Origin of the sequence: Microbacterium sp. BG28 (genome assembly GCF_034044005.1) — a bacterium.
Taxonomy (GTDB): domain Bacteria; phylum Actinomycetota; class Actinomycetes; order Actinomycetales; family Microbacteriaceae; genus Microbacterium.
Genome location: NZ_JAXCHA010000001.1, coordinates 790,256 through 845,822 on the forward strand (window position 1 = coordinate 790,256; position 55,567 = coordinate 845,822).

The following is a 55,567-nucleotide window of genomic DNA, read 5'->3' on the forward strand; positions in this document are numbered from 1 at the left end:
CATCTGCCGGGGGTCGGCGAGAACTTCCAGGACCACCCGCTGATCCTGGGCATGAACTTCCGCGCCCGGCACGACCTCGGTCCCGTGATCGGCAACGGGGGCGGTGCGATGCTCAATTGGCGCAGCTCCTACGCCGAGACCGGCCCCGACCTCCACACCGTCGTCGCGCACGGTTCCCGCGGCGACGACGTGCTGCACGCGCGGCACGACCTCTCCGGGAACCGCGTCTTCGCCCTGGTCCCCGGTCTGTACCGCTCACGCAGCGTGGGCTGGGTGCGGGTGCGCTCCGCGGATCCGGATGCGGCCGCCGACATCCATCCGAACTACCTCGCCGATCCGACGGACCTCGCCGCGATGGTCGAAGCGCTCGACGCCGTGCAGGATCTCGTCGCCGCATCCGCCTACGCCGACATCGCGGAGGGCCCGCTCACGCCGGCCGCGGGACTCGCGCACGCGGACAAGGTGCGATTCGTGCGCGAGAACATCGGCACGTTCTTCCACTGCTCGGGCACCGCGCGCATCGGCACGGACGAGCTCGCGGTCGTCGATCCCGCGCTGCGGGTGAGGGGCCTCGAGGGACTCTGGGTGGCGGACGCGTCGGTGATGCCCTCGATCCCCACGTGCAACACGCAGGCCCCGACGGTGGCGATCGCCGAGCGCGGCGCCGAGCTCGTCGCCGCCGCTCGCTGACCTCCCGCCCGCCCGCGCCCGCTCCGGCCACCGCTCCGGCTCCGGCTCGGCTCCGCTCCGGCTGCGGCTCGGCTCCGCTCCGGCTGCGGCTCGGCTCCGGGCTTCTTCGCCTGAGTTCTGTTCGAGAGACCCGAAACGCCCACCGCACGCCCCCGGCGCAACAACACGGGTCCTCCGAACACGGGATGCGGCGACCGACCGGATGCGGCGACGCACGTGCGCGATCCGCCCCGAGGAGGCGCGATACGCCCGGAGGATGCGCGATACGCCCGGTCCGCAACGCGCACACCCCGCCGGCGCGCCCGTGCGTGCCCTATGGTCTGAGCCAGAGCACCCATCGTGGGCGCCTCGAAGGGGGAACGATCATGGACAACACCGCCCGCCCGACGACCGTCACGGCATCCTTCTGGCTCTGGATAGCGAGCGTCGTCCTCTCGGCGATCTCGATCCTCACGTCGCTCGCGAACGGGAGCTACGCCTTCGTCGACGTCGGTGACAACCCGCAGGTCGCCGCCGCCGTGGGCCCTGCCGCGACGATCATCGGCCTCGCCGTCGGGGCGGCGCTGCGCATCCTGTTCGCCGTCTACATGCTGCGCGGACGCAACTGGGCGCGCATCGTGCTGCTCATCCTGGCGATCATCGCGGTGCTGGCGGGGCTACCGGCCTTCGCCGCGGCCAACATCGTGGACATCCTCATCGTCGTCGTGGTCCTCGCCGCGGCCGTGCTGATGTACCTGCCGACGTCGAACCCGTACTTCCGCCGTCGTCCCGCGGCCGCCTGACCGCGGTAAGCCTTGTTCAAGGGACCCGAAACGCGGCCAAACCACGGAAAAGAGAGCGACACGCGTCCCTCGAACCGAATGGGACCGGGAGTCAGGGCTCGAGGAGGGCGTCGAGGGCGATGAAGGCGCCCTCGAACTCACCGCGCAGGCGCGCCTTCGTGGCCGCGTCCGCGAACGAGATGTCGATGCCGGCGAGGGCGATCCGCTTCGCCGCGGCGGCGTCGACACCCAACGCCACGAGTCCCTCGCGGTACTCCTTGCCGATGTCGGTGCGGAAGAACATCGCATCGTCCGTCGACACGCTGATCGTGAGACCCGCGTCGATCATGGCGCGCAGTCGGTGCCCCTCGTCCAGCGTCCATCCCGAGCAGATGGTCGTCGAGACGGGGGTCGTCGCGAAGCCGATACCGCGCTCGAGCGCGAGCGCCACCACCGCAGGATCGTCGACGATGCGGTAGCCGTGATCCAGACGGTCGCACCCCAGCACCTCGATCGCCTCGCGCACCGCATCCGGGGTCGCCGTCGGCGTCTCCCCCACGTGCGCCGTCAGCTTCAGCCCGGCGGATGCGGCGAGCCGATACGCGGCGGCGAAGCGGGTGGGATCCTCGGTGTTCTCCGGGGTCAGGTCGTCCTGGCCGATGCCCACGACCTCCGGAATGCCGTGCTCGATGACCTCGCGCACCATCGCGACCGCGGACTCGGGGCTGTCGCGACGGTTGATCGCGGCCACGATGCGGAACCCGACACCGAAGTCGGCCTCGGCACGGCGCAGGCCCGCGATGATCGGGTCCATCACGTCCCGGTAGCCGATCCCGCGGGCGGCGAAGTACTGCGGGTTCACGTAGTACTCGCGGTAGCGGAGGTTGCCCTCGGCGACGGCGGCCCGCACGCCCTCCCAGGCGACGCGCTCGAAGTCCGCCGGCTCGCGCAGCACGTCGTGCGCGGCGCGGAAGGCGACGAGGAACTCGGGCAGGTCGGCGAAGTCGAAGAGCGTCTCGGGGTCGTCGCCCCACAGCTCCACGCCGTAGCGCGCGGCCAGTTCGATGAAGGTCTTCGCCGTCATGGTCGAGGCGAAGTGGCAGTGCAGTTCGGTCTTGGGCAGCAGCTGCAGGTAGTCGGCGTATGAGATCACGGCGTTCCTCCGGGTGTGCGGGGCCTGAGAACGCCCGCGCTCTTGACGACGAGAAGCCGGTACGGCTCCCCGTCCAGCGACCACCAGCGGTGCACGACGCCCCCGGGGAAGTGCACCGAGTCGCCGGCGGTCAGATCGTGCGCCTCGCCGTCGAGTTCGATCCGGATGCCGCCGGCCACCACGTAGAGGAACTCCTCCTCCTCGTGGGTGAAGCTCTCACCGGGCACGAGGGCGTCGGCTGCGACCTCTACCGGGTGGAAGGCGCGCGCATCGTGCGCCAGCATCCGCGCGGTGCCGGATGCGAAACCCTCGGGCACCGCGCCGGATCCGGCGCGCTGGATCTCGATCGCGGATGCGGCCTCGCGCGGCTCGTCGGAGGCGGCGATGAGCTCGATCGGACTCGTCTCCAGCGCCACGGCGATGCGCCGCAGCGACGCCAGGCTCGGCTGGGCGAGCCCGCGCTCCAGCTGGCTCAGGAACGGATGCGACAGCTCGGTGGCCGCGGCCAGGCGCACGAGGGTCAGTCCGCGCGCCTGCCGCAGTTCGCGGATGCGGGCGCCCAGACGCTGGCCGGCCGCATCCTCGTCCGCGGCGATCGTGGCGACAGGGTCGGTCATGGTCCGAGGTTATGCGGCGGGCATCGCGACACCGTGGCGCGCGGCATAGTCGGCGATGGCCGCGAGGTAGCCGGAGCGGCGGGACGGTGTCAGCCACGAGGCTTCGAACGAGTTGATCGCGAACTGCACCAGATCGGTCTCGGTCAGCCCCGCCTGCTCGGCGAGCGCGACGTACGTGTCGCCGACGTACGCACCGAAGTACGCCGGGTCGTCGGAGTTCAGCGTGACCTTTGCGCCCTGCCGGAGCAGCCCCACGATCTCGTCCGCCTTCATCTGCTCGGTCACGAAGGAGTTCGACACCGGGCACGTCGTGAAACCGAGCCCGCGCTCGATGGCGAGGGCGACGAGCGCCGGGTCTTCGACGATGTTGGTGCCATGGTCGATGCGGTCGACCTGGATCGTATCGAGCACGGTTCGGATGTTGTCGATGGAGCCGGGCTGGTCGATGTCGCAGTGCATCGTGAGCAGGAAGCCCTCGGCGCGCGCCCGGGCGAAGACCTCGGCGAACTTCTCCGGGGGGTTGCCGCGTTCGTCGGAGTCCAGGCCGATTCCGAGGATCCACTGCTTGTAGGGCAGCGCCTCCATGAGCGTCGCGTAGGCGAACTCGGCGGAGTAGTCGCGCAGGAAGCACATGATGAGCTCGGCCGAGATGCCGAGTTCGCGTTCCGCGCGCACCACGGCGCGGCGGTACCCGCCGATCACGTCGGCGAACGGCACTCCGCGACCGGTGTGCGCCTGCGGGTCGAAGAACATCTCGACGTGCACGACGCCCTGCGCCGCCGCCCGCTGGAGGTAGGCCCAGGCGAGGTCGTGGAAGTCGTCGGCCGTGACCAGCACCCGCATCGCCGGGTAGTACACCGCGAGGAAGCTCGTGAGGTCGGTGAAGTCGTAGGTGGCCTTGACCTCCTCGACGGTCTTCTCGGCGAGCTCGATGCCGTTGCGCTCGGCGAGCGCGAACTTGAGGTCGGGCTCGAGAGTGCCCTCGAGGTGCAGGTGGAGCTCTGCCTTGGGCAGGCCGTGCGCGAACGCGGTGAGATCGGTCATACCGAAGATCTTCCTGGAATCGGCGGATGCGGCGCGAGTCGCCGCGAGGGTCAGACGCCCTTCTGCGAGTGCATGCCCATGCGTGCGAGGACGACGTCCTCCACGATCTGGATCACGTTGTACAGAATGAGCGAGACGGCGGTGACCAGCACGACCGAGGTCCACAGGGCGCTGAACTGCGCCTGCGGGATGTAGCCGGCGATCGAGCCGCCGATGCCGCCGCCGACGGCGAGCCACTCGGCGAGCAGCGCGCCGGTGATCGCACCGGGCACGGAGATGCGCACGGCGGCGAAGAACGCCGGCAGCGAGGAGGGCATCGCGACCTTGCGCAACTTCGCCCATGACCCGCCGCCGTACACCTCGACGAGGTCGTTCATCTGCGCGGAGGCCGACTTCAGGCCGAACGAGATGTTCACGAGCGCGGGGAAGAGCACCACGATGCCGCCGATGACGGCGACGGTCGCGATGTCGCGGCCGAAGATCATGATGATCACCGGCGCCATCGCGATCAGCGGCACCGAGCGCAGCAGCATCGCGACGGGCATGAGGGCGTGCTCGGCCCCCTTGCTCAGCTGGAAGAGCGAGGCGCCGAGGATGGCGACCACGAGACCGGAGACGAAACCGATGACCGAGTGACCGAGGGTGACGGCCAGGTTGCCGAACATGAGCTCGCGGTTGGCCTCGGCGGCCGGCACCGTGAACAGGTAATTCCAGACATCCACCGGGCCCTTGGCGATGAGCGGCGAGATGTTGAAGACGGCGAGCACGCCGACCCACAGTGCGAGCACGCCCACGAGCGTGCCGATGAAGGTCACCATGCCCCAGGCGAACGCCTTCAGCGCGCCGGAGGCGGCCTGCTTGCGCACCGTCACCTCGAGGTCGGCGTTCGCTGCGGAACCGGGGCCCGCGACCGGCGGCTGGGCAGTCATCATGGTGGTCACTTCTGGGCTCCCTTCGACCAGGGCGCGATGAGTCGGGCGATGAAGCCCACCAGCACGTAGCCGGCGAGCGCGACCGCGCCCGAGGCGAGGGCCAGGGCCCAGACGAGCGGCGCGTTGGAGTTCTGCTGCGCGAGGATCATCGCGAGCCCGACTCCGGCCTCGATCTTTCCGAAGAACTCACCGAGCACAGCGCCGAGGAAGGCCGCGGGCACCGCGATCTGCAGCGCGTTGAGGATGGCGGGAAGCGCCGCGATGAGGCGCACTTTGCGCAGCTGGGTGAGCTTGCTGCCGCCGTAGACCGTGACGAGGTCGAGGCTGGACTTGTCGGCGGACTTGAGGCCGAGCAGAGCACCCACGACGGTCGTGAAGAAGACCGAAAGGGCGGCGAGGAAGACCGCGGTGCCGCTGGGCGCGCCGCGCGGCGGTGCGCCGAACAGCACGACCGCCAGCATTCCGATCGCGACGATCGGTACGCAGTAGGTGAGGATCGCGATCTGCATCGCGACGCCCTCCAGGCGCGGCACGAGCAGCACGAGGAACGCGAGGGCCAGGGCCAGTCCGTTGCCCCACAGGTAGCCGATGCCGCTCTCGACGAGGGTCACCGAGAAGTTGCGCCAGTAGTAGTCCCAGCCCGTATCGATATAGCTGGCGATGACCTCCAGCGGGCTCGGGATGACGTGCGCCCCCGAGGGCGCGATGAAGATCGCGGAGATGATCCACCAGGCGGCGATGAGTCCGATGCCGCCGATCACTCCGGTGACCCACGCGGGAAGACGGATGTCCTCCCACTGGATGGTGCGCGCCTTGGCTGTGTCAGTGGTCATCGGCGGCAGCGCCTCCGGCGCCGAAGAGCAGTTCGGATGCCTGGTCCACGTAGGAGTGGAACTCCGGGCTGCGCATCATCTCGGGCATGCGCGGGCGGGGAAGGTCGATGGTCATGACCTCCTTGATACGGCCGGGGCGCGGGCTCATGACCGCGACCTGGTCGGAGAGGAAGATCGCCTCGGAGATGCCGTGCGTCACGAGCAGGGTCGTGGCGGGCTTCTCCGTCCAGATCCGCAGCAGCTCCAGGTTGAGCTTCTGGCGGGTCATGTCGTCGAGGGCGCCGAACGGCTCGTCGAACAGCAGCACCTCGGGTCGCATGATGAGCGAGCGCGCGATCGACACGCGCTGCCGCATCCCGCCCGACAGCTGCGCCGGTTTGGCCTTCTCGAAGCCGCGCAGACCCACCAGGGCGATCATCTCGTCGATGTAGGCCTTATCGGCGCTCTTACCCGCGATCTCGAACGGCAGCCGGATGTTGGCGTAGACACTGCGCCAGGGCAGCAGTGCCGAATCCTGGAAGGCGATGCCGAGTTTGTTCTCGCGACGCATCTCCTTCGGGCTCTTGCCGTCGACGCGGGTCGTGCCGCTCGTGGGCTGCTCGAGGCCGGCGAGGATGCGCAGGATGGTGGACTTGCCGCATCCCGACGGTCCGAGCAGCGACAGGAACGTGCCCTGGTCGGTGTGGAGGTTCGCGTCCTGCAGGGCGACCACCGACTTCCGACCGGTGGTGAAGACCTTGTTCAGGCCGGTGATCTGAAGGCCGGTGCCGAGTGCGGCATCGGTCGCACCGGTCTCGACGACTGTGTGGGTCACGTCGATGGCTGCTTTCGGTCAGGGTCGGTGATCGCACCGACCGGGAGGGGGTGAGGGCGCCCACGGCGGGGCGCCCTCACGGTGTCAACCTGCGTACTTCACCAGGTCGGGGTTCTCGCTGTAGAGCTCCTCGAGCAGCGAGGTGTCGAACAGCTGGTCGGCGGTGACGTCGATGCCGGCCTCGCCGAGGCTCTTGACGGTGGCCTCCTTGAGGTCGTCCGAGATCGAGAAGAGACCGTTGGTCTCGGTCTCGTCCGAGACGACGAGGTCGCTGAGCTGGGCGACGGCGCCCGCCTCGGAGTTCTTCGGGTCGAGGTTGAGGTCCTTGCCGTAGTCGTCGTACGCGAGGCTCGCGCAGCCGGCGGGGTCGGCGACGGCGGCGGTCCAGCCCTGGATCTCGGCCTTCAGGAACGCCTTGACGGTGTCCGGGTGGTTCTTGATCATGTCGTCGGTCGTGACCAGCGTCTCGGCCGGGAACGGCAGACCGTTGTCCGCGAAGGGCAGGTTGACGGTGTCGTGGCCCTCGTTCTGGACGATGATCGCCTCGTTGGTCAGGTAGGCGATGAAGCCGTCGACCTCACCGTTGATGAGGGGCGCCGGGTCGTACTGCACGGGCACGATCGTCAGGTCGCTGGCGCTCATGCCGTTGGCGGCGAGGAACGCGTTGAACAGCGCGGTGTTGGAGTCCTGCACACCGATGCGCTTGCCCTTGAGGTCGGCGACCGTGGCGATGTTGCCGCCGTCCTTCAGCGAGAGGACCGTGAAGGGGTTCTTCTGGTAGGTGGTGCCGATGATCTTCAGCGGCGCGCCCTCGCTCGCCACGACCGAACCGGTCGAGACGGCGTCGCTCATCGCGAAGTCGGCGGTGCCGGAGATGAGCTCCGAGGCTCCGGTGGACGGACCGGGGACCAGTTCGACCGAGCTGAAGCCCGCGTCGGTGTAGTAGCCCTTCGAGTCGGCGAAGAACTCGCCGCAGAACTCCTCGTTCTTGATCCAGCTGAGCTGGACCGTGATGTCGCCGGGGCCGGCGGCGTCGCCTCCGGAGGAGGACGAGGATGCGGGGTCGCTGGATCCGGCACACGCGCTGAGCGCGAGAGCGGAGAGAGCAACGGCGGCGATGGACACGGCGACGCGCGTGCGGCGTGCGGTGAAGCGGGACATAAGCTGTCTCCCGGTTTGTCGGGTGGTGCACTTCGGGTGGTTGGGATGCCGGCGCCTCCCGTGCTCGGGTTCATCCCGGCGGCAGCGGTCTGCGTGACGAGTCCGACGCTAAGCGATGTAGATTTCACGAACACTGGCGGTCGTGTTTCCGCACCGTTACACCTGACCTATCCACAGGTCGGAGTCAAGAGACTCATGGGCCCACGCGTGGACCGATAGCCTGGCGGCCGTTCACCACAGCGAACACGTCCCCTTCAGCCTCCTCCGACGGCACAGCCGTCCGAGCGCGCCCGAAAGCGAGTGCCCCATGCGTACCTCCCGCCTCCTTACCGCTACCGCCGTCATGGGGGCCGCCCTCTTCCTCGGCGGCTGTTTCCAGATCAGCGACCTCGGGGGCGGCCCCGAGGCGGTGCGCGACTCCGACACGGGCGAGATCACCGACGCCGGCAAGGCCGACGTCTTCACCCTCTCCGTGGGCGACTGCATGAACAACACCTCCAGCGAGGAGGTCACCGACGTCCCGGTCGTGCCCTGCAGCGACCCGCACGACACCGAGGTCTACTACGAGTTCTCGCTGCCGGACGGCGAGTACCCCGGCAAGGACGAGGTGTACTCCGCTGCCGAGCAGGGCTGCTACACCGAGTTCTCCAACTTCGTCGGTATCGCCTACGAGGAGTCGACCCTCGAGTTCTCGTACTTCGCGCCCACCCAGCAGAGCTGGGACCAGGGCGACGACCGTCTGGTCTCCTGCCTCGTCGTCGACACGGCCGAGCAGGTCACCGGCACGCTTGCGGGCGCGGCGCGCTGACGGATCGCACACGAAGGGGGCCGGGTCATCCCGGCCCCCTTCGACGTTCACGGTGTCAGGCGGGGTGGCGCCCCAGGCGCTCGGCAACGCGGGGCAGGTCCTCGTGCACGCGGATGGTCGCCTCCGGCGCGAGCGGGTTCGTCGAGACACCCTCCTCGCTGACGAGACGGCCGCCCACGTAGACCCGCTTGAGGTTGCGGGGCGTCATCGACAGCACGTAACTGCGGACGGGGTGCCAGAGCGGACCCACATCGGGCTTGCGCGGGTCGACCACGACGAAGTCGGCGAACTTACCGACCTCGAGGCTGCCCACGCGGTCGTCGACACCCAGGATCGCAGCTCCCCCCAGGGTGTGCAGGCGCAGGACACGCTCCGGCATCATCGACAGCGGGTCCTTCGTGCGGGCGCGCTGCATGAAGATGCCCGCGCGCATGTTCTGCCACGGGTCGGAGACGTCGGTGCAGGCCTGGTCGTCGAGGCCCATCCCCACCTTCATCCCCATCGCCATCATCTCCGGCACGAGGGCCACCCCTGACGCGAGGCGCCCGTTGGATGCGGGCTGCCACGACATGGAGGCGCCGCCGGCGGCGGTCTGCTCGATGATCTCGGGCGTGGTCTGGATGAAATGCCCGAACATCATGCCCGGGCCGAGGGCTCCCGCATCCCGGTACATCGCGAACTTCGACTGCTGCAGCGGCACGGCCTCGGGGGACTCGAGGAAGTGGGCCTGGTTGGTCACCCCGAAGCGGCGCATCGCCTCCACCTCGACCTCGGCCGCATCCGGCCGCGGCGACCACTGCACCTGGCCCATGATCGACGCGCCCAGCGCGAATGCCGGGTCCATCGCGCGGGAGTGCGCGACTTCTGCGGCGAACCGGTCGAAGATCTCGTCGTCGCTGCCCACCGTCGCGTCCATGCCGATCGCATCGACGAAGCGGATGCCGGCGTCGAGGCAGCCGTCGGCCTGGCGCGTGTGATACTCGAGAGGGCGCATCGCGGCGTTGCCGACGCGCTTGCCGTCGACCATCGATTCCCACGCCTGCAGCGGGTCGGTGAAGTTGTAGGCGGTGGTGACGCCGTTGCCGAGGAAGTCGAGGGCGCCGTGCAGGGTCGACCAGTAGATGTCCTCCGGCGTCGCTGCGGAGGTCATGCCGAGCATCGAGTCGCACCATCCGTAGAGCGTCTCGCCCACGCCCAGACCGCGCAGCCCGCTCGTGAACAGGTGCGAGTGGCTCGACACGAACCCGGGGGCGACGAATGCGCCGTCGACGTCGAGGACCTCGTCGGCGGTGACCGTGGGAACGCCCGACCCGAGGGCGGCGATCCGTCCGTCCTCGACGAGCATCCAACCGTCCTCGATGTAGCCGGCGTCCTCGGTGCCGGCGGGCACGGTGATGAGGCGGGCGTGCGTGATCAGCAGGCTCATGGGGCTCCAGTTCGGTTCGGGGCGGACGACACGGATGTTGGTGACGCTAACACTGCGATGTTTCGCGCACATGGCGCCCCGCACCGCGCCGCCCCGCATCCGGCGGGGATGCGGGGCGGCGCCATGGATGACTCAGCCGGCGTACGCGATGAGGTCAGGGTTCTCCTGGTAGACCTCGTCGAGGAGGCTCATGTCGAACAGGTCGGACGCCTCCAGCGTGATGCCGGCGCCGGCGAGGCTGGCGATCGTCTGCTTCTGCAGGGCGTCAGAGATGGTGAACAGGCCGTTCTCGGCGGTCTCGTCCGTGGTGATGAGCGCGTTGGTGGCCAGCAGACCGGCGATCGTCTTGGCGGGATCGAGGTTCAGGTCGGTGCCGTAGACGTCCTTCGCGAGACGCGCGCCCTCGTCGGGGTCGGCGAGTGCATCGGTCCACCCGCGGATCTCGGCCACGAGGAAGGCCTTCAGCATCTCGCGGCGGTTCTTGAGGGTGTCGTCGGTCACCGAGAACGTCTCCGCCACGAACGGCAGGCCGTTCTCGGCGAGCGGCAGGTTGGCCGTCGTGAACCCGGCCATCTCCACCGTGATGGCCTCGTTCGTGAGGTAGGCAGTGAAGCCGTCGACCTCGCCGTTGGTCAGCGGCGCCGGGTCGTACTGCACGGGGACGATGTCGACCTGGGAGGCGTCGATGTCGTTCGCGGCGAGCAGCGCCGAGAAGAGCGCCCGGTTGGAGTCCTGCACGCCGATGCGCTTGCCGATCATGTCGGCGGGCTTCAGGATGTTGCCGCCGTCGGCCAGCGACAGGATGGTGAAGGGATTCTTCTGCAGCGTCGCGCCGATGATCTTGATGGGCGCACCCTCGGTGGCCACCGCCGTGCCGGCCGACACGGCGTCGTTGATCGCGATGTCGGTCGTGCCGCTGAGCAGCTCCGCGACACCGGTCGAGGGGCCGGGGATCAGCTGCACCTTCCCGAGGCCGGCCTGTTCGTAGTAGCCCTTCGCGTCGGCGAAATACTCACCGGCGAACTCCTCGTTGAGGATCCAGCTGAGCTGAAGGGTGACGTCGCCCAGGCCGGCTCCGTCGGACGATCCGGATGCGGCCGGCTCCCCCGACCCGCCGGCGCAGGCGGTGAGGGCGGCGGCCGAGACGACGAGGCCTGCGAGGGCGACTCCCAGGCGGGTTCGGTGGCTGCGTGACATGGGTGCTCCTGGTGATGGATGAGGTGGGTCAGGGGGTCTTCACGGGCGGCGCCGCGAGCTGGGCGACCATGCGGTCGGCGCGCTGGCGCAGGTCGCGCTTGCTGTCCGCATCGAGCCAGCTCGCCTCGATCGCGTTGTCGGTGAAGGAGGCGAGGGTGTCGAGGCCGTAGCCGAGCGCGTGAGCGAGGGCGCGGTAGTCGTGGGTGGGGTCGGTGCCGAACATCGGCGGGTCGTCGGAGTCGATGGTCACGAGCAGCCCCGCATCCACCATCTGCTTGATGCGGAGGTGACTGCCGTCGCCGCTGCCGGAGTAGCGGCCGATGTCGCTGGAGACGGGGGTGCAGGTGAAGGGGATGCGCTCCTCGACGCAGCGGCGCGTGATGTCGGGGTCGTCGACGACGTGGTAGCCGTGGTCGACGCGGCTGCACCCGAGCAAGTCGAGGATGGTCTCGATGTTGTGCGGCGGCCCCGATTCGGAATGCGCGGTGCGCTGCAGACCGGCCTCGCCGGCGAGCCGGAAGGCCTTCCAGAACTTCTCGGGCGGTCCGATCATCTCCGAGTAGTCGAGCCCGATCCCGATGACCTCGTCGTACGGGTTGGCGATCATCGTCTCGACCAGCTCGGTGGCGGCGCGCGGGGTGTCGTTACGGTTGAGGCCGACGATGAGGTTGCTGCGGATGCCGGTGTCGGTCTCGGCGTCGCGCATCCCGGCGCGGACGCCGTCGATGATCGTGCGGTAGCCGATGCCGGGGTGGCCGGGAGGGCTGAGGAAGATCTCGCGGTAGAGCACGTTGTGCGCGGCGCCTCCCGCGGTCAGCGACTCGTAGGTGACGCGATGGAAGTCGTCGACGTCGCGGATGACGGAGCCCGCCACATCCAGCACGCGGAGGAACTCGTCGAGATCCTCGTAACTGGCGTGGTCGAAGAGGTTCTCGGCGGTGCGTCCGCCGTCGAGCGCGACGCCGTGCTTGGCGGCCAGTTCGACGAGGGTTGTCGCCTGTACCGAGCCGATGAGGTGGCAGTGCAGGCTGACCTTGGGCAGGCCCCGCACGATCCGCTCGATGTCGGCCGATGCGCTCATGCGGCTCTCCGTGCTCTTCTAAACTGAGGGAGACGCCCTCGGCGATAAGTGACAGCATTCATATTCGATGAATGCGATGACGAGAGCATTCGGCGAACGTTTCCGGAGCGTAAATTGAGCGACCCCTCCCTCGATGCCGACCTCGGCTCGGTCATCGGCGCCGAGATCCGACGGCTCCGGGATGCGGCCGGACTCTCGACGCGCGAACTGGCCGCTGCGGCGGGGATGAGCCAGCCGTTCCTGAGCCAGATCGAGCGCGGCGCGAGCGCGCCGTCGATGGCATCGGTCTACCGTCTCGCCCGTGCGCTCGGAGTGCGGCCCGGCGACCTGCTGCCCGCTGTGGGCGCCGACGAGGTCGATGTCGTCCGCGCCGGCGAGGGGCGCCGCATCCCCGTCGCGGAGCGAGACGACGCCGCCCTTGGACGCGCGCTGCTGCTGCGCGAGAGCTCGGCGCTCGAGGTCGTCGAGTACGCCTTCGGCCCCGACGAGTACATCGCCGAGTGGTTCGAGTCGCCGGGCGAGAGCGGTCTGTATCTGGTCTCAGGGCGCCTCGAGGTGGATGTGCTCGGCGCCGGCACCCATGCGCTCGAGCCGGGCGACTTCATCCGCTTCCCCGCGGGCGCCCGGGACCGCTGGCGTCTCGTCGGCGAGGAGCGGGTCGTCGCCCTCTTCGTCACGAGCGTTCCGCGCCCCCGCTGAATCCGTGGCGCGGTGCCCTGCGAAGCTCCCCGAAGTGTCGCGGATGCAGGCGTCACAGGATGCCACAGCCGCCACGACCCCGGCCGGGCCCGGCAACGACCCGGGCCCGCACTCTCGAGCCGTCAGCGCACGCGGACGTCGGCGGCGAGCGCCAGCACGGACTCGGCGAGGGCACGGATGCCGAGAGCCACATCCGGCGCCGAGACGGACTCCCCCGGATGGTGGCTGATGCCGTCGGGGTTGCGGAGGAACAGCATCCCGACGTCGGTGATCGCGCCGATCGACATCGCATCGTGGCCGGCGCGGCTGAAGATCACGGCCGGGTCGGTGCCGCCAAGCGCGTCGGTGGCGCCGATGCCCTCGCGCACGACGTCCTGCAGGAGCGGCGCGCACATGACGGCGGCGGCGCTGTGCACCTCGCGTGAGCTCCAGCGCAGCCCGCGGCGCCCCATGATCGCGTCGAGTTCGCGGGAGAGCTCGTCCCACACGTGGTCGCGGGTCTCGTCGAACTCGCCGCGGAGGTCGAGGGAGAAGCGCGCCTCGCCGGGCACGACGTTGACCGCACCCGGGTACGCCTCGAGCTGGCCGACGGTGCCGATGATGTGGTGCTCGTCGCGGCAGATGCGCTCGACCGCCAGCGCCGCCTCGCTCGCACCCAGCAGCGCGTCGCGGCGCATGTCGTACGGCGTGCCACCGGCATGGCGGGCCTCGCCCTCGACGACGAGCTGGAAGCGGCGCGCAGAGGCGATCGAGGAGACCACCGCGAGCGGCTCACCGCGCCGGTCGAGCTCCGGTCCCTGCTCGATGTGCGCCTCGAGATACCCGATCAGCTCGTCGGGTCGTCGGGCGGCCTCGCCGATGCGCGCCGGGTCGAGCCCGAACTCGAGGAAGGCCTGCCGCAGGCTCGTGCCGTCGGCATCCGTCAGCGCCCACCAGTCCTCGTCCCACAGTCCAGCGACCGCCGAGGAGCCGAGCAGGGCCTTGCCGAACCGCGTGCCCTCCTCATCCGAGAACGCGACGACCTCGAGTGCGAACGGGAGCGCGACGCCGAAGCGCCCGTCACCGGCCGGCGCCCGCAGGAGCCGGGCGATCTCGAGCCCCATCAGCACGCCCACGATCCCGTCGAAGCGTCCCGCATCCAGCACGGTGTCCAGGTGCGAGCCGATGATCAGCGCGGGCGCGTCCGGGTCGAGCGTGTCGCCGACGATGCGGTCGAGCCGGCCGATCTGGTTGCCCGCCGCATCCTGTCGCGTGCGCATGCCGAGCTCGCGCATCCACTCCGCCGCGAGGCGGTTCACCCGGGCGTGCTCCGGCGAGAGGTAGACCCGCTCGATGCGGCCCGGGGTCGCCGTGACGCGCGCGAGCTCGTCGCACCGCGCCATCACGCGCCGCGCGGCGGCCGCGATGCGGTCGGGCGAGACCTCCAACATCATGCGCGCCCCGCGAAGACGTCGGATGCGGCCTCGACTCCGCCGCCGGCGGGAACGGCGGCGCCGTGGCGGCGCAGCACCGCCTCGAGGGCGGCGAGGGTCGTGAGGACGGTGTCCTTGCGGGCGTTGTAGCCCATCGTGCCGATGCGCCACACCTTGCCGTGCAGCGGGCCGAACGACGTGCCGATCTCGATACCGAAGTCCTCGAGCATCGCGGTGCGTGCCTCATCGCCCGGAACGCCCTCGGGGATGTGCACGGCCACGACGTTGCTCATCTTGTGCGCCACGTCGCCGAACACGGCCAAGCCGAGCGCCTCGACGCCGGCGAGCATCGCACGGCCGGCGAGCTCGTGCCGGGCGATCACCGCGTCGCGACCCTCGATCAGCAGCAGACGCGCGCACTCGCGAGCGCCGTAGAGCATGCTCGTCGCCTCGGTGTGGTGGTTGAGCCGGCGCGGACCCCAGTAATCCAGGATCATGCCGAGGTCGAAGTAGTTGGAGCGGACGAAATCGGGCGCGTCCTCGTCGCCCGCCTCGCGGATGCCGGCCTCGATCCGCTTACGGGAGCGGATGACCTCGACGGCGCGCTCGCTCAGCGTGAGAGGAGCGGAGCCGCTCGGGCCGCCCAGGCACTTCTGCAGACCGGCGGTCGCCGCATCCAGTCCCCACGCGTCGGCCTCGAACGCGTTGCCGCCCAGGGATGCGGTGGCGTCGGAGTAGAAGAGCACGCCGTGCGCGCGGCAGATCTCGCCGATCTCCTCCAGGGGCTGCAGCATCGTGGTCGAGGTGTCGCCCTGCACGAGCGCGAGCAGCGTCGGCTTGACGCGCACGACGGCCTCTTCGATCGCCGCGGGGGTGAACACCTGACCCCACTCGGTCTCGATCGTGTGCACCTCGGCGAGCGCGCGCTCGGCGATCTCGGCGAGCAGGTGGCCGAAGCGTCCGAACACCGGCACGAGCACACGGTCGCCGGGGCGCACGAGGCTGACGATCGCGGCTTCGATGCCGGCGCGGGACGTGCCGTCGACGAGCAGGGTCGCCTCGTTCTCGGTGGCCCACACCTGCCGGTACAGCTCCTGCGTCTCGTTCATCGTGTGGGTCATGAACGGGTCGTACTGGCCCACGAGCGGTGCCGACATGGCGCGCAGCACGGACGGGTAGGCGGAGATGGGGCCCGGTCCCATGAGGAGGCGGGCAGGCGGGTCGATGGGGAGGGTGTCGGTCATGAGTGCTTCCTGGGGATCGCGGTCAGAGCGCGGCGAGGCGGCGTCCGAGACGGACGAGGGCGATGTCGGTGCCGCTGCGCGAGACGAGACAGACCCCGACGGGCGCGGGTCCGAGCTGCGAACGGACGGTGAGCAGCGGGATCGAGAGGGCGGGGGTGCCGGCGACGGCCGCGGGCGTCGTCATGCGCAGCGTCGCCTGGCGCACCGCATCCACCTTCGCCGGATCCGACGTGCGCATGGGCGCGGGGCCGGGCACCGTGGGCAGCAGCAGCACGGCGTTCTGCAGGAGGGAATGCACGCGCTCGCGGAGCGGCTCGAGCGCCTGGCGCGCGACGCGCTCCGCCTCGGCCGTGACCTCGCTGGCGATACGGAACCGCTCGGCGACCGCCGCGCCGGTGGAGCCCGGGTGGGCACGGAGCCACTCGCGGTTGTTGCGCCACGCTTCCGCCGCCTGCACGGTGCGGAACGGTTCGAAGTACTCGTCGAGATCGCCGATCGAGGCCGTCTCGACCTCCGGCGCGCCCTCGGATGCGGCGAGCCGCTCCACGTAGGCGTCGAATGCCGCACGGGTGTCGGGCTCGACGTGGGTCAGCACGTCCTCGGGGATGACGAAGCGCCAGGGCAGGTCGCCCGCGGATTCGCCGAAGACGCTCTCGGTCGACTCCGAGCCGTCGTAGCTCAGGCACCAGTCGACCACCCGCTGGAGGGTGTTGCCGTCGCGCGTGAGCCAGCCGATCGTGTCGAAGGACTGCGCGAGGGGCAGCATCCCCTGCCGCGGCACGAGGTTGTGGGTCGTTCGCAAGCCCCACAGACCCTGGTACGAGGCGGGCACGCGCACGGATCCCGCGGTGTCGGTGGCGAGTCCCACCTCCGCCTGCCCTGTCGCGACGGCGGATGCGGGTCCGCTCGACGATCCGCCCGGTAGCGCACCCGGGAGCGCGCCGTTGGGAGGGGTGCCGTAGTGCGCGTTGTCCCCCGCGATCGAGTACGCGAACTCGTCGGTGCGCGCGATACCGCGCAGTGACGCCCCGCCGCGCAGCAGATCGGCGACGGCGGGAGCCGTGGTGGACTCCGGCCTCGCGGTCTCGAGGAAGGTCGGGTTGCCCGCGCCGATGCGGTAGCCCTTGATGGCGAAGAGGTCCTTGACGGCGACGTTGAGGCCCTCGAGCGGCCCCTCCCACGCGCCCTGCCACAGCGGGTCGCCCACCGTGCGCCAGACCGACCGGTCGAGCGCCTGCGCCTTGCCCGTCACGTGGGCTGCCTCGATGACCCATCCGCTCTCGCCGCGGCGCCACAGCTGGGTCTGCAGCCCCGTGCCGCCGCCGGTGAACCGCGACACCGAGACGAGCAGGGCGAGGTCGTCGGCGAGCGGACGGTACTCGATGCGCTGAATCGTGCGGGGTGCGACCCCGCCACGCACGCCCCGGAAGGCGCTGATCACGTCGTGGCCGACGAGCAGGCCCGCCGCATCCCCGCGCAGCGTCTCGTCACCGGGCGCGAACATCTCGTCGAGCACCGCGAGGTCGTTGTCACCGATCGCGCGCTCGTAGCGGTCGAAGGCGGCACGGAGGTCGGCGGGGATCTCGCTCATGCCCGGCCCTCCGCATCCGTCGCGGAAGGTGCATTCACGAAGTCGGCCTCGCGGATGCGGGCGTGCACACCGCAGACGATGTCCACCACCTGCGAGATGTCGAAGTCGGTCGCGGCCGAGAGATACGCGTAGGCGAGATGCTCGGCCATGCCGTACCGCGCCTGGAGCAGGGTGAGAGCCGCGCGCACGCAGCGACGCATCGCCTCGCCGAGGTCGGGGTCGAGCCCCGTCGGAACGAGGTACTCGTCGGTGCGCACGAGAGGGCCGAGGAGCTCGCCGAACTCCGCCAGCGCGACCGCGCGCGGCACGACGTCGAACCGCAACGTGGCCCGCAGCGACGCCTCGAGCGCGGTGAGGGCGACCTCGCCGTCGCCCTGCGCGAAATGCGGATCGCCGACGTACGCGAGCGCGCCCGCGACCTGCACCGGCAGGTACAGCACGGCACCCTCGGTCAGCAGCTTGATGTCGATGTTGCCGCCGTGCGCACCCGGGGGCACCGAGTGCGGGCGGTCGGAGCCGGCGACGGCCACGCCCATCGTGCCGAGGAACGGCGCGAGCGGGAAGGTCACCGCCGCCGGCCCCCCCTCGACGAGAGGCAACGCGCCAACGAGCGCGCCCTCCTGCTCCACGACGGGGGTGAACACACTCACGTTGTGCTCTCCGCGGGGCAGCTCGCCCACGAGCGCTCCCTTGCCGTGACGGTTGCTGATCACGCCGTAGGGCACCCGCGGCTCGAGCCGCACGACCGTGATCTGCAGCAGATCGCCCGGCTGGGCGCCGGCGACATGGATGGGCCCGGTCACCACGTGCGGGCCGTCGGCCATCACGTCGCGCGAGAGGGATGCGGCGATCGCCACCGCATCCTCGAGCACCTGCTCGGGCGCGACACCGTGCGCGCCGAAGAAGGCGCGGGGGTCCTTGCCCTGGTCCTCGAGGATCCCCTCGTGACTGACGGTGTCGATGGTGACGGTGGCTCCGGGCTCGATCCGGAGCACCGGCGCGTCGGTCGCGCAGGGCAGCCGGCCCCAGAAGATGTTCTCGACGGCGGCGGGAAGGTAGTGCTCGCCCGTGACGTCGCCGACGCCCGGCTGCAGGATCGGTGTGCTCACTGGCGCTCCTCGTCGATTGCCGCGATCAGCTCGCGCCCGGTGCGCGCGAGCAGACCCTCGCCGCGACGGTACACCGGCTCGCCGTGAAGCCACGTCTCGGCCACAACGCCCGTGAGCCTCGCCCCATCCCACGGCGAGAGCGGATTGCGGTACTCGAGAGCCGCCGCATCCACCGTGAACGTCTCGTCGGGTGCGAAGACGGTCAGATGAGCGGGCTCGCCGACCGCGATGGTGCCGCGGGAGCCGAGTCCGCCGACACGCGCCGGCCCCGTCGTCATGAGCGGCAGGAACGCCTCGAGCGGGATACCGCGCTCGCGCGCTCTCGTGTGCACGCTCGACAGCCCCGTCTGCAGGCCGGAGATCCCGCCCCACGCGAGGCCGAAGTCCGGCTCGCCCTTGAGCTCCGGGGTCGCGGGCGAGTGGTCGCTGACGATCGCGTCGATCGTGCCGTCGAGGACGCCCTGCCAGAGCAGGTCCTGATTGGCGAGGTCGCGGATCGGCGGGCAGCACTTGAAGGATGCGGCGCCGTCGGGAACGGATGCCGCATCCAGGGTCAGGTAGTGCGGGCACGTCTCGACCGTGATCCGCACGCCCTCGGCTTTGGCCGCCCGTACGTCGTCGAGCGCCGTACCGTCGGAGACGTGCACGATGTGCACGCGCGCCCCCGTGCGCCGGGCGGTCTCGATCACGAGCTGGATCGCTGCCCGCTCGCTGGCGGGCGGCCGGGAGGCGAGGAAGTCCGCGTAGTGCACACCGAGAGCGCCGTCGGCGTGCAGATGCGCGGGATGCTCCGCGTGGACGATGAGCAGTCCGTCGAAGGCGGCGAGCTCGGTGAGCACCTCATCGAGCTGCTCGGCGCTGAGATGGCCGAACTCGTCGATGCCCGACGGCGAGAGGAAGCACTTGAACCCGACGACGCCCGCGTCGGCGAGCTCCCGCAGGCGGCCGATGTTCTCCGGCACCGCGCCACCCCAGTAGCCCACGTCGACGGCGATGCGCCCGCTCGCGGCAGCCCGCTTCTCCGCCAGGGCCGCAGGGGTCGTGGTGACCGGAATGCTGTTGAGAGGCATGTCGAGCACGGTCGTGACTCCGCCTGCGGCGGCCGCCGCCGTCCCCGTGTCGAAGCCCTCCCAGCTCGCACGACCCGGGTCGTTCAAATGCACGTGGGAGTCGACGAGGCCCGGCAGCAGCACGAGCTCGTCCGGCAGAACGCGGTCCGCATCCGGGTCGAAAGCGCCGATCGCGCTGACGCGCCCGTCGGTCACGGTCACGGTCGCGGGGCGGAACGCCCCGTCCAGGAACACACGTCGCGCCGCGATGACGGTGGGTGCGGGGGTCGTCATGCCGACAACGCTAAGTGCTCCACATTTCGCAAATGTAACTGTTACCAACATTCCGTGCTCACGTGCCCGGCAGGTCACGCGGCGGCAATGCGGGCTGGGTAGGGTGGCGCGCATGCAACTGGACGAGTTCAACGCCCTCGACGCCGCCGAGGCGTCGCTGGTCGTGTCGGTGTGGGCGGCGGTACCCGGCTGGGTCGACGCGATCGTCGCCGCGCGCCCCTACTCCTCGATCGACGCCCTCCGCTCCTACGCCGGCGATCTCGCCGGGGTCTGGTCGCGCGCCGACCTGGATGCGGCCCTCGCCCACCATCCGCGGATCGGTGAGAAGCCGACGGGCACGGGGGCCGAGGCCGACGCGTCTCGCAACGAGCAGGCAGCCATGTCGACCGCGGCGGACGATGTGGCCGCCGCGATCTCCGCGGGCAACCGGGCGTACGAGGAGCGCTTCGGTCGCGTCTTCCTCATCCGCGCCGCGGGTCGCAGCCCCCAGGAGATGCTCGCCGAGCTTCACCGCAGGCTCGACAACGACGACGACGCCGAGGCCCGCGAGGCGACCGCGCAGCTCGCCGAGATCGCGATGCTGCGCCTGGAATCGGCGATCGTCGCCGACGAGATCGAACCGGAGGAGGCGGAGTGAGCCACCTGACCACCCACATCCTCGACGCGACCGCCGGCACCCCGGCGCCGAACGTCGCGGTCGCCCTGCACCGGCATCACGAGGGCGGCGCGATCGAGAGCGTCGCCGAGGGATTCACGGATGCGGACGGCCGGCTCGCTCTCGGCCCGGATCTTCTCGAGGCGGGCATGTACGCACTGACGTTCGCGACCGGCGCGTACTTCGCCGACCGCGGCATCGATACCTTCTATCCCCTCGCGACGGTGACCTTCACGGTCGCCGACCGGCCTCACTACCACGTGCCGCTGTTGCTGAGCCCGTTCGCGTACTCCACCTACCGCGGCAGCTGACCCAAGCGCTCGCCAGAGCGCAGCTCGAGGATGAAGGGCACGACGAAGCTCGCGAGCGCCCTCGCGATGGCCGTGATCACGAGCCACACCGGCGCGCCCAGGACACCGAGGACGAACCACGCGAGCAGCGCCGGAAGGGCGAGGAAGAACACACCGGCGGCCAGCGCGAACACCCACCCGAGGCATCCGATGACGAACATGCCGGCCGCCGCGAGCGCGAAGACGCTGACGCCCCCCGTGTAGCCCGAGGCGTAGCCGTTCGCCCATCGCACGCCACCGATCTGCACGCCGAGCGCGAGGATGCCGACCACGAGGACGATCCATCCACTGACTCCGCCGGCGAGCAGGCCGACGACGACCCCGACGCACACGATCAGCGACGTGATGATGACGGTGCGCAGGAAATGCGTGGCCACGAGGCGCATGAATCTCGTTCACAGCCAGGACCAGCCCCAGGCGGGCAGCGCCACCAGGCCCACCCACCGCCGCGCGTCGAATCGCACCCGCGGACGGATCCGCACGGCCGCAGCGACCGTGATCGCCACCCAGCCGAGCGGCACGTAGACGAGGCCGACGAGCACGACGGTCGACTCGTCCACCCTCCCCATGACGGCGAGCGGAAGGGCGATGAGCCCGATCGTCGCCAGCAGCAGATAGGTCGCCGGCAGCCAGGACGGATGCGGGCGGTACAGGGAATCCATCAGCGAGCGTCAGCGGGTGCGGCCGCGGTGATCGAGGGGGCGTGCTCGCGCAGGTCTTCCACGATCGCGTCGACGATGGCCGTAGCGAGTTCCGCACCGTCCGCAGGCCAGTCGGAGGCCTTGCGGCGCTTCGGATGCCATCCGCGCTTCTTGAACGACACGGACTCGGCCCCCTTGGCGGTCTTGCGCCCGAACCAGGCGGGCACATCGCCGTACTGCGACGCGCCGAACGAATAGGCGGCGACAGCCTCCCCTCCCGCCGGCGCGTAGGAGAACTCGAACGCCAGGGCGCCGCGACCGACCTCTCCCTGCCGCGTCGACTCGCGCGTACGGCGCATCTCGACGATGCCCGCGCCTCGCAGCCGAGGGTCGACCACCGGCTTCGACTCGGCCGGATCGATGCCGCCGGCGAGTCGCTGGCCCACCGCATCCATCAGCGTTCGTGACTGCTGGTACGTGTCCTCCGTGTCGGCGATCACGAGCCTCGCCTGCTCGCTGTTGAGCGAGACTTCCGGGAACCGGCGCTCTCCCACCTCCGGCTGCCCCGCCAGGCGCGGGCGCCACAGCTGCCACGCCCGGGTTCGCGCCGGACGGCGGCGACGGATGCTGAGGTCCGACCGACGGCGCCAGCGCGTGTTCCCGAGGGAGTACTCGAAGACCGCGGCGGCGAAGCTCGAGTCCGCCCGGGCGCCCGCTTGTGTCCACGGCAGGAGTTCGTACTCGCGCATCTCGTCGCCGGGGGAGGTCTGCGCGTGACGAAGGCTGATGGTGAGCGCGCCGTCCTTCTGGTTCACGGGCAGCAGCACGTAGTCGTTGCCGTCGCCTACCCACGGCGCCTCCCCTGCGGCGTCGGACGTCTGGCGCTCCTGGAGGGTGAGGAAGTGCGCTCCGGGTGGAACGATCGGATAGACGGCGGTCACCGCATCCGTTCCCTCCGCGTGCACGTCGATGCGCACGTCGCGGGCGACCTGTTCGGACTCGTTCACGATGACGATCCCGCGCACCCCGGCGGAGCGGATGCGGTCGTGCGGCACCACGGTCCACGCCACCACGCGAGCCGCCTGGGCGACCGCCGTCCGACGCATCTCGAGAACGAGAGCGAGCACAGCGATCGGCACGGCGAACGCCGCGATCACCGTCGCGATCTGCGCCCAGAAGTCCCAGTCGACGTTCCCGTCCGGCATGCCTGTGTCCTCTCGCCGTGCGTCATGACGCCTCGACGCTAGGTGCCGCGGAGTGTCAGGTCGGGCCCGGGAGGCCACTCCCGGACGAATCCGGACACGGCGCGGGCGCCCGCTCAGTTGGCGTTGAGCCCGTGAGCACGGCTGTCGAGAGCGAGCTTCCAGAACGACTCGCGCGCCAGGATGGTCTCCGCGCGGGTCTTGGGATCGAAGATCTCGAGGATCGAGTACTGGAAGTGTTCGACGATGTGGCCGTCACCGCGCGTGAGCTTGAGCAGCTCGAGATCGCGGTTGCCTCCGGAGAGGTCGGCGAGGTGCGCGTAGCCCGCCCACCGCTGCCAGAGACCGTTCGCCTCGCCCGACGCCGAGCCGACGTAGAGTCGCCCGTCGCTGAGGTCGGTGATGACGTATACGCCCTTGACGCTGGAGAGGGCGTCCTTCCAGCTCGGTTCGTCGTTCGCGATGATGCGCTGCAGATCACGGTGACGCAGTCGCACGTTCTGGTAGCCGGGGAAGGCCCCGAGTTTCACATCCGGTGCCAGCTCGTACACCTCAGGGCCGAGCGGGCCGTCCTGCAGGTTGTCGTAGGAGCGGAGGTAGAGGTTGCGGCCGATGGGCTCGTTCAGCTTCACGATGAGGCGCTTGACGTACTCCGCGTACCGATCGAGCGGCGTGAGCCGATAGCCGTCGTCGCCGAGCGTCTCGGGCACGGTCGGTTCGACGCGGAAGAAGCCGCCGAACATGAAGTACTCCGGGCCGTAGGGGTAGTACTGCGCGAACGCCAGGACATATTCCGCGCGGCCCATATTGTTGTTCTGCTGTCGTGAGCGGTATCTCGTCATCGCCAGCCAGGGCTCGGGATCGTCGGCCATCAGCAGGTCGTAGGCGGCCGCGCCGCCCACGCCCGCACGGATGTTGAACTTCACCTTCGTGCGCGCTGGTGCGGGCACGGGCATGACGTCGGCGAATCGGATCACGGTGCTCCTCGGGGCTCTGGCCCGAGCGTACGGTCGGACCAGAGCCCGCGACGCGGTCGTCCCCGCATCCCGAACGAACCCGGACAGCCCCCGGGCTCCTTTCGAACAGAGACGCCCCACGGGCACTCGCCGCGCGCTACGCTCACCGCATGTTGGGGACCATCTCTCGCGGCGTCGCGATCTTCATGCTCGTCTTCGGACTGCTCGCCCTCGGCGTCTCCGTCGCGGGCCTCATCATCGAACCGACCGGCTGGCTCTGGTTCTCGCTCGTGCTCGGCGTGGTGCTGACCCTCCGCGGGATCATCGGTCTCGTGCGCGACGAGACCGCGTCGCGCGGGTAGCGACGCGGTCCACCCGCCCCGCTCGCCGCAGCGGTGTGCTGCGACATGTGCACGATCGGCGGGGCAGGTGTTGCGCCCGCGGTCACGGCAGCCGCATCCGCACCAGGGACCGTGCACATGTCGCGGCATCACCCCTTGCCGTGCGGGTCGGACCGGTTGAGCGTCGCGACCACCTGGTCGTAGTCGCCGCGTGCCTCGCCGTACCGGAGGAACTTGACGCGCTCGACCTGGATCTCCGGCGCATCGGGCTGATCGCGCAGCAGGCGCATGACCTCATCGGCGAACGCATCGAGGGGCATCGCGAATGCGCTGTCGCGCTGACCCGGCAGAAGGTCGGTCGCGACGGAGGGTGGTTCGAGCTCTTTCACCGCGACAGACGTTCCCGCCAGCTGCAGGCGCAGCGACTCGCTGAGCATGTGGATGGCCGCCTTCGACGCGTTGTAGCTGGGGGTCGCGGCGAGCGGCGCGAAGGCGAGGCCGGACGAGACCGTGATGATCGTCGAAGCCGGCTGTGCGCGCAGCTGATCGATGACCGCGGCGATGAGGCGGATGGGACCGAGCACGTTGGTGGTGACGGTCTGCTCGGCCGAGGCGAGGAAGCCGTCGGGCGTCGTCCAGTCCTCGACGTGCATGATGCCCGCCATCGTGACGAGCACGTTCAGGGCGGGGTGGCGTTCGATGACGGATGCGGTGGCGGTGCGCACGGATGCCGCATCCGCCGTGTCGATCTCGACGGTGTCGATGCCGGGGTGCTCTGCGGCGATCGTCTCGAGGAGCCCCCGGCGCCGGCCGCCGACGATCACGGTGTTACCCGCCTGCTGCAGGCGGAGCGCGAGCGCCAGGCCGATGCCGCTGGTCGCGCCGGGGATGAAGACGGTGTTTCCGGTGATGTCCATCTCTCGAGCGTCGCCGGCGTGGCCGAGTCCCGGAAGGGATCGCTCATCGGGGGATCGGCGGTCTCTGGATGAGCCGTTATGGCGGTCACCGCGATCCTTCTCGGCGCGAGGGTGTGGCGTCTGCTCGCACGCACGGAGGTCTCCGCCTAGAGCTCGTTCTCGATGAGGTTCACCTGCGTGCCGTCGAGATCGATGAGGTGCGCGACACGACGTCCCCAGGGCTGAAGGACCGGGGCGTGCAGCCGCGGGTGCCCCTTCGTCCGTTCGGCGACTCCGCTCGCCCGGATAGCGGCGTAGAGCGCATCGAGATCGTCGACGCGGAGTCCGCACATGAAGGGGCTCTGCGTCGGATCCAGCTCGGCGGCAGGAAAGAACTCGAGCTGCAGGCCGCCGCGTTCCATGATCAGCCACTCGCGGTCGTGATACGTGGTCGCGAACCCGAAGCCGCCATAGAACACGACGCTGGCATCGAAGTCGCGGGACGGGAGGTGGGGAACCGCGCGGTCGGTCATGCGTCGGACCCTAACCGCGAGGTCCCCTCCACTCAAGCTCTCGCGCGATCATCCCTGCAGGTCGGCGGGCGTCAACGTCGCCGGCAGGTCGTCTCCCTCCGAGGGGACGTGCACGAAGTGATCGCCCTCCACGCGGTAGATGCCGGCCGTCACGCCCGTCACGAAGTAGTCGTCGGCGGCCGAGCCCTGGAGCATCGTGGGTGTGAGAAAGAGCAGGTAGGAGCGGCCCTCGACGAGCGTGTCGCTCGGCCCCGTGTGGCGAACGACCACGTCGTTCCGCTCGGCGGTGGGGGTGCCGCCGAGCGCTGCGGGCTCGAATCGCCGGTCGATGCGGGCGGTGACCGTCGTGTCGCAGTCGGCGGCCGAACGCTCGGTGATCGTGACGACGGCGACGGCGACGAGTGAACTGTCCGCCGCGAGCGCCTCGATCGAGTCGTAGAGCGTGGCGCGGGAGCCGGCGGACTCGCCGCACGCGACGGAGGTGCATCCGGCGAGCGCGATCGCGGCAGCGAGGAGCGCCACGGCGGCGAACAGTCTGCGCATCCCACCCCTGTTCTCGTCGCGTCACTCCCACACTGCCGCGTCACGGGCGGATCGCGGGTCCCTGGTTCCGGATGCGGCGCGCCGCACACAATGGACGCATGGATCGCGCCGCCCTTGCCGACTTCCTCCGCTCTCGTCGCGAACAGCTGCGGCCGGGCGATGTGGGGCTGTCGGCGGGGCCCCGCCGGCGGGCGAGCGGTCTGCGCCGCGAGGAGGTCGCGCAGCTCGCGGCGATGTCCACCGACTACTACACACGCCTCGAGCAGCAGCGCGGCCCGCAGCCGAGCACGCAGATGCTCGCCTCACTCGCGCGGGCGCTGCGGCTGTCTGCGGACGAGCGCGACTACCTCTTCCGCGTCGCCGGGCACAACGCTCCCGACCGCATCCTGGCCCGCGACCACGTGGCCCCTGCTCTCCAGCGCGTCTTCGATCGTCTCGCGGATACGCCGGCGGTGATCATCTCGTCACTGGGCGAGACGCTGCTGCAGAACCGGATGGGCGCGGCGCTGCTCGGCGATCACGCGGGAGCGAGAGGGTGGGAACGCTACGAGGCGTACCGCTGGTTCGCGCATCCGGATGCGGCACGCGCCCGCTATCCGGGTGATGACCGAGAACGGCAGTCGCGTGCTCTCGTCTCGGGGCTTCGCGCCGTGCTCGCCGTCGAGGGGACGCGCGCGCAGGCGCTCGTCGACGAGCTGCTGCGGATCAGCGACGAGTTCGCGGCGCTGTGGGAGAGGCAGGAGGTCGCGCGCCGGTTCAGCGATCACAAGGTGCTCCTGCACCCGGAGATCGGCCCCATCGAGGTGGACTGCCAGGTGCTGTTCACCGAGGACCAGTCGCAGGCCCTCCTCGTGCTCACCGCGGAGCCCGGTTCGACCGACGAGGAGAAGCTGCGGCTGCTGGACGTGGTCGGGATCCAGGAGTTCGGCCGCGTCGACTGAGCACCCCGCCCTGGTCGCCGCGTGCGCGTGCGGCTCGTTCAGCGAGCGCGCATCGAAGAGAGGCGTCCCCGCCATCGCGCGAGGATCGAGCATTCCTGATCCGTGTCCGGGGCCGGTGGATGGTGGGTGTCGACGTAGTCGAAGACCTCCCACCATGCGCGACGCGTGCGCTGGGGGTCGAGACCCGCGAACACGACCGCCATACCCGCGAAGGAGATGACCGCGACGCAGAAGAGCAGGATGAACGCCAGGTTCGGCAGGGACCAGCCTTCGGTGAGCCGGGGGACGAAGCTCATGGTGGCCACCACGAGCGCGGTGGCGGAGACGGCGACCGCCGTGTTGACCTGCGCCTTACCCGCGAGCGCGATGCGCGCCTGCAGACGTTCCTCTTCGGACAGAGACCTGTATGCCTTCACGTCGGCGGGCGTGGGCGCGCGCCGGAACTCGAACAGTGCGACCATGCCGCCACCATGCCAGCGGGCACCGACGCGACGGTTCAGCGCTCGAGTTCGTGGGACCCGGGCGGAGGCTCGGCCACCGCGGTCGGCGCCTTCCTGCCGCGGCGCCACCTTTTCGGCCACCAACGCCACGACACGGCGGCGAGCGCCACGAGGACCAAGAGCAGGCCCACGATCCCGGCGAGTACCGACAGAATGATCTGCCACCACGCCAGGGGGCCGGCGTGGTCGCTCGGAACGAAGACCGCATCCGCGATCATCACGAGGACGACGATGTCCAGGCCGACGAGCGCCCACGTGAGGATGCGCCAGCCGCTGCTCGGGGTCGCACCCCGGCGGCGAGCTCGTCGCATCCCGATGAACGCGGCCGCCGGCATCCACACCAGGAACGCCGCGACGGTGGTCAGCAGCCATCCCGCAGACCACGCCGCACCGACGAAGAAGAGCGCGAGCCCGTCGCCGACCGAGGACTGATCGGGCTGCAGCGAGAGCCCGCGGACGATCCAGACGGCGATCCACCCGGCGACGCCGACCAGAAGCGCGAAGCCGATGTCGCCCGTGAGTCCGCGCAGGCGACCCCACGTCTCGCTCCCCGCTTCGATCGTGGTGGGATCCATCGCGATGGGAAGCCGCACCGTGAAGTACCGGATGCTGGAGATGAGACCGGCGGCGATGCCCAGCACGATGTTCGCCGGTATCGCCTGCTCCACCTCGATCGCGTCCGTCATCAGCGCGAACAGCACGGCCACGGCGGCGGCGGCGCTGAGCAGCACGGCGGCTCTGATGAGTCGGTGAAGGATGCGGCCTCTCTTCGGCTGCGGGCGCGTCATCGGGTCATTCCACCGGAACGAGATTGTGGAGGTCGCCGCGTGAGAGCGTCACCCCGGGGACGCTCGTGATGCAGGCCATGAGCGTTCTCGCGCCAGCCACGCGGACGACGGCAAATGAACAAGGCAAAGGGCCCTCCGAGACCGCCGCAGATGATCGCCTGACCATTGTGCAGCGAACAGCGCCGACTCTGTCGCAACACAAGCGCGACTGTGGATGCGTGAGACGTCCGCACGCGCGCACCCGCGGGTTGCCCGGTTGTGGTCGGGACCCGCGGGTGCACAGGCCGGTCAGGGCATGACCAGGACGGCCTTGACGGCCGCGCCGGACTGCGTGTCGGCGATCGCCTTCTCGATCTCGTCGAACGGGTAGGTCGTCACAAGGGTGTCGAAGGGGAACTCGCCCGCCTTGTACATGGCGAGCAGCTTCGGGATGAAGGTCTGCGGCACGGCGTCGCCTTCGATCGCGCCGACGAGGGTCACGCCGGAGCCGGAGAACAGGCCGACGGGCGCGACCGCATCCGGCTTCGGAACGCCGACGGTGGCGACCTTCGCGCCGAAGCGCGCCGAAGCGACGAGATTGCCGATGACGGCAGGGATCGCCGTGGTGTCGAGCGCATACTCGGCGCCGACGCCGCCCGTGGCCGCCTTGATCTGGTCGACGACGTCGTCCACCTTACCGTCGACGAGGTGCGTGGCACCGAGGCGCTTGGCCGCCTCGAGGCGCTCGGGGAGGACGTCGACGGCGACGATCGTCGTCGCGCCGGCGGCCTTGGCGGCCATGATGGCCGACAGCCCGACGGCACCGGTTCCGCTGACCACGAGCGCGTCACCCGCGCCGACGCCGAGCGAGTTGAGCACGGTTCCCGCGCCCGTCTGGATGCCGCATCCGAGCGGACCCACGAGCTCGAGGGGGACGTCCTTGTCGATCTTGACCGCGTTGCGCGCCGCGACAAGGGCGTGCGTCGCGAACGACGACTGTCCGAAGAAGCTGCCGACGACCTCGCCGCCGTCGGGGAGCGCCATCGTGCCGGTTCCGTCGGCGCGCACGCCCCCGATGTTGAGGAGCATGAACTGCAGGCAGTAGGCGGGGCGTCCCGCGAGACAGTTCTCGCATCGGCCGCACGAGGCGAACGAGACGGCGACGTGGTCGCCCTCGGCGAAGCCCGTCACGTCGGCGCCGACGCGCTCGACGATGCCGGCGCCCTCATGGCCCAGCACGCGCGGGAAGGCGCTCGGGATGTGGCCGTGCTGCACGGCGAGGTCGGTGTGGCAGAGGCCGGCCGCGACGATGCGGACGAGCAGCTCGTCGGGACGGGGATCCTGGAGCACGACGTCTTCGAAAACGAACGACTCGTCGACTCCGTTGAGCACGGCTGCGCGGGCGGTGGTGGACATGGCAAACCTCCTGAGAAAACTCAATGCGCACGTATGTAACCGTGCGCATGGTCAGGCTACGCCCGCCTCGGAGACAACGATCCGAGATCGATTCTCAATTGTCCGGCCCTCGAGCCTGCACCGCGCTGGGCCAGCGGTGGGCGAACGGCGGCCACGCGGGCGACAACCACGGAGCGTCGGTCGTCGAGCGAGCCGCGTGAGCGACGAAACACCCCACCCGAGGTCAGACGGCGATGTCCGAGGCCTTTCCTACTCTTAGAACATGTCTTCGAAGGTTGCGAGCGTCGTCGGTCTCTCCGACGCGGATGCGGCTGCGCTCGCATCCATCGCACACCAGGTGGATGCGGCGCAGGCCGACCTCGCCGCGGCGCAGGCACGTCTGGTGCGCGCTCTCGCGCGCGCGGAGGAGCTCGCGTGCCGGATGAGCGACGGCCAGCATCGTTCGGCGCGCGGCGCGGATATGGCCCACCGCGCGATCGCAAGCGAACTGGCCGTTCCGCTGCGGATCTCCGACCGCACGATGCAGCGTCGGATGGTCGAGGCCGCCGATCTCGTGACGAGCTATCCGGCCACCGTCGACGCATGGGAGGCGGGGCAGATCACCCAGGCACATGTCCGCGTGATCAGCGAGAGCGGCGGCGGGCTGCCCGCGCACACGCGGGCGGAGTTCGAGCAGCACGCGCTCGTGCGGTGCGAGGAAGACACCGCCGGCCGCGTGCGCACCAGCGTGCAGATGATCGCCGAGCGACTGCACCCGCGCACCCTCACCGAGCGACACCGAGATGCGGCCGAGATGCGCGCCGTGACCGTTCAGCCCCTCGACGACGGGATGTGCGAGCTGACCGCCACCATCCCCCTGCTGCTGGGCGACGCCATCCACGACCGCCTCACCCGAATGGCCACCATCATCCACGACGCCCGCGGGGCCGCAACGCAGCGACTGCGTACGGGCGGCGACCGAACAGACGAGATCGTGGCGTCAGACGCGCGGACCATGGATCAGGTGCGTGCGGATGTCTTCACCGACCTCCTCCTGAGCGCGGCCCCGGTGGCAGATCCCACCGCCAGCGATGAGCAGCCCGGCACGCTCGGCGCCATTCGCGCTCACGTGCAGGTCGTCGTGCCCGCGCTCACTCTGCTGCACGCATCCGAGCACCCGGGCGACCTCGCCGGACGCGCTCCGATCGACGCCGACACCGCCCGACTCCTGGCCGGGGCCGCGCCGAGCTGGGACCGCCTGCTGACCCACCCCGCGTCCGGCCAGGTTCTCGCCACCGACCGCTACCAGCCCACGCCCGATCTTCGACGTCGGCTGCGCGCCCGCGACGCGCATTGCCGGTTCCCCGGATGCCGCGTGCCCGCCATCCGCCTCGAGCACGACCACACGCACGACCACGCCCTGGGCGGGCCCACCACGCTCGAGAATCTCGAGGGCCTGTGTCAACGCCACCACTCCATGAAGCAGTTCACCGGTTGGCGCGTGAAACAAGTCCACGCGGGCGTCCTCGCCTGGACCTCGCCGCTGGGCTACACGTACATCGACGAACCGCCATCACCGAGCGTGCATTTCGTGCCCGAGTTCGTGCCACCGGAGCCCGACCCTCCACCCCCGGGACCACCGCCGCCGTTCTGAGCCCGAGTCGCCGCGGGCCTCGCGCCGATGCGGTTACTCAGTGACGACGCAGGTACTCGGCGTGCACACGGCCACTCCGCGCCCACGCGGCGGCACGGAACCGCGCGCGTCAGCGAGGAGCCCGACGCGTCAGCGAGAAGCCAGGCACGTCAGCGGCCCGTAGCCGTGCGTCTCGAGATCGGGAGGAGCGGGATGGCAAGACCGAGGAAAGCGACGAGCGGCCACCAACTCGCAGCGGTCAGAGCGAGCGCGACGCCGAGCACGGCGAGTCCGAGAGCGAGCGACCAGACCACGACACGGAGCCACGCGGGCACGTCGGTCGAAGCGGAAGCCATATTCCGAAGGTAAGTCGGAACGGAGTGTTCGCGACGAGGTTCACACGAGCGCCCCAGCAACGCGGGGGGGACGGATGCTGCGCGCACCGGATGCGAGGGCCCATACTCTGCACCATGACGCAGACCGACCACTCCCGTGACATCCGCGTCGTCGCACCCGCCCTCGGCCTCGCACTCCTGCAGGTCGTCGTGACCGGCCTCGTCCTGCTGTTCGCATTCTGGGACGCGTTCTCCCAGATCGACTGCGCGGAGTGCTTCCCGACGGTGCAGGACGCGCGCTGGATGCTCACCGGAGCGTTGATCCTGGGCTGGGGGATCACGCTGGTCGGGGTCGCGACCGGCTACATCCGGCAACGCGCATCATCGTGGGCGCCGGCCGTCGGCAGCGCCGTCATCGTCGCCGGCTATCTGCTGTTCCGCAGCGTCGTCTACGCAGCCTGACCACGCCCCGCGTTCTGATCACACGCCGCCCGACGCGTCATCAGGCGTGGAAGACCGAGTGCAGGTCGTCGTGTCCGGCCACCGAGCGGCCGCCCAGCGCGTCGAGCTCCATGAGAACGGCAACGCCGGCCACCGAGCACCCGATCCGCTCGACCAGGTCGCGCGCCGCGGCGATCGTGCCGCCCGTCGCGAGGACGTCGTCCAGCAGCAGCACCCGCGTTCCCGGGGCGATGTCGTCGTGCATCTCGATCGTCGCGGTGCCGTACTCGAGCGCGTAGTCGACGGATGCGGCCGGGCGCGGCAACTTGCCCGCCTTACGGATCGGCACGAGACCCACACCCGCGGCGATGGCGGCGGCGCCGGCCAGCAGGAACCCTCGCGCCTCGATACCGGCCACCACGTCGTAGGTTCCGGCGAACGGCTCGAGCATCGCGTCGATGACCACACGAAGACCCTCACCGTCGGCGAGCAACGGCGCGATGTCGCGGAAGAGCACGCCGGGCTCGGGGTAGTCGGGAATGACGGCGATGAGCTTTTCGGCGCGCTCGAGTGCGGCGGAATTCGAGGGGGTCACCCGTCGATGGTAGTCGGCGCACCGTGAGCATCGCCTCGATCAGAACCGGGCAAACCAGGAGCCGCCCACGGAAAACCGGGCTTCGAATCGATACGATCGCACCCGGTACCATCGGATGCATGACCTCGACGCACGATGCCTCGACCTTGATCGCCGCGCCCGGATCCGAATGGTGGCGCACCGCCGTGATCTACCAGATCTATCCGCGCTCGTTCGCGGACGCCAACGGCGACGGCATCGGCGACCTGCCCGGCATCACCGCCCGCCTCGACGCGCTCGCCACGCTGGGCATCGACGCGATCTGGCTGAGCCCTTTCATGGTCTCGCCCCAGAACGACGCCGGCTACGACGTCGCCGACTACTGCGACGTCGACCCGCTCTTCGGCACCCTCGCCGATTTCGACGCCATGCTGGCCAAGGCGCACGGCCTCGGCATCCGCGTGATCGTCGACCTCGTGCCCAACCACTCATCCGACCAGCACGTCTGGTTCCAGCAGGCCCTCGCCGCCGCCCCCGGCAGTCCCGAGCGCGCGCGGTACATCTTCCGCGACGGCAAGGGCGAGAACGGCGAGCTGCCGCCCAACAACTGGGAGTCCGTGTTCGGCGGCGGGATGTGGGAGCGCGTCGTCGAGGCCGACGGCACGCCGGGCCAGTGGTACCTGCACATCTTCGACGTGAGCCAGGCGGACTTCGACTGGACGAACCCCGAGGTGCAGGAGTACTTCCGCGGCGTGCTGCGGTTCTGGCTCGACCGCGGCGTCGACGGATTCCGGGTGGACGTCGCTCACGGCATGATCAAGAAGGACGGCCTGCCGGACTACACGCCTCCCGCCGACGGCGACTCGATGGGCGGCGACGCGGACGACGTCCCGTACTGGGGACAGCCCGGCGTCCACGAGATCTACCGCGACTGGCACAAGGTGCTCGCCGAGTATGACGGCGACCGCGCCCTGTGCGCCGAGGCGTGGCTACCCACGCCCGACAAGACCGCGCTGTGGGTGCGCCCCGACGAGATGCACCAGGCGTTCAACTTCCCGTACCTGACGACGGCGTGGGATGCGGACGCGCTCCGCACGGTCATCAGCGACTCGCTGCGCGCCTTCCCCGCGGTCGGCGCCCCGGCCACCTGGGTGCTCTCGAACCACGACGTGATCCGTCACGCCTCGCGCCTCGCCCTCTCGGCTGAGAGCCCGCAGGGCGAGGGCATCGGCCCGCGCTCCGAAGCGCAGCCGATCCCCGAGCTCGGCCTGCGCCGCGCCCGCGCGGCGACCGCGGTGATGCTCGCCCTGCCCGGCTCCGCCTACATCTACCAGGGCGAAGAGCTCGGGCTCCCCGAGGTCATCGACATCCCCGACGACGCACGCCAGGACCCGACGTGGTTCCGCACGAACCACGAGAAGTACGGCCGCGACGGCTGCCGCGTCCCGATCCCGTGGGAGGCCGCATCCCCCGCCTACGGGTTCAACGGCACGGGCGCGTCGTGGCTGCCTCAGCCCACGGAGTGGGCGCAGCACGCCCGCGATGTCGAGCAGCGCGACCCCGACTCGACGCTGGCGCTCTACACGCACTTGCTGCAGGCGCGGAAGGCGCACGGCCTCGGCGCCGCCCCCTTCACGTGGCTCGACGGCTACCCCGAGACGGTGCTCGCGTTCCGCAGCGGTGACGTCACCGTGATCGCCAACCTCGGCGCCGACGCGATCGAACTGCCCGCCGGGGATGTCCTCGTCTCGAGCGAGCCGCTCGAGGGACGGAGGCTTCCGGCCGATACGGCCGTGTGGCTCGCCGACGCCTGATCGTCGAACCCGAGCACGCCGGCGCGCCCTCATCGGCCGCCGGCGTGCTGGCGTCTGCGGAGACTTCCCCGCTCAGCGCCCGCGAGTAGGGTCGGGACATGGCTCTCGACCTCGAAGCGCTGTACACCGACCTGCACCGCCACCCCGAACTGTCGTTCCAGGAGACGCGCACCGCGGGCGTGATCGCCCGCACGCTGGAGACGCTGGGAATCCCGTTCACCGAGGGTGTCGGCCGCACCGGCGTCATGGCGACGCTCGCCAACGGAGCCGGGCCGGTCGTCTGGCTGCGTGCCGACATGGACGGCCTGCCCGTCGCCGAGCGCACCGGCCTCGCGTACGCGAGCACAGCGCGCGGCGTCGACCCGCAGGGCGCTGACGTGCCGGTGATGCACGCGTGCGGCCACGACATGCACGTGACCGCCCTCCTGGGTGCACTCGAACGGCTCGTGGCGACCGCATCCGAATGGTCGGGAACGGTCGTCGCCGTCTTCCAGCCCGCCGAGGAGTTCGGGGCGGGCTCGAAGGCGATGATCGCCGACGGCGTGCTGGATCGCTTCCCGCGGCCCGACATCGTGCTCGGTCAGCACGTCACTCCGCTGCCGGCGGGGACGATCGGTGTACGGCCCGGAACCCAGATGGCTGCGTCGGACGGGCTGACCGTCACCCTGCACGGACGCGGCGGCCACGGTTCGCGCCCCCACGCCACGATCGACCCGATCGTCATGGCCGCCGCCGCCATCATGCGCCTGCAGACGGTCGCCTCGCGCGAGGTCGACCCGCGTGAGGTCGCCGTGGTGACGGTCGGATCGATCCACGCCGGCCTCAAGCACAACATCATCCCCGCCGAGGCGACGCTGCAACTCAGCCTCCGCTACGCGGACGACGGGATGCGGGAGCGCGTGCTCGACCGAGTGGAGCGGATCATCCGCGCCGAAGCCGACGCCTCCGGCGCAGAAATGCCGCCCACGATCGTCAACGACCACACGCTGCCGCCCACGATCAACGATTCCGACGCGACCGCCCGGCTGGCGGCGGCCTTCCGCCGCGCCTACGGCGACGCGGCGGTCGTCGACCCGGGCATGTTCACCGGCAGCGAGGACGTCTCCTGGTTCGCGCGCGAGGCCGGGGTACCGCTCGTGTTCTGGTTCTGGGGCGGCATCGACCCGGAGCTGTTCGCCCGCGCGAGCGCCGAGGGGACGATCGACCGCGACGTGCCGACGAACCACTCGCCCTTCTTCGCTCCGGTGCTGCATCCCACGATCGAGCGCGGCGTCGAGAACCTCGTCATCGCCGCGCGAGAGTGGCTCGACTGAGCGGCGTGCGAGCAACCCTCTCTCGCTGACGGCGCCACTGGCCGTGCGCTCGAACGAACGCGCCGTCCGTTCTCGGCGCACCTGGGTGGTGTGGACTCTGGTCCTGCGCGGCGGCGTCGTGGCGGGAGGCGCATCGACATCTTCGCCGCATCGCGCCGATCAGCGACGCCCGGCCCCCGCGTCCGCCGTGGCCCGGACGGCGGACGCGGGGCGCATCCGACGGTCCAGTGCGCCGAGCGCCTTGTCGATGAGGATGTAGACGTACGCGACGACCTCGAGTGCGAGGGTGAGGCCGACGATCCAGAGCACGACCCCGTCCAGCCCGTTGCGGTCCACGTTCATGAACGGGTACGGATACTGACCCCCGCCGGCGAATCGACCGCCGACAGCGCCGTAGACGAACGCGAAGGCGAGGTATGCGTACGGGATCAACGTCCACAGGGGCGGATCGAACCAACGGCTGCGCCCCTTGGGCACGAACAGCAGCCAGTCCGCGATCGCCAGCGAGGGCGTGATGATGTGGATCAGGTTGTCGGTCAGCGTGAACGGCTGATACCCGTTGCCCTGAGTGAACGTCTCGGGCACGAGCACGACCAGGTAGATCAGCATCGTCACCGTGATCGCGAAGGCCACGGCGAGCGAGAACCGCGCCGAGGGCGTCGACGCGCCGCGCGGTCCATCCGCGCGAAGGTCGGCGACCGTGCGAACGGCGAGCACCGCCATCCAGACGAGGCAGAGCAGGTTGCTGAGCACCGTGTAGTACAGGAATTCGACGAGGCTGGGCCGTCCGTCCAGGATGCCGGTGACCCTTCCGATCCCCCACGCCATGACCACCGCCGCGATGAGGCGATAGGCGAGGGCGACGCGGCGATCGGGCGCATGCATGCGCTACATCGTAGGTCGACGCACGAGATGCAGATGATCACGGAACGATGACGGCATGGCAAACACCCCCCGCTCGCGTTGCGCGGTCTGAACGATCGGCGTAGTGTCGCGCGTCGTGGCAAACGACAGCGCCGAGCCGGCGCCCGAGACTCCGATCGCGAAACGCCTGCTGATCGGGGACCCTCTCGCGTCCACGGATGCGGACGATCATCTTCTGCGCAAGCGCATGGCGCTGCCGATCTTCGCGTCCGACGCACTGAGCTCTGTGGCCTACGCGCCGCAGGAACTGCTCATGATCCTGATGATCGGCGGGCTGTCATTCCTGGCCTTCAGCCCGTGGATCGCGGCGGCGGTCGTCGTGCTGCTCATCGTGGTGGTGCTCTCGTACCGCCAGCTCATCAAGGCGTACCCGTCCGGGGGCGGCGACTACGAAGTCGCGCGCACGAACCTGGGCGAGATCCCCGGCGTCATCGTCGCCTCGGCCCTACTGGTCGACTACATCCTCACCGTCGCCGTGTCGGTCGCATCCGGTGTCGACAACATCATCTCCGCGCTGCCCGGCCTCAACCCCTGGCGCATCGAGTTGGCGGTCGGCTTCGTCATCCTCATCGTCATCGTCAACCTGCGCGGTGTGCGCGAGGCCTCGCGTGCCTTCGCACTGCCGACGTACATCTTCATCGGATCCGTCGCGCTCATGATCGTGACCGGCATCGTCCGCATGATCCTCGGCGACCCGCCCGTCGCCTCCAGCGCCGCATTCTCCGTGCAGGCCGAGAGCCTCACGCAGGCCGCCGTCATCCTGCTGATCCTTCGTGCGTTCTCCAGCGGATGTTCCGCCCTCACCGGTGTCGAGGCGGTCTCGAACGGCGTGCCTGCCTTCCGCCGCCCCAAGGTCCAGAACGCGCAGCGCACCCTCGTCGCGATGGGCGCCGTCGCGATCCTCCTCTTCTCCGGCCTGACCGTTCTCGCGCTCGTCTCGGGCGTGCATTACGCGGAGAACCCCTGCCACCTCATCGGGTTCGACTGCACGCAGCCCCAGCCGAGCCTCATGGCGCAGGTCGCGGCCGCCACGTTCGGGATGAACTCGATCCCCTTCTTCATCATCCAGGCAGCCACCGCCTGCGTGCTGCTGCTCGCAGCCAACACCGCGTTCAACGGCTTCCCGCTGCTGGGCGCGGTTCTCGCACGCGACGGATACGCCCCGAAGGCCATGAACACCCGCGGCGACCGCCTCGTGTTCTCGAACGGCATGATCCTGCTCGGGCTTGCGGCGATCGTGGTGCTCATCGCCTCACAGGCGAACCTGACCACCCTGATCCAGCTCTATATCATCGGCGTGTTCGTGTCGTTCTCACTCGGACAGATCGGAATGGTGCGCCACTGGCGGCGCGAACTCCGCTCGCTCAACCAGCTGCCGGCCGACGCCCGGCAGCAGCACTCGGGTCGCTTCGAGCGGCGCGAGATCATCTCGGGTCTGGTCATCAACTCGCTCGGCGCGGGGCTGACCGCGGCGGTGTTCATCATCGTCACCATCACGAAGTTCACGCATGGCGCGTGGCTCGTCTTCCTCGCCATTCCCGTGCTGTCTGTGCTGATGATCGGCGTGCACCGCTACTACCGCGACGTCGAGCACGAGATCACGTTCGACGACTCCACACACTTCGGCGCCGCCGGCGACATCGCCATCGTGCTGGTGGGCCGTCTGCAGAAGCCCGTCGCGAAGGCCATCGACTACGCCCTCGCCGCGCGGCACGACAAGACGATCGCCCTGCACGTCGCCGTCACCAAGGAGTCGGCGGATGCGGTGCAGAAGGAGTGGGAGGACCACCGCCCTCCCGTGCCGCTCGTGATCGTCGAGTCGCCGTACCGCACGTACGCCCAGCCGGTGATCGCCTTCATCGAGAAGTATCGCGAGAAGCACGGACCGGCGGTCGTCACGGTCTACCTGCCGCAGTACATCGTCGGCCACTGGTGGGAGAGCTTCCTGCACAACCGCCGTGCCCGCCGCATCGCGCAACAGCTCATGCTCGTGCACGGCGTCACGATCACCCTCGTGCCGTGGCTGCTGGACTCGTCCGAAGTCATCTACGGCCGCCGCTCCCGCCCGCTCCCCGGTCAGGAGCGTGCGGGACGCCCCACCACCCGCACCGTCAGCGTCGCGCGTCACGGCGAAGGCCAGAGCCGGAACTGACGCGCAGGGCGGGGTTCGCGTCTCGCCCTCGCGCGCGCCCGCATCAGCGCCCGCATCCGCATCCGCATCGCTCCGGTCGGAGAATCGACCGGATGTCGGAGGTTCGACGCCGAATCCTCCGACATACGCATGTTTCTCCGACGCGCGGGACGTGGATGCCGGGGCCACAGGACGTCCGGCACGGAGCCGGGCGGCCGCGGCGCAACTAGCCTGGAGGGGTGAGCTCCTCCCCCCTCGACGCCGCCGCCCTGCGCGCCGACTTCCCGATCCTCGAGCAGAAGATCGGCGACGCGCCGCTCGTCTACCTCGACTCCGGTGCGACCAGCCAGAAGCCCCGCGCCGTGATCGACGCAGAGGTCGACTTCCTGCTGCGCGCCAACTCCGCCGTGCACCGGGGGGCGCACACTCTCGCCGCCGAAGCGACCGAGCTGTACGAGGACGCGCGCGCCCGGGTCGCGAGCTTCGTCGGCGCCGACGAGGAGACGCTGGTGTGGACCGGCGGGGCGACCCTCGCCCTGAACCTCATCGCTTACTCGATCGGCAATGCGACCGCGGGGCGCGGATCCGCCGCATCCGCCGCCCTCGCGCTGCGCCCGGGTGACGAGATCGTCGTGACCGAGATCGAGCACCACGCGAACCTGATCCCCTGGCAGGAGCTCGCGGCGCGCACCGGCGCCGTGCTGCGCCACATCCCCGTCCACGACGACGGCACCCTCGACCTGGATGCGGCGGCCGCGCTGATCGGCGATCGCACACGCGTCGTCGCGTTCACGCACGTGTCGAATGTGCTGGGCATCGTGAACCCGGTCGCCGAACTCGTGGCACTGGCGCGCGAGGTCGGCGCGCTCACCGTCATGGACGCCTGCCAGTCCGCGCCCCATCTGGCGCTCGACCTCCCGGCGCTGGGGGTCGACCTCGCCGCCTTCTCCGGCCACAAGATGCTCGGCCCGTACGGCATCGGTGCGCTCTACGGGCGACGCGAGGTGCTCGAAGCGCTGCCACCGTTCCTCACCGGCGGGTCGATGGTCACGACCGTGACGAAGGATGCAGCCGAGTTCCTTCCTCCGCCGCAGAAGTTCGAGGCCGGTACGCAGCCCGTGTCGCAGACTGTCGCCCTCGCGGCCGCTGTCGACTACCTCGACGCCCTCGGGATGGACGCCGTCCACGAGCACGAGCGCGTCATCGGGCGGCGCATGATGGCCGGTCTCCGAGACATCCCCGGCATCCGGCTGCTCGGCGACACCTCACACGCCGACCGGATCGGCCTCGCGGCCTTCGCGGTCAGCGGCGTTCACGCGCACGACGTCGGTCAGTTCCTCGACGCGCGCGGTATCGCGGTGCGCGTCGGGCACCACTGCGCCAAGCCGCTGCACGCGCGGTTCGGGCTCACCGCATCCGTGCGGGCGTCCGCCTCGGTGTTCACGACCGAGGCCGACGTCGAGGCCCTGCTGGGTGCGGTCGGCGACGTGCGCGCCTACTTCGGAGCGGACGCATGAGCGGACTCGACGGCCTGTACCAGGAACTCATCCTCGACCACTCCAAGCATCCGCATGGCATGCCCATGGCGGAAGCCGAGGGGCGCACGGCGACATCGCACCAGCGCAACCCGATCTGCGGCGACGAGATCGAACTGCGGGTGCGTCTGCACGACGACGGCACGGTGCGCGACGTGACGTTCACCGGCGCCGGGTGCTCGATCTCGCAGGCCTCCGCATCCATGCTGGCGTCCCTCGTCGACGACATCATCGACGAGGAAGGCTCGCTCACGGCGGATGCGGCCCGCGAGCGCATCGAGCGGTTCCGCACGGCGCTGCGTTCGCGCGGCACCGTCGCGCTCGACGAGGAGACCTTCGGCGACGCCGCGGCGCTGTCCGGGGTGTCGAAGTTCACCGCCCGCGTGAAGTGCGCGATGCTCGCCTGGGTCGCGCTCGAGGACACCCTCGCCCGCGCCTGATCCCGCGCCCGACGCCCTCGCTGCCCGAGTTGCGACGCACGTGCGCAACCGCCGCACGTTTGCGCAGCAGCGACAGTCGACGACGGTGGCGGATGCGGATGTGGATGCGGAAGGGTGTGGCAGACGGGGCCCGGCTGAGCGGGGCGTGGGGCCGAGCCCCAACCCTTCCGGTGGCCTCCTGGGTGGTGAACCGCGCCACATATGCGTAACCGCGCCACTTCTCCGCAACCGCGACAGTCGATGACTGTGGCGGATGCGGGAAAGTGGCGCGGTCGCGAAGAGACTGACCTGCCCCGGCGTGCGCCCTGAAGCAGCTCGACGCTCGGGCGAGTCCGGCAAGCCCTGAAGAGTGGCCCGCGGCTCAGGCGGCGGAGCCTCCGGAGCGGCCACGGCCGCCGCGACGGCGCCGACGCGACGCGTCACCGGAACCCGAACCGGCACCCGCACCGGCGGCGGAGCGCTCCGAACCCGAACGACCGGATGCGGCATCGCCGCCCCGCGCGAGCGACTCCACCCACGCGCGCTGCTGGTCACTCACGGAGTCGCCGATCGTACGGCCGCCGCGCGGCGCCACATTCTCGGCAGTGTGGCCCTGGGGGCGTCCGGCGCGACGGTTCGGCGTGCGCTCGGCCGCGGCACTGTGACGCGCCTCGACGGGAGCAGCACCCCGGACAGGAGCATCCGTGCGGCCGCCGGAGCGACCGGCACCACCCGAACGCGCGGCGCCGCCGGAACGACCCGAACCGGCAGCCGCGCCCGCGGAGCGACCGGCCGCAGAACCCGAACGGCCCGCGCCGGCTGAACGACCGGATGCGGCACCCGCGCGGCCCGCACCACCCGAGCGTCCTGACGCCGCACCCGAGCGCGAACCGCCGGAGCGGCCGCCCTGAGCGGGCGCGGCGACGGGCGACGGCTTCACGAGCGGCGCCGGCGTCCCGACGAGTTCGGAAACGGCCGCGTGCGCCGCATCCACACGCTCGAGGGGAGCGGAGATCGAGGCCTTGCGCAGCAGATCGGCGAGGTCGCGACGCTGCGAGTCGAGCACGACGGTGACGACCGTGCCCTCGGCGCCGGCGCGCGCGGTGCGGCCGGAGCGGTGCAGGTACGCCTTGTGCTCGGCGGGCGGGTCGACGTGCACGACGAGCTCGACGTTGTCGACGTGCACACCGCGGGCGGCGACATCGGTGGCCACGAGCACGCGCACGCCGCCCGCCTCCGGAGCAGCGCCGAAGGCGGCGAGGTTGCGCTCACGCGCGTTCTGCGAGAGGTTGCCGTGCAGATCGACCGAGGGGATGCCGGCCGATGTCAGCTTCTTGGCGAGCTTCTTGGCCTGGTGCTTGGTGCGCGTGAAGAGGATGCGGCGGCCGTTGCCGGACGCGAGGCGCTCGACGAGATCGTTCTTGTCGTCGTCGGAGACGTGGAAGACACGGTGGGTCATCGCAGCTGCGGGAACGCTGGACTCGTCGACCTCGTGGCGCACCTCGTTCTGGAGGAACTTGCGCACCAGCGTGTCGACGCCGCGGTCGAGCGTCGCGCTGAAGAGCAGCCGCTGGCCGCCGGTCGGCGTCGCGCCGAGGATGCGGGTGACGCCCGGCAGGAAGCCGAGGTCGGCCATGTGGTCGGCCTCGTCGAGCACGGCGACCTGCACGCGATCGAGGCGGATGACGCCCTGCTTCATGAGGTCTTCGAGGCGGCCCGGGCAGGCCACGACGATGTCGACGCCGGCGCGCAGCGCCTGCTCCTGCGGCTTCTGGCTGACGCCGCCGAAGATCGTGGTGACGTTCAGGCCCACGGCGGCGGCGAGGGGCGCGAGGGTCGCGGCGATCTGCGTCGCGAGCTCACGTGTGGGTGCGAGCACCAGGCCGGTCGGGCGACCGGCGGTGCGCGAGACGCCCGTGAGGCGCGCCACCATCGGCAGCGAGAACGCGATGGTCTTGCCGCTGCCGGTGCGGCCGCGGCCGAGCACGTCGCGACCGGCGAGCGCGTCGGGCAGGGTGTCCTGCTGGATGGGGAAGGGCTCGGTCTTACCGGAGGCGGCGAGGACGGAGGCCAGCGGCGCGGGTACGCCGAGATCAAGGAAAGAAGGCATGAAGAAAGTGCTTTCGGATGAGGCGATCGATCGTGATCGCAAGACGGGGCGACGGCGCGGATTCGCGCATCGGTTCGCCGCTCGAGAAGAGGGCCCAGCGCCCGGAGGCGGAGCACGCGTATCGACGACGCAGCCGCCCGAAGGCGACACACAACCCTAACACCGGCGGATGCGGGTGCATTCCGGATTCGGCGAGACCCGCTCTTCGCGAGGGCGGCCGACGGCCCCGGTACCTGTTCCGGCACGAGCCGGTGACGTCCGGTGGACCGGCCGATGACCCGCGCCGTCCCCCACCCCGAAGACAGGACCGGGTCGGCGGCCGAAGCCGCGCAGCCCGGTCCGTCGCCCGCAGGCTCAGCCGCCCAGCACCTCGCGCTCGAGGCGGGCGTAGCTGGCCTCCATGCCCTCGGTCATACCGGTCGCGAGCACCATGTCGCGCGTGGCCGCATCCGGATACTCGATGAGCAGCGTGAGCAGCGTCGCGCCGTCCTCTTCGTAGAGCGACAGGTCGTTGGTGGTCGAGGGGAAGTCGGTTCCGGTCATGTGCTCCGTCGTCACCCAGCGCCGCTCGGGCACGACGAGCTGCGTCTGCCCGTCGAAGCCGAACGGCTCGCCGACGACGCCCGCGCCCGGCGCCCACGCGTAGAGGTAGTCACCACCGGCGACGAGGTCGATCTCGCACGTCGTCATCGACCAGCCGTCGGGGCCGAGCAGCCACCGACGCACGAGCTCGGGCTCGGTGTGCGCGCGCCAGACGACATCGCGCGGGCCGTTGATGAGCCGGGTGATGCGCACGTGCTGGTCACCGAGGATCTCGGTGCGCGTGCCCTTGCCCTCGGCGTAGGCGCGCAGTTCCTGCAGCACCGCGTCGAGCTGGTTGAAGGCGAGGGTCGAGCCCTCGACGGCGCCCATCGCGATGACCTGCTCGAGCGCCTCGATCGACTCGAAGTGCGAGACGTTCGTGAGCCGGGAGCCGGTCTCCGTCGGCGCGAAGGTGAACGTCATGTGCTGCACCGGCATCCCCTCGACGGGGACGCCTTCCGCATCCGTGAACATGTCACGCACCTCGAACATCGTCGGCTCATCGATCGCCACGAACTCCCACGCCCCGCTGTAGCGCTCACCCTGCGGGCTCGTCATCGCGTAGCGCGCAGCCCCGCCGACGGTGAAGTCGAACACGCTGAAGGATGCGGGATATCCGGGCGGCCCCCAGAAGCGCTCCAGCTGACGCGGGTCGGTGAGGGCACGCCACAGGCGTTCGACGGGGGCGTCGACGTCGGCGATGAGCGTCATGGTGAGCGCTTCGGGATCGTGCGTGACGGCGGTGACGGGCATGGGGATCTCCAGGTGGGTTCGGCGGATGCGGCCGGCGCCGCATCCGGGTCAGGGCTCTTCGGCGAGCAGATCGTCGAGGCGGGAGATGCGCGATCGCCAGAGCTGCTCGTACTCGGCGAGCAGCAGGCGGGCGCGCGCGATCGTTGCGGGATCGGCGCTCACGAGCCGCTCCCTTCCTTCGGCGCGCTTGGTGACCAGGCGCGCCGTCTCGAGCACGGCGACGTGCTTCTGAACGGCCGCGAACGACACGTCGTACACGGCCGCGAGGGCGGAGACCGACTGCTCGGCCTCGATCGTGCGCCGCAGGATGTCGCGGCGCGTGCGATCGGCGAGGGCCCGGAAGATCCGGTCCACCTCGGCGTCGCTGAGTTCCGTTTGTACAACCATTTGGTTGCACGTTAGCGCGTCGGTGCGGGCGGCACAAGAGGGGCGAGGCGGGCACTCCGTCGCGATGGCATCGGATCGCCGGAGGCGAGCCCTACGAGGCGAGACAGTGCCTTCGCGGCGCCGACCACGCCATCCGCTCGATACGAGCGCCCGTCACGCCGGGCGCCTCCCGCCCATGCCGGCGAGCAACGTGCCCACAGGATGGCGGCCACGCGTCCGGGACGGCGCGCGCAGCACCGTCCCGCCGTGGGGGCGGCGGATCACGTGCAAGAGAGCCGTGAACGGGGAGGCCTTCTTCGGAGGCCCGACCAGCACCGCCGCCCAGACGCGGTCGCGCAGGTCACGGTCCTGCAACGCCCGGTCTGCCTCCGCCATCGTGACTCTGGAGCCTTCGCCCGATGTCGCGACAGCCACGAGCTCACCGAGCTCGCACATCGCCCAGCTCATCCGCGCCTCCTCGTCGGCGCTGTGCCGGGGGACTCGAGGGTGTTCCATCAGATAGTCGAGGAGGACGAGCGTGTGCTCACCCAGACGCGTTCCGTAGTACACGGGCCCTCCCTCGGGCGGATAGCGCGCCGGCGTGAACGGTTCGACGCCGGCGGACGGTTACGAGGTGCGGCGCTTGGACTTGCCCGTGGCGCGGCGCACGGCCCCGAAGGTGGCGGTGGCGAGGAAGAGGACGATGCCGATGATGCCGAGCCAGAGGAGCCCCTCGATGGCGAAACCGACGATGGAGAGGATGAGCCAGAGGGCGAGGAGGACGATGACGGTCTTCATGGGGTTCCTTCGAGATGGGGTGCCGCAGACGCGCTGCGCGCAGGCGGACGACAGGGGACAGGGGCGCGACGCGCGCGCCGAGACGGGTGCGGGGTGAGGACCGGGGTCAGACGCGACGAGCCCGGCGACGGCGGGCGATCATCACGAACCCGACTCCCGCCGCGAACAGCACGCCCGCGATGATGGCCGGAACAGTGGAGTCGGCACCGGTGACGGCCAGCTCCTCGGGGAGCCGTTCTCCGGCCGGGCCCGCGGGCGGAGTCGTCACCGACGGCGGGCTGGCAGAGGGTGAGGGAGCCGGCACGGGCGGCGCGACGTCGATCTGCACGACCGCCGCGGCGTCCGGTGTCGTTCCGTTCGCGGCCGTGATCGTGACCGTCGAGCTGCCGGGTGTCGTCGGCGTACCGGAGATGACCCCGGTGACACCGTCCAGCGAGAGGCCCGCGGGGAGCCCCGACGCGGTGAACGTCGGCGCCGGCGTGCCGGAGGCGGTGATGGTGAAGGAGTACGGGGTCCCCGCGGTGGCTCCGGTGGGCGCGCCCGAGGTGATGACCGGCGCGGTCGTCTGCGACGGCGTTCCCGAGCTCGGGCAGCCGCTCGACGCGGTGATGGTGTTCGTGTCGAGTGTCACCGCGCCGGTGCGGGCGAGCAGTCGCCCGACGACCGTGGCGCCGGTGGTCGCGGTGACGGACTCCGCAGCGAGCACGGTGCCCTGGAACTGCGCGGCGGTGCCGATCGTCGCGGAGCTGCCGACCTGCCAGAACACGTTGCAGGAGCTTGCTCCTCCGGTGATCGTGATCCGAGCGCCGGAGCCGATCGTGAGTGTGGATGCGGCCTGGAACACCCAGACCGAGTCCACGCTCCCCGCGAGAGTGAGGGCGCCCGTGTTCGCGAGGGCCAGCGCTCCGCCCGAATAGACGCCCGGGCTGAGCGAGAGCCCGTTGAGTTCGGCGAGTCCCGTCTGAGTGGGCGTCAACGACGCCGCGACGTCGTAGGCCGTGGTCGTGTCGAGCTGGGCCTGAGCCGCGCCCGCGTCGGTCTGATGAGTGGTTCCGTTGACGACGCCGTCCGGCGCGGCCCCGAATCCGGTGATGGAGGTGCCCGGCGAGACGCCCAGGTCGCCGTTGACCACGGTGGGCCCGGTGTTCGTGACGGCGCTGGCGCCGAGCACACCGTAGGTCGCTGCGGTGCCGAGGTCGACGGGGCCGTCAATCACTGTCGCCGCGGATGCGGACGAGGTGGCGACCACCGCCAGGCAAGCAGCGAGCCCGAGACCCGTGAGGGCGACGAGAAAGGAGCGGGAAGAACGGGACATGGCCATGGGAGGCCCCTGTCTGAGTGGGAGAGGCACAAGGCGAACGTCGACGACGCGCACATGATCTCCGGTCTTCCGAGTGTGCACCCCTCACCCGCAGAAAGGGCAGAACGGCGAACATTGGGGTCGAACTGCCAGGAACGCCCCCACCCGATCGCGAGACGGTCCGCTCCTACAGGTCGCCGTACGCGTCCGGAAAGACGCGCTTGGATGCCCGGAACTCCGCCAGCCAGTAGGGCAGCGCACCCTGCGACTCCCACACCTCGGTCAGAAAGCCCTCGAACGTCGGCGCGATCATCGGCCAGCTGCCCGCAACACCGTGGAGCTCGTGGAAGCTGTCGTAGACACGCCCCCCGCGTCGCGCCGACATGTCGATGGTGAGGTGGTCGCCGCCCGGCGTGCGAGCGATCAGGTAGGCCGCTCGGCTCACCGCATCCTCTTCGCCCGCAGCGCCGACGAGCACCGGATTGGCCTGAACGACCTCATCCGGCGGAAGAACGGTGACCTCGCGCGCCTGGCCCGCGAAGAGCACGGCTCCCCCGCATCTCTCGTAGAACTCCCTCACGCCGTCGGGCAGGCGCTCGTCGTCGCGCCGGACGACCGGGAGCGCGACGGGCGGCAGCACAACACAGTCCGTGTGCGCCCTTGCTCGGTCGAGGATGTCGGCGATGTCCACGCACCCATTCTCCGGGCCCGTGGGGGGAAGATCGTGCAGCACGGCCGCGTGGCTCGGGCAGATCGCGCACGGCAGCGGACGCCGCATCCGACCGCCCGAACTCCTGCAGAATCCGCGTTTCGGCCATGTGGCCGCGGCCCTCGCGCGATTCTGCAGGAGTTCGAGACAGAATCCGCGACGGAGCCGACGGTGATCAGACCGCGAACGGCGCGAACTTCGCGATCGCCTCCGCGGTCACGGGTGTGAAGAGGTTCACGAGGTTGCCGTCGGGGTCGCGCAGCAGCACGGAGCGGTTTCCCCACGGCATGAGCGCGGGCTCCGTGACCCACGTGTCCACGACGCCCCGCAGTCGCGCGTATTCGGCGTCGACGTCGGGCGTGAGGAACTCGATGATCGCCGACCGGTTGCGACCCGCCTCCGCGGCGCCCGGGGCGAAGGCCGGGACAGTGCGAGAGCTACCGATCGCGAGCGTTGCGCACGAGGTGGCCACCTCGGCGAAGACATCGCCGGTGTGCGAGGCGGTACCACCCGTGATCAGCTCGTAGAAGTCGGCCAGTCGGGCGACGTCGTCGGTGATGATGCGGACGGAAACGAAGTTCATGGAATCTCCCGGGGTGATCTGCCGAGACCTTCTCGACCTCGCGAGTCTGACCGGCGTGCGCGACAGCGTCCTGTCGGAGTTTCCCCGCGGATGTCAGAGCGTCAGCTGCTCCAGCGTCCCGTGGACGATCTCGATGTCGCCCGCCGCCAGCTTTCGCCTCTCGGGCATCTCGGAGGTGATCACGACCTCGCGGATGCGGTCGACACGGAACGCACGGATCCCGTCGCGCAGACGGCACCATGCGATCAGGTACCACGCCCCACCGGACTCGACGTAGCCGAGGGGCTCGATCTCCCGGTCCGTCCGAGCGCCGGCGCGGTCGCCATAGCCGATCCGCAGCACGCGTGGATCGGCGAGCGCGTCGGCGAGGATGCGAGGCACACGATCGACGATGGCGTCGTCGCGGAGGAAGTGCACGCGCTCCGCAAGACCTCTGGCCGCCTGCGCGTCGTCGCCGCGCATCGCGAAGACCAGCTTGCGCATGGCTGTTTCAGCGGCCGACCGGAACGGTGCCGCCCCCATCGACTGCAGTGCGACGGCCATCGCCATCGCCTCTTGCGGCGTGAAGTTCACCGGCGGCAGGGTGTGCTCGCGCGAGACGCAATAGCCGCCGGTGCGTCCCGGTTCGGCCCAGATCGGCACGCCGCTCTGCTGCAGCGCGCTGATGTCACGCTCGATGGTTCGCGCGCTGACCTCGAACCGCGCGGCCAGCCATCGTGCACTGCGCGGGCGCGGCGCCACGGCGCGCAGCTCCTCCACGAGGGAGTAGAGCCGATCGGTCCGGTTCACGCTCCGACGATAGACCCGGGCGCGGACGCGCGGGATCGCGCCGGGAGGGCCGATGTCCCCGCGCGGTTGACGCCGCATCCGCCACAGCCCTAGCCTCGGAGGGCTGTGCCTCATCCGGCGCGGCATCAGCCGAGGAGACCGACCCATGCACGCACGCGACGGCCTGCGTCAGAACGCGGCCCTGCAGCTTCTCTCGAAGCGCAGCGGCCGCTATGAGTCGTACCCTCCGGCGCGCAGCATGTGACGAGTTTCGTCCCACGCCCCGCACCGAAAGGTCCGGGGCGTTTTCTTTCCGCGGGGAGAGCACCCGGACCGGCTGGTCCACCCCACGCAAGGAAGGAATCATGGAGAAGCTCTCCGCACGGCTCGTGTCGTGGGCGAGTCTGATCGACGACAAGACCCTCGATCAGGCGCGCACCTCGGCACGGATGCCGTTCATCTACCCGCACATCGCGCTGATGCCCGACGCGCACCTGGGCAAGGGCGCGACGGTCGGCTCGGTCATCCCGACGCTCGGCGCGATCATGCCGGCGGCCGTCGGCGTCGACATCGGATGCGGCATGATCGCCGTCCGCACCCAGTTCGAGCTCTCGCAGCTCGCGAAGCGAGACCTCGCACCGCTTCGCGAGGCGATCGAGCGCGCGATCCCCCTCTCGGCCGGCCACGACAACCGCACGGTCGTCGCCACCGCCGCGCCGCGGATCGCGGAGCTCGAGGCGAAAGCCGCCGCATCCGGCTTCGACCCGGCCTCCTACGTCGGTCACTGGCGACTCCAGCTCGGCTCGCTCGGATCGGGCAACCACTTCATCGAGGTGTCGGTCGACGAGCTCGACCGCGTCTGGATGTTCCTGCACTCCGGCTCGCGCGGCATCGGCAACAAGATCGCCACCCACCACATCGCCGTCGCGCAGCGGCTGGCGAAGCAGTGGTGGATCGATCTGCCCGACCCCGACCTCGCCTACCTCGTGGAAGGCACGCCCGAGTTCGCGCGGTACATCCGTGAGCTGCAGTGGGCGCAGCACTTCGCACTGCTGAACCGCGAGGAGATGATGGACCGTGTCGCGCGCCAGCTCGCCGAGTTCCTGGGCGAGGACGTCGTCGAGCACGAGCGGATCAACTGCCACCACAACTTCACGCAGCCCGAGCGCCACTTCGGTAAAGAGGTGTGGGTGTCGCGCAAGGGTGCGATCCAGGCGGATGCGGGCCGTCCCGGCCTCATCCCGGGGTCAATGGGCACGGCGTCGTACGTCGTGGAGGGGCTCGGCAACCCGGTCTCGCTCAACTCGTCGCCCCATGGCGCCGGTCGCGAGTACTCCCGTTCCGCCGCGCGGCGCACGTTCTCGCACGAGCAGCTCCGGGAGGCGATGGTCGGCATCGAGTTCCGCGACACGGACGCCTTCGTCGACGAGATCCCGCAGGCGTACAAGCCGATCGACCGGGTGATGACGGATGCGGAGGATCTCGTGTCGATCCGACACTCGCTGCGCCAGCTCGTCAACGTGAAGGGCGACTGACCCCGGAACACCCCGCTCGCCTGTCACAGATCGATGCGCAACGCGCGATCTGTGACAGGCGAGCCTGCGTGGAGGAAACCAGCGCCGGGGAAGGGCGCCGAGCGTCAGCTGCGGCGCGTACGGCGGACGATCATCATCACCGCGCCCGCGAGCAGCAGCATCGCACCGAATCCGGCCGCATATCCGGGCAGGTCGGTCCCGGTGATCGCCAGGTGGCTGGCGGTTGCGGCGGGAGGTGTCACCACAGGCACCACCGCCGGCGCGACGACCGTCACCGCGGCGGTGGCCGAGTCAGTGAGCACGTTGTCGCGCGGGTCGACTGCGGAGCCGGCGGCACCGTTGCTGAGCGTGCCCACATCAGCGGCGCGGGTCTCGTACGACACCGTGCACGTGAGCACATCGCCGGGGGCGAGCATCACGGGCGCGGCCTTGTCGCACGTGAGCTCCCCGAGCTCCGCGGAGCCCGAGAAGTCCGTGTCGGCGAGCGTCACGTTCGAGAGCGTCAGCGCGCCGGTGTTCGTCGCCGTGAGCGTGTAGTCCACGGTGTCGCCGACCACCGCCTGCGAGACCGACGCCGTCTTCGTCACCGCGAGAGCGGACTCGCCCTCGACGGCGAGGAGCGCCTTCGAGGATGCGGATGTCGACTCCACCGTCGTTTCGGCGATCAACGCCGTCGCCACGGCCTCATTGCTCACCCCGCCGGCATCCACATCGGCCTGCGTCACCACGTACGGCGCCTGACAGGTGGTCGACGCCCCCACGGCGAGCTCGGTGACCGGGCACACGATCTGCCCGAGCTGCCCCGAGCCCGAGAATGCGGTCTCGTCGATCGCCAGCGCCTCGACGGGCAGGTCGCCGTCGTTCGTGACGGCGAAGTCGTAGATGACGGTGTCGCCGACGGCAGCGGTGGCGGGCGAGACGGACTTCTCGAGGGAGAGCGCCGCCGCCTTCGCAGTGTTCGTGACCGTGCAGCTGACGGCGTCACCGGCGACCAGGGAGAGCGGCTGGCTCGCCCCGGAGCCCTCCGGCAGCACGGTCGTACTCGTCGCGTTCGCGTTGGTGCACGACCAATCGGCGTCGTAGTAGTCGATCGGGCTCTGCGCGCCGGTGCTCGAAGCCTCAGCGAGGGTGACCGCGCCGCTGGGGATGACCGGCACGAGGCCGGTCGACGCCGCATCCGTGGCGCCCGTGGTCGCAGAGGCGAGCAACGGCCCCTCGCTCGATGCCACGCTGATGTCGAAGGCGTCGTCGGAAGCAACACGGCTGTCGACCTGCTTGTCGACGGACACGCGGGCGGTGCGGATGCCGAAGCCGAGGCCTTCGCGCTCACCGCGGGAGTTCATGTACAACGCGCCGGAGATCCTCGTCGCCGACGGAGCCGAGAAGATGGAGCCGTACGCGCCGGTCCCGCCCGCAGAGATGGCGTTGCACCAGAGGTTGGTCGTGCCGTCGCCGACGGGCGGCAGTGCGCACCCTCCGGTCGTGGCCTCCCAGCTGTGGTCGATCAATGTCAGCGGGGCGTCCGACCTCATGTTGATCCACTCGCCCAGGTTCCCCGAGATCGCGTCCTGTGTCTCCGGCGCGGCCGCGACGAGTTCGTACCCCGTCACAGGGGTGCCGCCGATCGAGACCTCGAAGTCGGAGATCGAGATCTCCACCGCCCCGAAGGGCTGGCCCGTGGACGCGTAGAGGAACGGCTTGCCGGGGATGCCCTCGTAGTATCCGGGGACGCCGATGACGAATGGCGGGTTGGTCGCGGGAAGGGCAGCGACGGAGCGTGCCGTGTATCCGGATATCGGTCGCTCGGTGACGGTATAGGACACGTCGTACGCGCCGAGCGACAGCTCGAACTCCTGGCCCGCGCCACTCAGACCGACGCTGGAGTCGTAGCCGGCGAAATCGAGCCAACAGATGGAGTCGGGGAACTTCCCTCCCCCGTCGGAGTTCGCGTACCCGCAACTCCCCTCGATCGGGGCGGCGGTGGCCGGGACCGCCGCCATCCCCGTGAAGACGGCGGCCAGCAGTGCTGCTGCGCCGGCCGCTGCCGACAGTTTCTTGATGCTCATAAGCGCTCCCTGGTATGCGTGGGCGGCGTCTCCGCAATGCCTCCCTCCTGGAGACCACGGATCGCCCGACGTCACGCGCATCTCTCGGATGCCGATGCGCGCGCAACCGATCCGTCGCGCTCTTCCGAGTCCTCCGCGATATACCGGCAGGCAGACCGTAGGCGAGCAGCACGGCGCGTGCAGGGCTTTCACCCTCACCTGCGGGGAATTTCACCCTCGCCATCACCCGCTGCGTCCTTCTCTCCGACCCGGAAGGAGTCTGAACGTCCGAGAAGCCGGTCGCCGAGCCCGCACCCCGGCGAGCCGCGCCCGCAACTAGACTGAGCAGGTCCGGCACCCCGATCCCTGGAGCTCAGCCGCGTGACCACTTCCGCCACCGCCTCGCGTCCTGCCGCCGATACCGTCGAGAACGCTCGGGCCACTCCCGAGCGCGAGCAGCCGTACGCCGCTCTCGGACTCAAGCCCGACGAGTACGACCGCATCCGTGAGATCCTCGGCCGTCGCCCCACCAGCGGTGAGCTCGCCATGTACTCGGTGATGTGGAGCGAGCACTGCTCGTACAAGTCGAGCAAGATCTACCTCCGCCAGTTCGGCCAGAAGGTCACCGACGAGATGCGCGAGCGGCTCATGGTCGGCATGGGTCAGAACGCCGGCGTGGTGGATGTGGGCGAGGGATGGGCGGTGACCTTCAAGGTCGAGTCCCACAACCACCCCAGCTACATCGAGCCCTTCCAGGGCGCCGCCACCGGCGTCGGCGGCATCGTGCGCGACATCATCTCGATGGGCGCGCGCCCCGTCGCCGTCATGGACCAGCTCCGCTTCGGCGCGATCGACAACCCCGACACCGCCCGCGTCGTCCACGGCGTCACCAGCGGCATCTCCTTCTACGGCAATTGCCTGGGCCTGCCGAACATCGGCGGCGAGACGGTCTTCGACAGCGTGTACCAGGGCAACCCCCTCGTGAACGCCCTCGCGGTCGGAGTACTGCGCCACGAGGACCTCAAGCTCGCCGACGCCACCGGCCCCGGCAACAAGGTGGTGCTGTTCGGTGCCCGCACCGGCGGCGACGGTATCGGCGGTGCCTCCATCCTCGCCTCGGACACGTTCGCCGACGGCGGCCCCACCAAGCGCCCCGCGGTGCAGGTGGGCGACCCCTTCGCCGAGAAGGTGCTCATCGAGTGCTGCCTCGAGCTCTACCGCGACGAGCTCGTCGAGGCCATCCAGGACCTGGGCGCCGCCGGCATCTCATGCGCCACGAGCGAGCTGGCCGCCAACGGCGGATCCGGGATGCGGGTCGACCTCGAGAAGGTGCTGCTGCGCGACCCGTCGCTGACTCCCGAAGAGATCCTCATGTCGGAGTCGCAGGAGCGGATGATGGCGATCGTCGCTCCCGAGAAGCTCGACGCATTCCTCGCCGTCGTCGACAAGTGGGAGGTCGAGACGAGCGTGCTCGGCGAGGTCACCGGCGACGGGCGCCTCGCGATCTTCTGGCACGGCGAGCAGATCGTCGACGTGGACCCCTCGACCGTCGCCGTCGACGGCCCCGTCTACGAGCGTCCCGTCGCCTACCCGACGTGGATCGACGCCCTGCAGGCGGATTCCGCATCCGCGCTCCCGCGCCCGACGGATACGGAGGCGTTGCGCGAACAGTTCCTGCAGCTGCTCGGCAGCCCCAACCTCGCCGACACCTCGTGGATCACGAACCAGTACGACTACTACGTGCTGGGTAACACGGCGCTGAGCTTCCCCGATGACGCCGGCATGATCCGCGTCGACGAGGAGTCCGGCCTCGGCTTCGCGATCGCGACGGATGCGAACGGCCGATTCTGCCAGCTCGACCCGTACCAGGGCGCGAAGCTGGCCCTCGCCGAGGCGTACCGCAACGTCGCCGTCACCGGCGCCATCCCGACCGCCGTCACCGACTGCCTCAACTTCGGCAGCCCGGAGAACCCCGAGGTCATGTGGCAGTTCTCGCAGGCGGTCGAGGGTCTCTCCGACGCGTGCCTCGAGCTCGGCATCCCCGTGACCGGCGGCAATGTCAGCTTCTACAACCAGACCGGCGACGTCCCGATCCACCCGACCCCCGTGGTGGGCGTCATGGGCATCATCGACGACGTCGCCCGCCGCATCCCGAGCGGTTGGCAGGATGCGGGCGAGAACCTGTACCTGTTGGGCGTGACGGCCAATGAGCTGAGCGGTTCGGCATGGGCCCAGGTCGTGCACGACCACCTCGGGGGCCGTCCGCCGGCGGTCGACCTCGCCGCCGAGAAGCGCCTGGCCCAGCTGCTGCGCGCCGCCGGCGATCAGGGACTCATCTCCAGCGCCCACGACCTCTCGGAGGGCGGTCTCGGACAGGCCCTCGCCGAGGGCGTCATGCGTTTCGGCGTGGGCGCGCGCGTCTGGCTCACCGAGCTCATGGAACGCGACGGGGTGGACGCCGCATCCGCCCTCTTCTCCGAGTCGACCGGTCGCGTGATCGTCAGCGTGCCGCGCGAGGAGGACGTGAAGTTCCGAGGCCTGTGCGCGGGACGCGACTACCCCGTGCTGCGCATCGGTGTCACCGATTCCGGCGACGGCGAGTCGGTGCTCGAGGTGCAGGACGTGTTCACCCTGTCGGTGCCCGAGCTGCGGGAGCGCTCGCGCGCGACGCTGCCCGCCGCGTTCGGTCCGACGGTGACCGAGGACGCCTGATGAACGACGACGAGGAGTACGAGGGCTTCGCCGACAAGCGCCAGATGCGCATGAAGGTCATCGCCTGGGTGGTCATCATCGCCCTCGTGCTCGTCGGCGGCGGCTCGACCGTCCTCGCCCTGCTCTTCGGCTGAGCCCCCCGACGCAATCGCCTTCCGGCGGGGCTGTTCGAGACCCTGCTGCGATGTCTGCACGATCCGTGGTGCTGGTGGTGAACCCGAGAGACGCCTGAGGCGGCTCAGCGCCGTCCACCGTGCAGACGTCGCCCTGCCTCGCCGCCCTTGCCGACCCGTTCGGCATCCGCGGCGTCCCATCTGCCGCCCAACCCACCGCGCCGTACGATGGGGATGTGGGACCCCTGCTCGAGTTCCTCGCGGTCTGGTGGTGGGCCGCCCCCGCTGCGGCGGGCGCCGGCACCGTCGGATACGTCGCGGCGACGACCGGGCGGCGCCGGGCGCGTCGTCTGGCGCTGGATGCGGCCCGACACCAGGAGCAGCATGCGGTCCGCGAGCTGCTCAGCGCCCGGGCGCGCACGCGTGCCGCGCAGGCCGA

The 55,567-nt window shown here is 70.2% G+C and carries 57 protein-coding genes (2 of these 57 cut by a window edge); 19 read left to right on the forward strand and 38 right to left on the reverse strand.

Annotated features, from left to right (window positions below; translation table 11 throughout):
• Positions 1–690, forward strand: the end of a protein-coding gene (locus tag SK224_RS03990; protein WP_320433491.1) for a GMC family oxidoreductase. It extends 876 nt beyond the left edge of the window; the window shows 690 of its 1,566 coding nt (coding positions 877–1,566); its start codon lies off the left edge, out of view; its stop codon occupies positions 688–690.
• Between the two features lie 365 nt (positions 691–1,055).
• Entirely contained in the window at positions 1,056–1,472 is a 417-nt protein-coding gene (locus SK224_RS03995; protein ID WP_320433492.1) for a hypothetical protein, read from the forward strand.
• Positions 1,473–1,563: 91 nt separating this feature from the next.
• Here the strand turns inward: SK224_RS03995 and add (SK224_RS04000) are convergent, their stop codons facing one another.
• The 7 genes from add (SK224_RS04000) to SK224_RS04030 form a co-directional block, all read right to left on the reverse strand.
• A complete protein-coding gene (gene add, locus SK224_RS04000) occupies positions 1,564–2,604 on the reverse strand; it encodes an adenosine deaminase (RefSeq protein ID WP_320433493.1) in 1,041 nt (346 codons plus the stop codon).
• The gene (locus SK224_RS04005; protein WP_320433494.1) at positions 2,601–3,221 is read right to left on the reverse strand and encodes an XRE family transcriptional regulator; all 621 of its coding nucleotides are present in this window, start codon (positions 3,219–3,221) and stop codon (positions 2,601–2,603) included. Before SK224_RS04005 ends, add (SK224_RS04000) begins: the two co-directional genes overlap by 4 nt.
• Before the next feature lie 9 nt (positions 3,222–3,230).
• Positions 3,231–4,265 (reverse strand): adenosine deaminase, encoded by a 1,035-nt coding sequence (gene add, locus SK224_RS04010; RefSeq protein ID WP_320433495.1) that lies wholly within the window; start codon positions 4,263–4,265, stop codon positions 3,231–3,233.
• A gap of 50 nt (positions 4,266–4,315) precedes the next feature.
• A complete protein-coding gene (locus tag SK224_RS04015; protein ID WP_320433496.1) occupies positions 4,316–5,197 on the reverse strand; it encodes an ABC transporter permease in 882 nt (293 codons plus the stop codon).
• A gap of 5 nt (positions 5,198–5,202) precedes the next feature.
• Entirely contained in the window at positions 5,203–6,030 is an 828-nt protein-coding gene (locus SK224_RS04020) for an ABC transporter permease (protein ID WP_320433497.1), read from the reverse strand.
• The gene (locus SK224_RS04025; RefSeq protein ID WP_320433498.1) at positions 6,020–6,844 is read right to left on the reverse strand and encodes an ABC transporter ATP-binding protein; all 825 of its coding nucleotides are present in this window, start codon (positions 6,842–6,844) and stop codon (positions 6,020–6,022) included. The genes SK224_RS04020 and SK224_RS04025 overlap by 11 nt, the downstream gene beginning before the upstream one ends.
• Positions 6,845–6,928: 84 nt before the next feature.
• A complete protein-coding gene (locus SK224_RS04030; protein WP_320433499.1) occupies positions 6,929–8,005 on the reverse strand; it encodes an ABC transporter substrate-binding protein in 1,077 nt (358 codons plus the stop codon).
• Positions 8,006–8,312: 307 nt separating this feature from the next.
• Between SK224_RS04030 and SK224_RS04035 the strand changes: the two genes are divergently transcribed.
• The gene (locus SK224_RS04035; protein WP_320433500.1) at positions 8,313–8,813 is read left to right on the forward strand and encodes a septum formation family protein; all 501 of its coding nucleotides are present in this window, start codon (positions 8,313–8,315) and stop codon (positions 8,811–8,813) included.
• A gap of 55 nt (positions 8,814–8,868) precedes the next feature.
• On the opposite strand, the gene SK224_RS04040 is transcribed toward SK224_RS04035, so the two are convergent.
• The 3 genes from SK224_RS04040 to add (SK224_RS04050) all read right to left on the reverse strand — a co-directional run bounded on the left by SK224_RS04040 (position 8,869) and on the right by add (SK224_RS04050) (position 12,517).
• Positions 8,869–10,239, reverse strand: coding sequence for an amidohydrolase family protein (locus SK224_RS04040; protein WP_320433501.1), 1,371 nt, complete (start codon positions 10,237–10,239; stop codon positions 8,869–8,871).
• 132 nt (positions 10,240–10,371) lie between these two features.
• Positions 10,372–11,436 (reverse strand): ABC transporter substrate-binding protein, encoded by a 1,065-nt coding sequence (locus tag SK224_RS04045; RefSeq protein WP_320433502.1) that lies wholly within the window; start codon positions 11,434–11,436, stop codon positions 10,372–10,374.
• A 28-nt stretch (positions 11,437–11,464) separates the two neighbouring features.
• Positions 11,465–12,517 carry an adenosine deaminase gene (gene add / locus SK224_RS04050; RefSeq protein WP_320433503.1) on the reverse strand — a complete coding sequence of 351 codons (1,053 nt, stop codon included), beginning with the start codon at positions 12,515–12,517 and terminating at the stop codon, positions 11,465–11,467.
• A 114-nt stretch (positions 12,518–12,631) separates the two neighbouring features.
• Here add (SK224_RS04050) and SK224_RS04055 point away from each other — a divergent pair, with 114 nt between their 5' ends.
• Entirely contained in the window at positions 12,632–13,216 is a 585-nt protein-coding gene (locus tag SK224_RS04055) for an XRE family transcriptional regulator (RefSeq protein WP_320433504.1), read from the forward strand.
• Positions 13,217–13,338: 122 nt separating this feature from the next.
• On the opposite strand, the gene SK224_RS04060 is transcribed toward SK224_RS04055, so the two are convergent.
• The 5 genes from SK224_RS04060 to allB are packed head-to-tail and all read right to left on the reverse strand — an operon-like array spanning position 13,339 to position 19,915.
• Positions 13,339–14,649: an allantoate amidohydrolase gene (locus SK224_RS04060; protein ID WP_320433505.1), complete on the reverse strand. Its 1,311-nt coding sequence runs from the start codon at positions 14,647–14,649 to the stop codon at positions 13,339–13,341.
• Positions 14,646–15,872, reverse strand: a complete 1,227-nt coding sequence (locus SK224_RS04065; protein WP_320433506.1) for an alanine--glyoxylate aminotransferase family protein — start codon at positions 15,870–15,872, stop codon at positions 14,646–14,648. Before SK224_RS04065 ends, SK224_RS04060 begins: the two co-directional genes overlap by 4 nt.
• Positions 15,873–15,894: 22 nt before the next feature.
• A complete protein-coding gene (locus tag SK224_RS04070) occupies positions 15,895–17,463 on the reverse strand; it encodes an AtzH-like domain-containing protein (protein WP_320433507.1) in 1,569 nt (522 codons plus the stop codon).
• A complete protein-coding gene (locus SK224_RS04075) occupies positions 17,460–18,572 on the reverse strand; it encodes an acetamidase/formamidase family protein (RefSeq protein WP_320433508.1) in 1,113 nt (370 codons plus the stop codon). Before SK224_RS04075 ends, SK224_RS04070 begins: the two co-directional genes overlap by 4 nt.
• Positions 18,569–19,915 (reverse strand): allantoinase AllB, encoded by a 1,347-nt coding sequence (gene allB / locus SK224_RS04080; protein WP_320433509.1) that lies wholly within the window; start codon positions 19,913–19,915, stop codon positions 18,569–18,571. The genes SK224_RS04075 and allB overlap by 4 nt, the downstream gene beginning before the upstream one ends.
• A 112-nt stretch (positions 19,916–20,027) precedes the next feature.
• Between allB and uraD the strand changes: the two genes are divergently transcribed.
• Positions 20,028–20,552 (forward strand): 2-oxo-4-hydroxy-4-carboxy-5-ureidoimidazoline decarboxylase, encoded by a 525-nt coding sequence (gene uraD / locus SK224_RS04085; protein WP_320433510.1) that lies wholly within the window; start codon positions 20,028–20,030, stop codon positions 20,550–20,552.
• Positions 20,549–20,881: a hydroxyisourate hydrolase gene (gene uraH, locus SK224_RS04090; RefSeq protein WP_320433511.1), complete on the forward strand. Its 333-nt coding sequence runs from the start codon at positions 20,549–20,551 to the stop codon at positions 20,879–20,881. The genes uraD and uraH overlap by 4 nt, the downstream gene beginning before the upstream one ends.
• Here the strand turns inward: uraH and SK224_RS04095 are convergent.
• The 4 genes from SK224_RS04095 to SK224_RS04110 all read right to left on the reverse strand — a co-directional run bounded on the left by SK224_RS04095 (position 20,866) and on the right by SK224_RS04110 (position 23,740).
• Positions 20,866–21,306 carry a hypothetical protein gene (locus SK224_RS04095; RefSeq protein WP_320433512.1) on the reverse strand — a complete coding sequence of 147 codons (441 nt, stop codon included), beginning with the start codon at positions 21,304–21,306 and terminating at the stop codon, positions 20,866–20,868. The genes uraH and SK224_RS04095 overlap by 16 nt on opposite strands.
• Before the next feature lie 9 nt (positions 21,307–21,315).
• Positions 21,316–21,582, reverse strand: a complete 267-nt coding sequence (locus SK224_RS04100; RefSeq protein WP_320433513.1) for a hypothetical protein — start codon at positions 21,580–21,582, stop codon at positions 21,316–21,318.
• Positions 21,582–22,766, reverse strand: coding sequence for a hypothetical protein (locus SK224_RS04105; RefSeq protein ID WP_320433514.1), 1,185 nt, complete (start codon positions 22,764–22,766; stop codon positions 21,582–21,584). Before SK224_RS04105 ends, SK224_RS04100 begins: the two co-directional genes overlap by 1 nt.
• Positions 22,767–22,879: 113 nt before the next feature.
• A complete protein-coding gene (locus SK224_RS04110; protein WP_320433515.1) occupies positions 22,880–23,740 on the reverse strand; it encodes a GIY-YIG nuclease family protein in 861 nt (286 codons plus the stop codon).
• Between the two features lie 149 nt (positions 23,741–23,889).
• Between SK224_RS04110 and SK224_RS04115 the strand changes: the two genes are divergently transcribed.
• A complete protein-coding gene (locus SK224_RS04115) occupies positions 23,890–24,081 on the forward strand; it encodes a hypothetical protein (RefSeq protein WP_320433516.1) in 192 nt (63 codons plus the stop codon).
• A 128-nt stretch (positions 24,082–24,209) separates the two neighbouring features.
• Here the strand turns inward: SK224_RS04115 and SK224_RS04120 are convergent, their stop codons facing one another.
• The 3 genes from SK224_RS04120 to SK224_RS04130 all read right to left on the reverse strand — a co-directional run bounded on the left by SK224_RS04120 (position 24,210) and on the right by SK224_RS04130 (position 26,032).
• Positions 24,210–24,977, reverse strand: coding sequence for an SDR family oxidoreductase (locus SK224_RS04120; RefSeq protein ID WP_320433517.1), 768 nt, complete (start codon positions 24,975–24,977; stop codon positions 24,210–24,212).
• A 146-nt stretch (positions 24,978–25,123) separates the two neighbouring features.
• The gene (locus tag SK224_RS04125) at positions 25,124–25,489 is read right to left on the reverse strand and encodes a bleomycin resistance protein (RefSeq protein ID WP_320433518.1); all 366 of its coding nucleotides are present in this window, start codon (positions 25,487–25,489) and stop codon (positions 25,124–25,126) included.
• A 48-nt stretch (positions 25,490–25,537) separates the two neighbouring features.
• Positions 25,538–26,032: a hypothetical protein gene (locus SK224_RS04130; RefSeq protein WP_320433519.1), complete on the reverse strand. Its 495-nt coding sequence runs from the start codon at positions 26,030–26,032 to the stop codon at positions 25,538–25,540.
• Positions 26,033–26,130: 98 nt separating this feature from the next.
• Here SK224_RS04130 and SK224_RS04135 point away from each other — a divergent pair, with 98 nt between their 5' ends.
• Complete coding sequence (locus tag SK224_RS04135; protein ID WP_320433520.1) at positions 26,131–26,973, forward strand: helix-turn-helix transcriptional regulator; 843 nt, start codon at positions 26,131–26,133, stop codon at positions 26,971–26,973.
• 38 nt (positions 26,974–27,011) lie between these two features.
• Here the strand turns inward: SK224_RS04135 and SK224_RS04140 are convergent, their stop codons facing one another.
• The 3 genes from SK224_RS04140 to SK224_RS04150 all read right to left on the reverse strand — a co-directional run bounded on the left by SK224_RS04140 (position 27,012) and on the right by SK224_RS04150 (position 29,656).
• Complete coding sequence (locus SK224_RS04140) at positions 27,012–27,434, reverse strand: hypothetical protein (protein WP_320433521.1); 423 nt, start codon at positions 27,432–27,434, stop codon at positions 27,012–27,014.
• A 35-nt stretch (positions 27,435–27,469) separates the two neighbouring features.
• Complete coding sequence (locus SK224_RS04145) at positions 27,470–28,261, reverse strand: hypothetical protein (protein WP_320433522.1); 792 nt, start codon at positions 28,259–28,261, stop codon at positions 27,470–27,472.
• A gap of 288 nt (positions 28,262–28,549) precedes the next feature.
• Entirely contained in the window at positions 28,550–29,656 is a 1,107-nt protein-coding gene (locus SK224_RS04150) for an NAD(P)-dependent alcohol dehydrogenase (RefSeq protein ID WP_320433523.1), read from the reverse strand.
• A gap of 262 nt (positions 29,657–29,918) precedes the next feature.
• On the opposite strand from SK224_RS04150, the gene SK224_RS04155 reads away from it, so the two are divergent.
• Entirely contained in the window at positions 29,919–31,289 is a 1,371-nt protein-coding gene (locus tag SK224_RS04155; RefSeq protein WP_320433524.1) for an HNH endonuclease signature motif containing protein, read from the forward strand.
• A gap of 149 nt (positions 31,290–31,438) precedes the next feature.
• Here SK224_RS04155 and SK224_RS04160 read toward each other — a convergent pair whose 3' ends face one another.
• Positions 31,439–31,624: a hypothetical protein gene (locus SK224_RS04160; protein ID WP_320433525.1), complete on the reverse strand. Its 186-nt coding sequence runs from the start codon at positions 31,622–31,624 to the stop codon at positions 31,439–31,441.
• Positions 31,625–31,738: 114 nt separating this feature from the next.
• Between SK224_RS04160 and SK224_RS04165 the strand changes: the two genes are divergently transcribed.
• On the forward strand, positions 31,739–32,065 hold the full coding sequence (locus SK224_RS04165; RefSeq protein ID WP_320433526.1) for a hypothetical protein: 327 nt from the start codon (positions 31,739–31,741) through the stop codon (positions 32,063–32,065).
• A gap of 40 nt (positions 32,066–32,105) precedes the next feature.
• Here the strand turns inward: SK224_RS04165 and SK224_RS04170 are convergent, their stop codons facing one another.
• Complete coding sequence (locus SK224_RS04170) at positions 32,106–32,639, reverse strand: adenine phosphoribosyltransferase (protein WP_137418411.1); 534 nt, start codon at positions 32,637–32,639, stop codon at positions 32,106–32,108.
• A 119-nt stretch (positions 32,640–32,758) separates the two neighbouring features.
• Between SK224_RS04170 and SK224_RS04175 the strand changes: the two genes are divergently transcribed.
• Positions 32,759–34,432: a glycoside hydrolase family 13 protein gene (locus SK224_RS04175; RefSeq protein WP_320433527.1), complete on the forward strand. Its 1,674-nt coding sequence runs from the start codon at positions 32,759–32,761 to the stop codon at positions 34,430–34,432.
• 98 nt (positions 34,433–34,530) lie between these two features.
• Entirely contained in the window at positions 34,531–35,745 is a 1,215-nt protein-coding gene (locus SK224_RS04180; protein ID WP_320433528.1) for an amidohydrolase, read from the forward strand.
• 159 nt (positions 35,746–35,904) lie between these two features.
• Here the strand turns inward: SK224_RS04180 and SK224_RS04185 are convergent, their stop codons facing one another.
• Positions 35,905–36,630, reverse strand: a complete 726-nt coding sequence (locus tag SK224_RS04185) for a Pr6Pr family membrane protein (protein ID WP_320433529.1) — start codon at positions 36,628–36,630, stop codon at positions 35,905–35,907.
• A 226-nt stretch (positions 36,631–36,856) separates the two neighbouring features.
• Here SK224_RS04185 and SK224_RS04190 point away from each other — a divergent pair, with 226 nt between their 5' ends.
• The 3 genes from SK224_RS04190 (at position 36,857) to sufU (ending at position 40,775) form a co-directional block, all read left to right on the forward strand.
• Complete coding sequence (locus tag SK224_RS04190) at positions 36,857–38,821, forward strand: APC family permease (protein ID WP_320433792.1); 1,965 nt, start codon at positions 36,857–36,859, stop codon at positions 38,819–38,821.
• A gap of 218 nt (positions 38,822–39,039) precedes the next feature.
• Complete coding sequence (locus tag SK224_RS04195; protein ID WP_320433530.1) at positions 39,040–40,317, forward strand: SufS family cysteine desulfurase; 1,278 nt, start codon at positions 39,040–39,042, stop codon at positions 40,315–40,317.
• Positions 40,314–40,775: a Fe-S cluster assembly sulfur transfer protein SufU gene (gene sufU, locus SK224_RS04200; RefSeq protein WP_320433531.1), complete on the forward strand. Its 462-nt coding sequence runs from the start codon at positions 40,314–40,316 to the stop codon at positions 40,773–40,775. Before SK224_RS04195 ends, sufU begins: the two co-directional genes overlap by 4 nt.
• Before the next feature lie 361 nt (positions 40,776–41,136).
• Here the strand turns inward: sufU and SK224_RS04205 are convergent, their stop codons facing one another.
• The 9 genes from SK224_RS04205 to SK224_RS04245 all read right to left on the reverse strand — a co-directional run bounded on the left by SK224_RS04205 (position 41,137) and on the right by SK224_RS04245 (position 48,744).
• The gene (locus tag SK224_RS04205) at positions 41,137–42,864 is read right to left on the reverse strand and encodes a DEAD/DEAH box helicase (RefSeq protein ID WP_320433532.1); all 1,728 of its coding nucleotides are present in this window, start codon (positions 42,862–42,864) and stop codon (positions 41,137–41,139) included.
• A gap of 354 nt (positions 42,865–43,218) precedes the next feature.
• A complete protein-coding gene (locus SK224_RS04210) occupies positions 43,219–44,199 on the reverse strand; it encodes an SRPBCC family protein (RefSeq protein WP_320433533.1) in 981 nt (326 codons plus the stop codon).
• Positions 44,200–44,247: 48 nt separating this feature from the next.
• Positions 44,248–44,586, reverse strand: coding sequence for an ArsR/SmtB family transcription factor (locus SK224_RS04215; protein WP_243226202.1), 339 nt, complete (start codon positions 44,584–44,586; stop codon positions 44,248–44,250).
• A 153-nt stretch (positions 44,587–44,739) separates the two neighbouring features.
• On the reverse strand, positions 44,740–45,135 hold the full coding sequence (locus SK224_RS04220) for a hypothetical protein (RefSeq protein ID WP_320433534.1): 396 nt from the start codon (positions 45,133–45,135) through the stop codon (positions 44,740–44,742).
• Between the two features lie 57 nt (positions 45,136–45,192).
• Positions 45,193–45,363 carry a hypothetical protein gene (locus SK224_RS04225; protein ID WP_320433535.1) on the reverse strand — a complete coding sequence of 57 codons (171 nt, stop codon included), beginning with the start codon at positions 45,361–45,363 and terminating at the stop codon, positions 45,193–45,195.
• A gap of 106 nt (positions 45,364–45,469) precedes the next feature.
• Entirely contained in the window at positions 45,470–46,684 is a 1,215-nt protein-coding gene (locus tag SK224_RS04230; RefSeq protein ID WP_320433536.1) for an ice-binding family protein, read from the reverse strand.
• A 166-nt stretch (positions 46,685–46,850) separates the two neighbouring features.
• Entirely contained in the window at positions 46,851–47,354 is a 504-nt protein-coding gene (locus tag SK224_RS04235) for an SMI1/KNR4 family protein (RefSeq protein WP_320433537.1), read from the reverse strand.
• Positions 47,355–47,547: 193 nt separating this feature from the next.
• Positions 47,548–47,955, reverse strand: coding sequence for a VOC family protein (locus SK224_RS04240; RefSeq protein WP_320433538.1), 408 nt, complete (start codon positions 47,953–47,955; stop codon positions 47,548–47,550).
• Between the two features lie 93 nt (positions 47,956–48,048).
• A complete protein-coding gene (locus SK224_RS04245) occupies positions 48,049–48,744 on the reverse strand; it encodes a helix-turn-helix transcriptional regulator (RefSeq protein ID WP_320433539.1) in 696 nt (231 codons plus the stop codon).
• A gap of 344 nt (positions 48,745–49,088) precedes the next feature.
• Here SK224_RS04245 and SK224_RS04250 point away from each other — a divergent pair, with 344 nt between their 5' ends.
• On the forward strand, positions 49,089–50,258 hold the full coding sequence (locus SK224_RS04250; protein WP_320433540.1) for an RtcB family protein: 1,170 nt from the start codon (positions 49,089–49,091) through the stop codon (positions 50,256–50,258).
• Between the two features lie 104 nt (positions 50,259–50,362).
• Here SK224_RS04250 and SK224_RS04255 read toward each other — a convergent pair whose 3' ends face one another.
• Positions 50,363–52,324: a hypothetical protein gene (locus SK224_RS04255; protein ID WP_320433541.1), complete on the reverse strand. Its 1,962-nt coding sequence runs from the start codon at positions 52,322–52,324 to the stop codon at positions 50,363–50,365.
• 360 nt (positions 52,325–52,684) lie between these two features.
• Between SK224_RS04255 and purL the strand changes: the two genes are divergently transcribed.
• The 3 genes from purL to SK224_RS04270 all read left to right on the forward strand — a co-directional run.
• Positions 52,685–55,015 (forward strand): phosphoribosylformylglycinamidine synthase subunit PurL, encoded by a 2,331-nt coding sequence (gene purL, locus SK224_RS04260; RefSeq protein ID WP_320433542.1) that lies wholly within the window; start codon positions 52,685–52,687, stop codon positions 55,013–55,015.
• Positions 55,015–55,149: a hypothetical protein gene (locus SK224_RS04265; RefSeq protein WP_320433543.1), complete on the forward strand. Its 135-nt coding sequence runs from the start codon at positions 55,015–55,017 to the stop codon at positions 55,147–55,149. The genes purL and SK224_RS04265 overlap by 1 nt, the downstream gene beginning before the upstream one ends.
• 215 nt (positions 55,150–55,364) lie before the next feature.
• On the forward strand, positions 55,365–55,567 hold the beginning of the coding sequence (locus SK224_RS04270; protein WP_320433544.1) for a hypothetical protein. Its footprint extends 619 nt past the window's final position; the window shows 203 of its 822 coding nt (coding positions 1–203); its start codon is at positions 55,365–55,367; its stop codon lies beyond the right edge, outside the window.

Bases quoted from the DNA above. Each gene is read 5' to 3' on its own strand.
- SK224_RS04210 (WP_320433533.1), bottom strand. From the start codon at position 44,199: ATGCCCGTCACCGCCGTCACGCACGATCCCGAAGCGCTCACCATGACG.
- SK224_RS03995 (WP_320433492.1), top strand. From the start codon at position 1,056: ATGGACAACACCGCCCGCCCGACGACCGTCACGGCATCCTTCTGGCTC.
- sufU (WP_320433531.1), top strand. From the start codon at position 40,314: ATGAGCGGACTCGACGGCCTGTACCAGGAACTCATCCTCGACCACTCC.
- SK224_RS04125 (WP_320433518.1), bottom strand. From the start codon at position 25,489: ATGACCGACCGCGCGGTTCCCCACCTCCCGTCCCGCGACTTCGATGCC.
- SK224_RS04120 (WP_320433517.1), bottom strand. From the start codon at position 24,977: ATGGACATCACCGGAAACACCGTCTTCATCCCCGGCGCGACCAGCGGC.
- SK224_RS04030 (WP_320433499.1), bottom strand. From the start codon at position 8,005: ATGTCCCGCTTCACCGCACGCCGCACGCGCGTCGCCGTGTCCATCGCC.
- SK224_RS04160 (WP_320433525.1), bottom strand. From the start codon at position 31,624: ATGGCTTCCGCTTCGACCGACGTGCCCGCGTGGCTCCGTGTCGTGGTC.
- SK224_RS04020 (WP_320433497.1), bottom strand. From the start codon at position 6,030: ATGACCACTGACACAGCCAAGGCGCGCACCATCCAGTGGGAGGACATC.
- SK224_RS04130 (WP_320433519.1), bottom strand. From the start codon at position 26,032: ATGCGCAGACTGTTCGCCGCCGTGGCGCTCCTCGCTGCCGCGATCGCG.
- SK224_RS04225 (WP_320433535.1), bottom strand. From the start codon at position 45,363: ATGAAGACCGTCATCGTCCTCCTCGCCCTCTGGCTCATCCTCTCCATC.
- SK224_RS04145 (WP_320433522.1), bottom strand. From the start codon at position 28,261: ATGACGCGCCCGCAGCCGAAGAGAGGCCGCATCCTTCACCGACTCATC.
- SK224_RS04040 (WP_320433501.1), bottom strand. From the start codon at position 10,239: ATGAGCCTGCTGATCACGCACGCCCGCCTCATCACCGTGCCCGCCGGC.
- SK224_RS04065 (WP_320433506.1), bottom strand. From the start codon at position 15,872: ATGACCGACACCCTCCCCATCGACCCGCCTGCCCGCCTCCTCATGGGA.
- SK224_RS04115 (WP_320433516.1), top strand. From the start codon at position 23,890: ATGTTGGGGACCATCTCTCGCGGCGTCGCGATCTTCATGCTCGTCTTC.
- SK224_RS04105 (WP_320433514.1), bottom strand. From the start codon at position 22,766: ATGCCGGACGGGAACGTCGACTGGGACTTCTGGGCGCAGATCGCGACG.
- add (WP_320433495.1), bottom strand. From the start codon at position 4,265: ATGACCGATCTCACCGCGTTCGCGCACGGCCTGCCCAAGGCAGAGCTC.
- add (WP_320433503.1), bottom strand. From the start codon at position 12,517: ATGAGCGCATCGGCCGACATCGAGCGGATCGTGCGGGGCCTGCCCAAG.
- SK224_RS04070 (WP_320433507.1), bottom strand. From the start codon at position 17,463: ATGAGCGAGATCCCCGCCGACCTCCGTGCCGCCTTCGACCGCTACGAG.
- SK224_RS04250 (WP_320433540.1), top strand. From the start codon at position 49,089: ATGGAGAAGCTCTCCGCACGGCTCGTGTCGTGGGCGAGTCTGATCGAC.
- SK224_RS04205 (WP_320433532.1), bottom strand. From the start codon at position 42,864: ATGCCTTCTTTCCTTGATCTCGGCGTACCCGCGCCGCTGGCCTCCGTC.
- SK224_RS04095 (WP_320433512.1), bottom strand. From the start codon at position 21,306: ATGCGCCTCGTGGCCACGCATTTCCTGCGCACCGTCATCATCACGTCG.
- SK224_RS04045 (WP_320433502.1), bottom strand. From the start codon at position 11,436: ATGTCACGCAGCCACCGAACCCGCCTGGGAGTCGCCCTCGCAGGCCTC.
- SK224_RS04060 (WP_320433505.1), bottom strand. From the start codon at position 14,649: ATGATGTTGGAGGTCTCGCCCGACCGCATCGCGGCCGCCGCGCGGCGC.
- SK224_RS04265 (WP_320433543.1), top strand. From the start codon at position 55,015: ATGAACGACGACGAGGAGTACGAGGGCTTCGCCGACAAGCGCCAGATG.
- SK224_RS04015 (WP_320433496.1), bottom strand. From the start codon at position 5,197: ATGATGACTGCCCAGCCGCCGGTCGCGGGCCCCGGTTCCGCAGCGAAC.
- SK224_RS04140 (WP_320433521.1), bottom strand. From the start codon at position 27,434: ATGGTCGCACTGTTCGAGTTCCGGCGCGCGCCCACGCCCGCCGACGTG.
- SK224_RS04215 (WP_243226202.1), bottom strand. From the start codon at position 44,586: ATGGTTGTACAAACGGAACTCAGCGACGCCGAGGTGGACCGGATCTTC.
- SK224_RS04165 (WP_320433526.1), top strand. From the start codon at position 31,739: ATGACGCAGACCGACCACTCCCGTGACATCCGCGTCGTCGCACCCGCC.
- uraD (WP_320433510.1), top strand. From the start codon at position 20,028: ATGCAACTGGACGAGTTCAACGCCCTCGACGCCGCCGAGGCGTCGCTG.
- SK224_RS04150 (WP_320433523.1), bottom strand. From the start codon at position 29,656: ATGTCCACCACCGCCCGCGCAGCCGTGCTCAACGGAGTCGACGAGTCG.
- SK224_RS04175 (WP_320433527.1), top strand. From the start codon at position 32,759: ATGACCTCGACGCACGATGCCTCGACCTTGATCGCCGCGCCCGGATCC.
- SK224_RS04135 (WP_320433520.1), top strand. From the start codon at position 26,131: ATGGATCGCGCCGCCCTTGCCGACTTCCTCCGCTCTCGTCGCGAACAG.
- SK224_RS04180 (WP_320433528.1), top strand. From the start codon at position 34,531: ATGGCTCTCGACCTCGAAGCGCTGTACACCGACCTGCACCGCCACCCC.
- SK224_RS04190 (WP_320433792.1), top strand. From the start codon at position 36,857: ATGGCGCTGCCGATCTTCGCGTCCGACGCACTGAGCTCTGTGGCCTAC.
- SK224_RS04005 (WP_320433494.1), bottom strand. From the start codon at position 3,221: ATGACCGACCCTGTCGCCACGATCGCCGCGGACGAGGATGCGGCCGGC.
- SK224_RS04155 (WP_320433524.1), top strand. From the start codon at position 29,919: ATGTCTTCGAAGGTTGCGAGCGTCGTCGGTCTCTCCGACGCGGATGCG.
- SK224_RS04035 (WP_320433500.1), top strand. From the start codon at position 8,313: ATGCGTACCTCCCGCCTCCTTACCGCTACCGCCGTCATGGGGGCCGCC.
- SK224_RS04100 (WP_320433513.1), bottom strand. From the start codon at position 21,582: ATGGATTCCCTGTACCGCCCGCATCCGTCCTGGCTGCCGGCGACCTAT.
- SK224_RS04255 (WP_320433541.1), bottom strand. From the start codon at position 52,324: ATGAGCATCAAGAAACTGTCGGCAGCGGCCGGCGCAGCAGCACTGCTG.
- allB (WP_320433509.1), bottom strand. From the start codon at position 19,915: ATGACGACCCCCGCACCCACCGTCATCGCGGCGCGACGTGTGTTCCTG.
- SK224_RS04240 (WP_320433538.1), bottom strand. From the start codon at position 47,955: ATGAACTTCGTTTCCGTCCGCATCATCACCGACGACGTCGCCCGACTG.
- SK224_RS04185 (WP_320433529.1), bottom strand. From the start codon at position 36,630: ATGCATGCGCCCGATCGCCGCGTCGCCCTCGCCTATCGCCTCATCGCG.
- SK224_RS04230 (WP_320433536.1), bottom strand. From the start codon at position 46,684: ATGGCCATGTCCCGTTCTTCCCGCTCCTTTCTCGTCGCCCTCACGGGT.